Raw genomic sequence first — 57,083 nt, forward strand, 5'->3', positions numbered from 1 at the left:
CCGGCCTTCATTCGGTCCGGAGCGCCGCCCAGCGGCACGGAGGCCGAATTGTATGGCCGCCCGGCCTTCATTCGGTCCGGAGCGCCGCCCAGCGGCACGGAGGCCGAATTGTATGGCCGCCCGGCCTTCATTCGGTCCGGAGCGCCGCCCAGCGGCACGGAGGCCGAATTATGGCCGCCAGCCGAGCTGGAGTCGCCGGACATGACGAACCGCCTGCCGGCGTCGAGCTGACGCCGGCAGGCGGTCCGGATCGATCAGGCCACCTCGTGGGCGGGCACGATCTCCCGCCGCTCGGCGAAGTGGCAGGCGCTCGGGTGGTCCGAGCCCGGGCGGATCTGGAGCAGCGGCACCTCCTGGGCGCATAGGTCCTGCGCCTTCCAGCACCGGGTGCGGAACCGGCAGCCCGAGGGCGGGCTGATCGGCGAGGGGACGTCACCGGTGAGCCGGATGATCGCCTTGTTGTCCCGCAGCGTCGGGTCCGGCACCGGCACCGCCGACAGCAGCGCCTGGGTGTACGGGTGGGTCGGCCGCTCGTAAATCTCGTCCTCGGTGCCGATCTCCACCATCTTGCCCAGGTACATCACGGCGACCCGGTCGGAGAGGTGACGCACGACCGACAGGTCGTGGGCGATGAAGACGTACGACAGACCGAACTCGGCCTGGAGCTTCTCCAGCAGGTTCATCACCTGCGCCTGGATCGACACGTCCAGGGCCGACACCGGCTCGTCGCAGACGATGACCTCGGGCCGCAGGGCGAGCGCCCGGGCGATGCCGATGCGCTGCCGCTGACCGCCGGAGAACTGGTGCGGGTACCGGTTGATGTGCTCCGGGTTCAGGCCGACCAGGTCGAGCAACTCCTTGACCTTGGCCCGGCGGCTGCCGCGCGGGGCCACCTCGGGGTGGATCTCGAACGGCTCGCCGATCAGGTCACCGACCGTCATCCGCGGGTTCAGCGAGGTGTACGGGTCCTGCATCACCAGCTGGATCTGCCGGCGCAGGCGCCGCAGCGCGCCACCGGACAGCTTGGAGATGTCCTGCCCCTTGTAGAGCACCTGGCCGCTGGTCGGCCGCTCCAGGTTCATCAGGACCCGGGCGAGCGTCGACTTGCCGCAGCCGGACTCGCCCACCACGCCGAGGGTCTCGCCGGCCTTCAGCTCGAACGAGACGCCGTCGACCGCCTTGACCTGACCGATGGTCTTCTTGAACACGATGCCCCGGGTCACGGGGTAGTGCTTGACCAGGTCACGGACCTCGATGATGTTCTCAGTCACGGTTCACGAGCTCCTCGGCGAAGTGGCAGGCGCTGGCCCGGCCGCTGCCGATCTGCAGCAGCGGGGGCAACTTCTCCCGGCACACCGGCTGCGCCATGGGGCAGCGCGGGTTGAACGGGCAGCCCGACGGGATGTTCATCAGGTTCGGCGGGAGGCCCTTGATGGTGCGGAGCTCCTGCCCCTTCTCGTCCAGCCGGGGGATCGAGTTGAGCAGGCCGAGGGTGTACGGGTGCGCCGGCTTGGCGTACAGGTCGTACACGTTGGCTTCCTCGACGATCCGGCCGGCGTACATCACCGCGATCCGGTCCGCGACGTCGGCGACCACGCCGAGGTCGTGGGTGATCAGGATCATGCCCATCTGCCGCTCCCGCTGGAGCTCGCCGAGCAGGTCCATGATCTGGGCCTGCACGGTCACGTCCAGCGCGGTGGTCGGCTCGTCGGCGATCAGCACCTCCGGGTCCAGCGCCAGCGACATCGCGATCATGGCGCGTTGCCGCATGCCGCCGGAGAACTGGTGCGGGTAGTTGCTGAACCGGCCCTTGGCGTTCGGGATCTTCACCTGGTCGAGCATCTCGATCGCGCGCTTCTTGGCGTCCGAGCGGCTCATGCCACGCCGGACGCGGAACTGCTCGGCGATCTGGAACCCGACGGTGAAAACCGGGTTGAGGGCGGAGAGCGAGTCCTGGAAGATCATCGCAATGCCCTCGCCGCGGATGCGGCGCCGCTGCTCGGCGGACATCTTGAGCATGTCCTTGCCGTGGAAACGGACCTGGCCACCGGTGACGAAGCCGGGCGGAGTGTCGAGGATGCCCATGATGGTCTGCGCGGTGACGCTCTTGCCGGAGCCGGACTCGCCGAGCACGGCGAGGGTCTCCCCCGCGTCGACGTGGTACGTCACCCCGTTGATGACCTTGGCGACGCCGTCCCGCGTGCGGAACTCGACCCGCAGGTCGTCAACCTCGAGCAGGCGGCCCGAGGGGCGGCCGGATCCGTCGGCGCCCGGCGCGGACTGCTCGGACACGAGAATGTCGGACAACTGAATCTCCCCTATCGGAGCTTCGGGTCGAGGGCCTCGCGGACCGCCTCGCCGAGCATGACGAAGCTCAGCACGGCGGTGACGAGGAACGCGGCGGGGAAGAACAGCAGGTACGGCGAGACCCGGAGGTAGTTCTGCGCCTCGCTGATCATGATGCCCCAGGACACGACGGGCGTCTTCAGGCCGATGCCCAGGAAGGACAGGGTGGCCTCGGCGCCGATGAAAGAGCCGACCATGATCGTCCCGTACACCAGCAGCGGGGCGAGGCAGTTCGGCAGCAGGTGCTTGAGGATGATCCGGCCGGTACCGGCGCCCAGCGCCCGGGCCGCGACGATGTAGTCGGCCTCCTTGGTGGCCAGCACCGAGGAGCGCATCAGCCGCATCACGACCGGCCAGCTCAACACGGTCAGCGACATGATGACCAGACCCATGATCGTCCACTCGTTGTTGTCCGAGCCCGAGCCGTTGAAGGTGGTCAGGATGACGATCGAGCCGAGCACGAACGGCAGGCCGAAGAAGATGTCCGCGATCCGGGAGAGCAACGCGTCCACCCAGCCGCCGCGGTAGCCGGCGATGATGCCCATGGTGCCGCCGATCAGCAGGGTGCCGATCACGGAGAGCAGCGCCACCATGATCGAGGCGCGGGCGCCGTAGATGGTCCGGGCGAAGACGTCCCGGCCCTGCACGTCGTAGCCGAACCAGGCGTCGGCCGAGGGCTTCACCTGGCTGCGGGACAGCGCGCCGTTCACCGCGTCGCCGGAGGTGAACAGCGACGGGAAGGCCGCCATCAGCACGAAGATCACGATGAGCGTGGCGGAGATCCAGAACAGCGGCTTGCGGCGCAGGTCGATCCAGGCGTCACCGAGCAGACCGCGCGGCTTCTGCTGCTTCTGCGCGCTCTCCGGGAGCCCGGCGTTGGCCGGGGCGCTGGCCTCGGACGGCTGCTCGGGGCGGGGGGTGCTGACAAGCGATGCGGCGCTCGGGTCACTCATAGCGAATCCTCGGGTCCAGGGCGGCGTAGAGCAGGTCCACCAACAGGTTCATCACCAGATACACGACGACCAGCACCACCACGATGCCGACAACGGTAGCGCTCTCCTTGGTGACGATGGCGCGCAGCACCTGACGGCCGATGCCGTTGATGCCGAAGATGCCCTCGGTGATGATGGCGCCACCCATCAGGGCGCCGAGGTCGGTGCCGAGCAGGGTGACGACCGGGATGAGCGAGTTGCGCAGCAGGTGCACGCCGACCACCCGGCGCATGGGCAGGCCCTTGGCGATCGCGGTCCGGACGTAGTCGGCACGCCGGTTCTCGGCGATGCTGGTGCGCGCCACCCGGGCGACGTACGCCGTCGAGGCGCTGCCCAGGACGAAGCCTGGCAGGAGCAACTCGGTGATCCGCATCTCGCTGGAGACGGTGGGGTGGACGATGTGCCAGTTGACGCCCAGGAGCCACTGGAGCACGAAGCCGATGACGAAGACCGGCAGGGCGATCAGGAAGAGGGTGGAGACCAGGACCAGGTTGTCCAGGAACCCGTTGCGCCGGAGACCGGTCAGCACGCCCGCGCCGAGGCCGATGACGGCCTCGATGGCCAGCGCCACCACCGCCAGCTTCAGCGTGTTGGGGTATGACGTCAGGATGATGTCGCTGATTTCCCGGCCGCCGAAGGTGATGCCGAAGTCACCCTGGAACAGGTTCTTCATGTAGCTGGCGTACTGCAACCAGATCGAGTCGTCGAGGTGGTACTTCGCGGTCATGACCGCTCGGAAGTTCTCCGGGCAGCCCCGGTCGCCGCACTTGCCGGCGAACGGGTCGCCGGGTACCGACCAGACGAGCCAGTAGATCAGGAATGTCGTGCCGATGAACACCGGCACGAGTTGCAGCAGCCGTCTCAAGAGATAACGGCCCATGGGGTGGTCCTCCAGACAAGGCGCGCGTCGGATCGGCCGACACGGGTGGCGACAACGTGCGAGGGGTTTGTTGTACACCCCTCGCGGAACGGCCCCGGGTCGGGCTCACCGGTAGGCGAGCCCGACCCGGGGTCAGACCGTTCGGATCAGATCTCGACCGAGGTGATGTCGAGCTCACCGACGTTGGTCAGCTCCATCTTCTTGATCTTCTCGGAGTGGCCGGACTGCTGGCCACCGAAGTAGATCGGCATGGACGGGACGTCCTGGTCGACGAGCTTGACGGCCTCAGCGAACTTCTTGTGCGACTCCTCGAGGCTGGGGGCCGCGGAGGCCTCCTTGGCGAGGGCGTTCACCTGGTCGTTGCTGTACAGACCGTCGTTCGAGGAGCCACCCTTCACGTAGAGCGGGTTGATCCAGTTCTCCACGTCCGGGTAGTCCTGCTGCCAACCGGCCCGGTAGGCACCGTCCATCTTGTGGGCGTTGATGTTCGCCCGGAAGACCGCGAAGGTCGGCACACCGACGGCGACGGCGTCGATACCCAGGTTGGTCTTGACCTGCTGGGCGACGGCCTCCATCCACTCCTTGTGGCTGGCGTCGGCGTTGTAGTACATCTTCAGCTGCCCGGTGAAGCCACCGGCCTCGGTGAGGAGCTGCTTGGCCTGCGTCGCGTCGAACTTGCAGGCGGTGCAGTTGCCCGGCTCGGCGCCCGGGGTCAGCGGGTTGGCCCAGCTGTCGGCCGGCTTGCGGTTACCGAAGAAGATCTTGTCGGTGATCTCCTGCCGGTTGATCGACAGCGAGATCGCCTTGCGCAGCTTCGGGTTCTGGAAGCGCTTGTCGTAGATCGGGAAGGCGATGATGCCCGTCGACGGGGTGGTGGAAGCGATGGCCCGCTCGCCCAGGTCGGTCTTCCACTTGTCACCGGCCAGCGACGAGACCGGGACCTGCTGCTGGAAGTCCAGGTTGCCCGAGACCAGGTCGGCGTACGCCGCCGTGTCGTCCTGGTAGATCTTGACGGTGACGTCCTTGATCTTCATCTTGTCGCGCAGGCTGTAGTCGTCGAAGCGGGTGAGCTTGATCTCGACGTCGTCCTGCCACGAGACGAGGCTGACCGGGCCATTACCGATCGGCTTCTTGCCGAACTCTTCCGGCTTCATGTTGAAGAAGGCGTCCGGGAGCGGCATGAAGGCGCTGTAGCCCAGCTTGGTCGGGAACACCGCGGTCGGCGCGGAGAGCGTGACCTCGAAGTTCCAGTCGTCGACGACCTTGAGGCCGGACATCTCCTTGACCGTCGGGGTCGGGGCCTTCTTCGGGCCGTCGCCGTCCGGGTCCTCGGGGTTCAGGTCAGAGAAGCCCTGGATGTCGGCGAAGAAGCTGGCGTTCTGCGCGCCGTTCGGGGCGTACGCCGCCCAGTTCCAGGCCTTGACGAAGCTCTCGGCCTTGACGGTGGTGCCGTCGTGGAACTTGGTGTTCTGCTTGATCTTGATCTTGAAGACCTTGGAGTCGCTCGTCTCGATCGACTCGGCAAGGGCGTTCTGCGGGGCCCCACCGTTGTTGGGGTACTCGACCAGACCGGTCCACATCCAGTCGATGATCTTGCCGCCGCCGGTCTCGGTGGTGTTCGCCGGAACCAGGGGGTTCTCCGGCTGGGTGCCGTCGATGACGATGGCGCCGTCCTTGCTGGCGCTGGCGTCGCCACCGTTGTCGTTCCCGCTCGAGCAGCCGGACGCGACGAGCGCGAAAGCCGCGCCCACCGCGAGCGCGCCGCTCGCCCGCTTCGAGACTCTCATTCCGAGGGGCCTCCTCTTTCTAACCTGGTTCCGTCGTGGGTTTCACGCACGTCTTGGGGGGTGGCACCAACCGCCGACCCGAACCACGGGCCGCCGGCTTACCGCAGAGGAAATCGGGACACCCCAGGGGTACCGATCCGCCGGGCACCGCACCCCCGAGGACACCGCGCAGGGTCGACGGCCACCTGCCGCCACACAGAGGCGGCGTCACGTGGTCGGCGGGCCCGACGAGTTGCCTCACGCCCAGGGGTGAGGTGCTGCAACTGTGACACTCACCGGCCGCTTCCGTGAAGGTGCCGTTATCAAGACGTTAGTTGGCTGCCGCGTTGCCGATACTTGAGAAAAGATCATGAAATCGACGAACTGTACCGGTCTGAACAGGCAAAATTTGGCCACAACGGTCGAAGGACGACGCGTAGTCTCGACGACTGTGAGCTTTCCTGCCTCCGCTTCGGTATTTCCCGACGTGCGCCGGGCGCTGGCAGTTTTTGCCCATCCGGATGATGTCGACTTCGGCTGTGCGGGCACCATCGCCGGCTGGGTGGATGAGGGTATCGAAGTGGCGTACCTCATCGTCACCCGGGGAAACTCCGGCGGCTTCGACGACACCCCGCGCGCGGAGCTGCCCGCCCGACGCGAGTCGGAGCAGCGGGCGGCGGCCGCTGCGGTCGGCGTACACCGGGTCGACTTCCTCGACGGCCACCCCGACGGCATCCTCTCCTCCAGCCCGGAGCTACGCCGCGACATCGCCGCCGGGATCCGCCGGTTCCGCCCGGACCGGGTGCTGACCAGCTCCCCGCTGCGCCGCTGGGAGCACCTCACCGGCCCGAGTCACCCCGACCACCTGGCCGTCGGCGAGGCCACCACCTGCGCCGTCTACCCCGACGCCCGCAACCGCTTCGCCTTTCCCGAGCTGATCGACGCGGGCCTGGAGCCGTGGGTGGTCCGGGAGATCTGGTACGCGGGCGGGCCGGCACCGGACCACGCCGTCGACGTCACCGACCGGGTGGACCGGAAGATCGCCGCGATGCGGGCGCACCGCTCGCAGACCGCGCACCTGGACGTGGCGGCCTGGGTGCACGACCTGCTCGGCATGATCGCCGGCGACGCCGGACTGCCCGCCGGCCGGCTGGCCGAGGCGTTCACCGTGCTGCGCACCGAGTGATCTGAACCGGTCGTCGGCAGCCCGGACAGCGCGCGGCCCCGGCGCCACGAGGGCACCGGGGCCGGCCGGTCGGGGCGGTCAGACCAGGCGGCGGTCGGCCGCCCAGCGGGACAGCTCGTACCGGTTGGACATCTGCAGCTTGCGCAGCACGTTGGAGACGTGCGTCTCGACCGTCTTGATCGAGATGTACAGCTCCCGGGCGATCTCCTTGTACGCGTACCCCCGGGCCAGCAGCCGGAGCACCTCACGTTCGCGATTGGTGAGCTGGTCCAGCTCCGGGTCGGCGACCGGCGCGTCCGGCCGGGCCGCGAACGCGTCCAGCACGAACCCGGCCAGCCGCGGGCTGAACACGGCATCGCCGTCGGCCACCCGGCGGATCGCGTCGGTCAGCTCCTCCGGCGAGATGGTCTTCGTGACGTAGCCCCGGGCGCCCGCCCGGATCAGCCCGATCACGTCCTCCGCCGCATCGGACACACTCAACGCCAGGAACCGCACCTGCGGGTGGGTACGCCGCATCGCGTCCAGCACCGCCCGGCCGCCACCGTCGGGCATGTGCACGTCGAGCAGCACCACGTCGGGCTGGCTGGCGGCGATCCGGCTGACCGCCTCGGCCACCGTGCTGGCCTCACCCACCACCTCGACGCGGGCGCCGAGCTCGGCGCGTACGCCCGCCCGGAACATGGCGTGGTCGTCGACGAGGAACACCCGCAGCCGCCCGTCGCGGGGCTGCGCCTCCTCGACCGGTTCATGCTCGGCCATGGTCACCTGTCCCTTTCCGTCGTGCCGTGCGAGCCGCTGATCGGCAGGATCAGCCGGACCTCGGTGCCTTCCCCGGGCGCGGAGCGGATCTCCGCCCGGCCCCCGTGCCGCTTCATCCGCCCGATGATCGAACCCCGGACGCCGTGCCGGTGATCCTCCACCGTATCCGGGTCGAAGCCCTTGCCCCGGTCCCGAACGAAGGCGCTGACCTGGTCCGGCTCCACCTCGGCGTAGAGCGACACCGTGCGTACCTCGGCGTGCCGGGCCGCGTTGACCAGCGCCTCCCGGGTGGCGGCGACCAGCGCGCCCACCCGCTCGTCGGTCTCCCGGTCGCCCACCACCACGACCTCGACCGTGATGGCGAAGGTGTCCTCCACCTCGGCGGCGGCCTGCTCCAGGGCAGCGGCGAAGCGCTCGGTCGGCGAGGCGGTCGGCTTGTAGAGCCAGTTCCGCAACGACCGCTCCTGGCCCCGGGCCAGCCGCTGCACGGTCTTGACGTCGCTGGCGTTGCGCTGGATGAGGGCCAGGGTGTGCAGCACCTGGTCGTGCACCATCGCGGCCAGCTCGGCCCGTTCCTGCTCCCGGATGCGCCCCTCCCGCTCGGAGCGGAGTTGGTTCCAGGTACGCCAGAGAACCGGGCCGGCCACCACGCCCACGCCGGCCAGCCCGACCAGCGCGAAGATCACGCCGTTGAGCACGGCGTCGAAGTTCTGCACCGGCGAATAGACCGCCGCCACGCCGATGATGCCGACCGCGACGAGCACCCCGCCGCCGACGAAGCGGAGCACGAATGCCCGCCGGTCGCTCTCCTCCACCACCGCGCCCAGCCAGGGCACCGGCATCGACCCGCCCCCCTGCCGGCGGCGCTCCGGCGCGGACTGGTGCCAGATCACGCCGGCACCCACCGCGATGATCGCGACCAGCCAGCCGGCGGTGCCGGCCGCGCCGACGGAGTGGAAGGCCATCATCTGGACCATCAGCACGCCGAGCCCGATCGCCACGAACGGCAGGAGCTGGGCGAGGTCGCGGCGGGGCGGGACGGCGGTGTCGCCGGGGCGCAGTGGCACCACCGCCCAGAAGGCGGCGTAGAGGAGCAGTCCGAGGCCGTTCAGCCCGAGCAGCACCATGAAGGCGATCCGGACGCGGAGCACGGAGACGCCGAGGTGTTCGGCGATGCCGGCGGCCACCCCCGCGGCCAACCGGTGCTCGGTGGCCCGGTAGAGCCGCGGTGGGGGCGGGGTCGTGGTGGTGCTGATCGGAGGCTCCCAGGTCGGGGACGGAGGCGGTGCCGGTCCGATCGTCACACGGCTGGACGGCCCCCGACCACGGGGACGCCCCCGACATTCGGGGGCCGAGGATCTCAGGGTGGGGTCAGGGTCGGGTCCGGAGGACGCTCGGGCGACCGGGGCAGCAGGATCGAAGGCATGACCGACGACCCTGCCCGTCCGCCCCGGCCCGGGGCGGCACCGTTGGACGGGCCACCGCCACCCCCGCCGCCGGGGCCGGCGGCCACCCCCGCCGATGCCCCGACGCCGCCGCCGGCCGGATCCACCGGCCCGCCGCCGGGCGCGTCGACCGCGGGTTCCGCGCCGTTCGCCGACGCGCCACCCCCGGGGTACGCCCCACCGCCCGGCACCGCCGGCTTCACCTCCCGGTACGGGCTGGTCCGCCCGCGGGACGGCCGCTACCTGGCCGGCGTCTGCGCCGCCATCGGCCGGGCCACCAACACCGACCCGGTGCTGTGGCGGGTGCTGCTCGCCGTGCTGGGCTTCTTCGGCGGCATCGGCATCCTGGTCTACGTCACCGCGTGGCTGATCATCCCCGGCGAGGGAGACACCGCCTCGCCGGTCGAGTCGATGCTCGGCCGGGGCCGGTCGAGCATGTCCCCGATCACCGTGATCGTGCTCAGCATCGTGGTCGCGGTCGGCTTCGGCTACGTCGTCACCAACGCTTACCGGGCGATCCTGCTCGGCGCGGTGATCCTCATCGGCGGTGCGCTGCTGCTCAACCGGGACCAGCGCAACCCGCTGGGCCGGCAGCCGGCCACCGCCGCGCCCGGCCCGCCGGCCTGGCCCGCGCCCGGCGCCACCCCGCCGGCCGGTACGCCCGCCCCGGCCTGGTCCGGCTCCGCCACCGCCGGCCCGGCCGCGGCGCCGACGACCGGCGCGCCCGGCTGGCCGGCGAGCGCCCCGGCGAACCCGGGTGGCTGGGCGGCCACCACCGCGTCGCCGGCCTGGTCGGCGGCCGTACCGGCTCGGACCGGTGACGAGCCGGTCGGCGCCACCCCGCCGGCTCCCGCCGCCGGGCCCGCCCCGGAGGCCCCGGCCTGGTCCGACCCCGAGCGCACCGCCGCGCAGCCGGCCTGGCCGGGGGCGCCGACGACGGGTGCCCCGCTCGGGCAGCCGGTCTCCGTGCCGGCACCGGTGGGCGCGCCGTTGCCGCCGGGCGGCTACCGGCCGCCGTTCGCGCCGCACGGCCCGTACGCCCAGGCGTACCCGCCGGTGCCGCCGGCCCCCGCACAGCCGGCACGGCCACCGAAGCGGCCGAAGGAGCGCTCCGCGCTCGGCGCGGTCACCTTCTCACTGATCTTCCTGGCGCTGGGCGTGGTGACCGTGCTCGACCTGCTCGACGTCTTCGCCGTCGGTGCGGCCGGCTACTTCGCCGCGGCGCTCGCCACCATCGGGATCGGGCTGCTGGTGGGCACCTGGTTCGGGCGGGCCCGCTGGCTGATCGCGCTCGGCCTGGTGACCGCGGCGGCGCTCGGTATCGCCACCGTCGCCGACTCCTACGACCGGATCCGCGGCATCGACGGCAACGTCACCTGGGCCCCGCCCAGCTACCGCGACCTGGCGGACCGCTACGAGAACAACTTCGGCGACGCGGTGCTCGACCTGCGGGCGGTGGACTTCGACAAGAAGGACACCCAGGTCACCGTGGAGGTCAACTTCGGCAAGGCGACGGTGGTCGTACCGCCGAACGTGGACGTCACCACGGTGGCCGACGTGAACGCCGGTGACGCCACCGTCTTCGGTCGGCGGACCGGCGGGGTCAACGGCCGCCAGTGGGAGACCACCGACCTCGGGCCCGACGGCCGCGGCGGGGGCACCCTGCGCCTGCTCGTCCACGTGAACGCCGGAGACCTGGAGGTGACCCGGTGAAGGCCCACCGCACCGACGTCGTGTCGTTCGCCTTCGGGCTGGTCTTCCTCGGCCTCTCCGTCTGGTGGCTGCTCGCCCGGATCCTCGGGCTGGCCCTGCCCCCGGTGGGCTGGTTCCTGGCGGGCGGGCTCCTCCTGATCGGGCTGCTCGGCCTGGTCGGCGCGCTACGCTCCGGGCGGCACGCCGACAGCGAACCGGTCCACCAACGACCTGAAGCGACGGTCGATACGTCCTATGTGGATACCGCCCCGACCGACGGAATGCCCACCGCCCCCGAGGCCGACGAGTGGGCCACCGCTGCGGTGGCCGACTGGCCGGTCCAGGCGCGAGAGGACCGGCCCGCCGGCGACGAGCCGCACTGGTTGTTGCCCACCCCCCCGGGCCACCCCGGCCATCTCGCCACCCGCGAGCTGCCCGCCGTCGAGCCGGCGGCCGAGGGAGGTCCCGGCGAGAGCGCGCCGGTGACCCGCGAACTGCCCGCGGTGGACGGTCCGGAGCAGCCAGGCGGGCGCGGTGCCGCGGCCGGTCCGGGCGCCGACGGGGCTACGGCCGACCGGTCGGAGCGGCCGCCGAGCTGACCACGACGGTGCAGGGCGGCGACGCTGCCGCCTATGCTGGCTGGTGGAGATCTCGCCTCCGCCGGCCGGCCCACCGCGTGACCGCACCGGCCGCGGCCGGTGCCTCCGGCCGTCGGGCCCGTCCCGACCGGCCAGGTCACCGTGGTGGTCCCGCCGCCGTCCGTCGCTACCTCGTCGTCAGGAGCCCGTCCGACATGACCCAGTCCCCCGCCGTACGCACCCCCGGTCCGTTCGGTGCGGTCGGCATCGGCGAGCGTGCCGCCCGTACCCTCGTCAGCGAACTCGCCCGGCGCAACGACCCGAAGGCCGGCCTGCTGGTCGGCGCGACCCCGGAGTCCGCGGTGCTGGCGGCGGCGATCGAGGCGCTGCTCCCCGGCGACCGGCTCACCGTGGTGCCGGCGGATGACTTCTCCGCCGCCGCGCTCCGCGAGCACGTGACGGCCCAGGGCCGCTGGGTCGCCGACCGGGTACGGGTGGCCGACACCCTCGCCGAGGCGGACGCCGCCGAGGTGGTCATCGCCGCCGAACCGTTCACCGGCAGCGCCGACGAGACCCGGGTGGCCGTCGACGGGCTGTCGAAGTACCTGACCGAGGGCGGGGTGCTGAGCGTGGCCGCGCCGGTCTTCCGTACCGAGGGCGCCGGGGCCGAGCTGGACCGGCAGGGTGTGCTGCACGGGGTCCGCGTCGACCTGGTGCTGCGCAACTCCCCGCCGGTACGCGTGCACCACCTCCGCTTCACCCCCTCGACCGCCGCGCTGGCCGCCAAGCTGTCGCCGGCGTACCGGCCGTCGAGCGTGCCGCTGACCCGGACCATGCACATCGACTCCAATGGCGTGGCGGCGGCCGGCATCAGCCTCGGCCTGGCCGCGCTGGCCCGGGTGGCCCGGCCGAAGTCGAAGCTCTGGCTGCTGCCGGCGCTGGCCGCCGTCCCGGTGGCCGCGTTCTTCCGAGACCCGGAGCGGGACGTTCCGGAGGACCCGTCGGCCGTGGTCGCCGCGGCGGACGGCCAGGTGCTCTCGGTGCAGCGGCTGCACGACGAGCGCTTCGGTGACGGCGAGTGGCTGCGCGTCGCGGTCTTCCTGTCCGTGCTGGACGTGCACGTCAACCGGTCGCCGGTGGCCGGCAAGGTGATCGACTACTTCGTCGCGGACGGCGGGTTCGTCAACGCGATGAAGCCGGACGCCGAGCACAACGTGGCGGCGTACACGGTGCTGGACACCGAGCACGGCACCGTGGTGGTGGCGCAGCGTACCGGCCTGATCGCCCGGCGGATCGTGCAGCGGGCACCGGTCGGCGCGCTGCTGGCGAAGGGCGAGCGCTTCGGCCTGATCCGGTTCGGCTCGCGGACCGACGTCTACCTGCCGGCGGACGCGGCCGAGCCGCTGGTCGGCCCGGGCGACAAGGTGGTCGGCGGCGCCACCGTGATCGCCCGCTGGCTCTGATCCCGGATACGAAGAAAAGGGGCGCCGCGACGAGCGGCGCCCCTTTCGCGTCGATACGGGTCAGGCGGCGCGGCGCTGGTGCAGCCAGAGCACCGGACCGCTGACCAGGTAGCCCACCACCACGAGGCCGAAGGTGAGCCGGATGTCGACCAGCGCGCCGATCACCGGGGCCAGCCAGAGCCACGGCGGCAGCTTCACCAGCCGGGCGAGCTTCGCGTACGGGAAGCTGGAGACCATGGCGAAGGCGAGCAGGGCCACCCCGCCGACCATCACCAGGCCGGAGACCGGCACCCCGATCGCCACGGTCAGGGCCAGCACGGCCGCCGCCATGGTGGTCGGCACGCCGCAGAAGAACCGGCCGTCCTTCGGCGAGACGTTGAACCGGGCGAGCCGGATGGCGGCGCACCCCGCGACCAGGGCGCAGGCGACCGCGGCGGCCGCGGCCGGGACCGAGCCGGCCAGCGAGGCGTAGACGACCACCGGGGCGGCGAGGCCGAACGAGCACATGTCGGCCAGCGAGTCCATCTGGGCGCCGAACGGGCTGGCCACGCCGAGCTTGCGGGCCAGCGCGCCGTCCAGGCCGTCGAACGCGACGCAGGCGATCAGGCAGAGCGACGCCACCCGGACCTCGCCCCGCATGGCCAGGAAGATCGCCAGCATGCCGAGCATCAGGCTGCTCAGCGTGCAGGCGTTGACCAGGGCGAACTTGGCACGGCGGGCGGCGGAGCGGTCACCCGGCAGGAGCGGGATCGACATCCCCGGCGAGTCGTCGACCGGCGCGGCGGGGGCGAGTGCGGGGCTTACCGGCCGCACCGCCTCGACCTCCGGGTCGAACCGGCCGTAGCGGCGGCGCTGGCGGTCGGTCCAGCGGTGGTCGGGGGTGACCAGGTCGGTCGCGCTTGCGGCGGCGCCGTCCCGGCGGCCCACCCGGACCAGCAGCACCTGGCGGGCGAACGTGCTGCTGCGGCGCAACCGGCCCGCCCAGCGACGCCCTGCGGGGCGCGGACTGTCACTCGTACGACGCCGGCGCCATGGGGCTCTCGGCACGTTTCCTCCATCACCGGATCGGCTGAACCGCCGTGGGGGGGCGGGTGTCCGGCTGTCTCGTGCCGGACCCGTTCTGGTCCGGCAGCCCGTTTGCGGAGTACACCATTGCACAGGCAAGTGGGGCTTGGCGATAGCTGCCGGCGGTACTTATAACTCCCTTAACCGCGCGGATCGCTCAGATCTTCCCATCTCGGGCGTCATCGCCCGTTTTCGTTCGCCAAGTATCCCCGACTGTACCGGAGGCCGGCCACCCCGAGCCGACGAGCGGGTGTCACCTGCCCCGATGTCCGGTTGCCCGGGCCGCCACATCCGTCATCCGCAGGCCGCCCACGCGGTCCGGAGCGAACCAGGCGGCGCGCGCGGTGGACCCTCCGGCCAGTTCCGTGACGACCGCCTCGGTCGGGGCGTCGACGCGTACCCGGTAGATCACCCGGACGCTGTGCCAGTCCATCGGCCGCCCCTCCGGGCCGAGCGCGGCGGGGTTGTGCAGGCTGTCCACCGCCAGCAGGTCGACCACCCGGCCGAGCTGGCCGGCCTCCTCCACCAGCTCGCGGAGCAGCCCGGCCGCCGGCTGCTCGCCGTGGTCGGTGCCGCCACCGGGCAGGTGCCACTTCCCGGCCCCCGGATACCCGTCGGCGATCATCGTGAGCAGGACCCGCCCGGCCGGGTCGCTGACCAGCCCGTACGCGGCGAAGCGCTGCCGGCGGTCGGCGGGTGCCGGGGCGGCCTGCCCGAGCGGCAGGGCCCGGGGCAACTCCGACGGCAGCGGCGTGACCGGCAGCCCGAGCAGCTCGGCGGTGAACGGCATGAGCGGCAGGGCTGCCGCCTCCGCGGGCGGGTACCAGCCCAGCTCGTCGCTGCCCCCGGACGGCTCCGGGCGAAGCGTCCCGCCCCGCGCCTCGACGTCGAAGACCAGCCGGTCGGTGTGCACGGTGACACCGGCGTCCCGGAAGGTGGCGACGTCGGCGACCGCGGCCCGCACCCCGGTCACGTCGACGGCCAGACCGGTCTCCTCGGCGAACTCCCGCAGCACCGCGTCGGCGGGGTGCTCGGCGTGCTCCAGCCCACCCCCGGGCAGCTGCCACACCCCCGGGTAGGGACAGGCCGCGGACCCCCGCACGAGCAGCACCCGCCCGTCGGCGTCCCGCAACACCCCGTACGCCCCGATCCGCCGCCGTTCCGCCACCCCGCACCACTCCCGTCGCCGCCACCTGCGTCGATCATGAGGTTAGCGGCCTGGCGATGGGCGTACCGCACCGTCAACGCATGATCACCGAGGGCTCGCGGGCCGGAGTCGGGGCGGACGGTCAGATGAGTTGGGCGGCCTGGACGGCCTCGGCGGTGACCTCGGTGAGGCGGTCGGTGGGGAGGGCGCCCAACTCCTCGCGCCGGAACCAGCGGGCCTCGCAGGTGGAGCCGCCGACGTCGGCCACGGTGGGCGGGGCCGGTTGGTCGACGACCACCCGGTAGAAGGCGCGTACGCCGTGCCAGTCGATCGGGTAGCCCTCCGGGCCGAGCGAGGCCGCGTCCCGGTGGCTGGCGACGCCGAGGAGCTCGACCAGCCGGCCGGTCTGCCCGGTCTCCTCGACCAGCTCGCGGATCAGCGCGGCGCCCGGCTGCTCCCCGTAGTCGGTGCCGCCGCCGGGCAGGTGCCAGCAGCCGGCGCCCGGGTACCCGTCGGAGACCCGGGTGAGCAGCACCCGCTCCTCCGGGTCGGTCACCACGGCGTACGCGGCGAAGCGCTGCGCCCGGTGCAGCCCGTCCGGCCCGGGGACCGCGTAGAACGAGGGGAACTCGGGGACCTCCTCCGGGACGATGTCCCCGGTGGCGGAGGGCAGGCCCAGGGCCCGCGCGGTGAACGACCGCAGCGGCAGCTCCCGGGCCTCGTCGAGGGTGAACCAGCGGGCCAGGTCGGTCGGCCGACCCTCCCGTTCGGTCAGCGTCCCGCCGCGCACCGAGACGGTGTAGAGCAGCCGGTCGGTGTGGATGGTGATGCCCCGCTCGGGCAGCGCCCGCATGTCGGCGATCACGTCCCGGAGGCCGGCGACGGCGACCGAGAGCCCGGTCTCGGCCGCGGTCTCCCGGACGACCGTGTGATTGGGGTCCTCACCGTGGTCGACCGCCCCGCCGGGCAGGGACCAGGTGCCGGGGGTGCCGGAGCGGTCCGATGCGCGGACCAGCAACACTCGGTCGTCTGAATCAGCACAAACTGCGTATGCCGCGATCCTGCGGAGCGGCTCCAGCAAGGTGGTCACGGGAGAAAATTCTCCCCCGCTGCCGTTACGTCCATCGAAAAGAGTCAGATTCCTGACTCTTTTCTGGTGCCTCAGGGATCGATCAGGGCAGGAGTCCGGGCGGTCACCGAGGTCGTCCGGCACACCGCGCGGGACCGTGGACCCATGACCTACCAGAGCACCCCTCACGCCCCGTACAAGCAGCTCCGTCGTCCCACCACCGACCGGATGGTCGCCGGCGTCGCCAGCGGACTCGGCCGCTACTTCGCCGTCGATCCCACCCTGGTCCGGGTGGGCTTCGCCGTCGCCACCCTGCTCACCGGCGGGCTCGCCGCGCTGGCGTACCCGATCATGTGGTTCCTGATGCCGGAGGAGCCGGCGAGCGCCCCCGCCTGGCCGCACCCGGCGGGCACCGCGCCGGGCTGGCCGCCGGTCCCGCCGCAGGCGACCGCCGCCCCCACCCACGCGGGGGCGACGCCGCAGACCGCGCCTACTCCGGCCGCCCCGCCGGCCGGACCCACGCCGGAGCCGGCGCCCGGGACCGCTCCTCAGCCGCCGGAGGCCTGAGCCCGAATCACTCCCACTCGATGGTGCCCGGCGGCTTGCTGGTCACGTCCAGGACCACCCGGTTCACCTCGGCCACCTCGTTGGTGATCCGGGTGGAGATCCGGGCGATCACCTCGTAGGGCAGCCGGGACCAGTCGGCGGTCATCGCGTCCTCGCTGGAGACCGGGCGCAGCACCACGGGATGCCCGTACGTGCGCCCGTCACCCTGCACACCGACGCTGCGCACGTCGGCCAGCAGCACCACCGGGAACTGCCAGACGCCCCGGTCCAGCCCGGCGGCGGACAGCTCCTGCCGGGCGATCAGGTCGGCTTTGCGGAGCAGGGCGAGCCGCTCCTCGTCGACCGCGCCGATGATCCGGATGGCCAGGCCCGGGCCGGGGAACGGGTGCCGCCAGACCATCGCCTCGGGCAGCCCCAGCTCCAGGCCGAGCGCCCGGACCTCGTCCTTGAACAGCGTGCGCAGCGGCTCGACCAGCGCGAACCTCAGATCCTCCGGCAGGCCGCCCACGTTGTGGTGGCTCTTGATGTTGGCGGTGCCGGTGCCACCGCCGGACTCCACCACGTCCGGGTAGAGCGTGCCCTGCACCAGGAACTCGACGTCGCCGTGCGCGGCGATCTCCCGGGCGGCGGCCTCGAAGACCCGGATGAACTCGCGGCCGATGATCTTGCGCTTCTGCTCTGGGTCGGTCACCCCGGCCAGTTCGCCCAGGAACCGCTCCCGGGCGTCGACCACCTTGAGCTTGATGCCGGTGGCCGCGACGTAGTCCTTCTCCACCTGCTCGGCCTCACCGGCCCGGAGCAGGCCGTGGTCGACGAAGACGCAGGTGAGCTGGTCGCCGATGGCCTTGTGCACCAGCGCCGCGGCGACCGCGGAGTCGACGCCGCCGCTCAGGGCGCAGATGACCTCCTTGGCGCCGACCTGCTCCCGGATCCTGGCCACCTGCTCGTCGATGATGTTCTCGGACGTCCAGGTCGGCTCGATCCCGGCGATGTCGTAGAGGAAGCGGGTGAGCATCTCCTGGCCGTGGGCGGTGTGCCCGACCTCCGGGTGGAACTGCACGCCGGCCCGCCGGCCGACCAGGTCCTCGAACGCGGCGACCGGCGCCCCGGCGGACTCGGCGGTGACCGTGAAACCGGTCGGCGCCTCGGTGACGCAGTCACCGTGGCTCATCCAGACCGGCAGGTCGTCCGGGAGATCGCGGAGCAGCACGCCGGCCTCCGGGCGGGCGTGCAGCGGGGTGCCGCCGTACTCCCGGTTACCGGTCCGCGCGACGGTGCCGCCCAGCGCCTGGGCCATCGCCTGGAAGCCGTAACAGATGCCGAAGACCGGGACCCCGGACTGGAACATGTCGGCGTCGACCTGGGGGGCGCCCGGCGCGTAGACGCTGGCCGGGCCGCCGGACAGGATGATCGCGGCCGGGTTCTTCGCCAGCATGTCGGCGACCGGCATGGAGTGCGGGACGATCTCCGAGTAGACCTTCGCCTCGCGCACCCGGCGCGCGATGAGCTGGGCGTACTGGGCTCCGAAGTCCACCACGAGGACGGGGCGAGGCGTGCTCATGTGCAGCAAGCCTACCGACAGTCACCGCCGGACCGGGCGCGGCCCGGCCGCGTCCCGCCGTGAGGTCGATGACAGCCCTCCGGCCGCCCCCTTAGCGCAGCGCGGCGGGGGCGTGCCCGGGGACGGCGGGCCGGTGCGGGGCGACCGGGTCGAGCCGCCGGTACGCCGACCCGAGCGGCGGCCGGGAGTCCTCCTCGCCCTTGTTCGGCCAGAACGACATGGCCCGCTCGGCCTGGGCGGTGATGGTCAGCGACGGGTTGACCCCCAGGTTCGCCGACACCGCCGCGCCGTCCACCACGTGCAGCCCCGGGTGGCCGTAGACCCGGTGGTACGGGTCGATCACCCCACGCTCCGGGGTGGCCCCGATCACCGCCCCGCCGAGGATGTGCGCGGTCATCGGAATGTTGAACGGCTCGGTGATCGCCCCGCCGGGCGTGCCGTCGATCTCCTCGGCGAGCAGCCGCACCGCCTGGTTGCCGGCCGGGATCCAGGTCGGGTTGGGTGCTCCGTGCCCGGGGCCGGAGACCAGCCGCCGGCCGAACCACCCGCGCCGGACCCGGGTGGTGAGCGAGTTGTCGACCGACTGCATGACCAGGGCGATCACGGTCCGCTCGGACCAGCCGCGCACCGAGAGCAGCCGGGCCGCCAGCCGGGGCTGCCGGACGATGCTGCCCAGCCAGCGCCGGACCCGGTGCGGGCCGCCGTCGACCAGCAGCGACTGGAGCAGGCCCATCGCGTTCGAGCCCCGGCCGTAGCGGACCGGCTCGATATGGGTCTGCGGGTCGGGGTGGAACGAACTGGTGATCGCCACCCCCTCGGTGAAGTCGAGCCCGCGCTGCCGGGCCTGCCGTGGGGCGACCGAGGCGCCCAGGATCGCCTCCGAGTTGGTCCGGGTCAGCTCGCCGAGGCGGGGTGAGAGCCCGGGGAGCGCTCCGGTGGCCCGCATCTCGTGCAAAAGCCGCTGGGTGCCCAGCGCACCCGCCGCGAAGACCACCTGGTCGGCGTGGATCACCTGGCGGCGCCGGCGCACCCAGGCGCCGGTGCGCACGGCGTGCACGTCGTACCCGCCGCCGGTGGCCGGCCGGACCGCGGTCACCGTGGTCAGCGGGTGGACCTGGACGCCGAGCCGCTCGGCGAGCCACAGGTAGTTCTTGACCAGCGTGTTCTTCGCGCCGTGCCGACAGCCGGTCATGCAGGCGCCGCAGTGGCGGCAGCCCGTCCGGTCCGGCCCGGCCCCACCGAAGTACGGGTCGGGCACCCGCTCGCCGGGCCGGCCGAGGTGCACGCCCACCGGGGTGGCGTGGAAGGAGCGCCCCACCCCCATCCGCTCGGCCACCGCCCGCATCGCCTTGTCCGCGCCGGTGCGGACCGGGTACGTGGTGGCGCCGAGCATCCGCTTCGCCTGGTCGTAATGCCGGGCCAGCTCGTCCCGCCAGTCGGTGATGTCCCGCCACTGGGGGTCGGCGTAGAACGCGTCGAGGGGTTCGTAGAGGGTGTTCGCGTAGACCAGGGAGCCGCCACCCACCCCGGCTCCGGAGAGCACCAGGACCCCGCCACCGGCCTGCCGGTCGGCCGAGCGCAGCAGGTCGATCCGCTGGAGGCCGTAGCAGCCGAGCTTCGGAGCCCACAGGAAGCGCCGGACCCGCCAGGAGGTCTCCGGGAAATCCTCGTCCGCGAACCGCCGGCCGGCCTCCAGGACGCCGACGTGATAGCCCTTCTCGGCCAGGCGGAGCGCGGTGACGCTGCCACCGAATCCGGACCCGACGACCACCACGTCGTACCGCATGAACGCATCATTACCGACGAGTAGCCATCGCGCCAGGGCCAGTTTTCGGAGATCATGCAGAGCGCTCGACGGGCCGGGAGCCGGGCCACGCAACCAGCGGCGCCCCCTGACGCGTTGAGTGGACATCATCGGGGAAGGGGTCCACCATGCCGGGCGCGACACCGAGACGACGCTGGCCGCTGGGGTTGGCCGCGCTGACGGCCGTACTGCTGGTCGCCGCCGGGGCGGTGGTGGCCGCCCGGCTGGTCTCCCGCCCGTCCCCCGGCGCCTCGCCCGGCCCCGCCGCCGGCGCGGCCACGCCCACGGCCTCCGCCGGCACCCCGAGCCCGACCCCGGCCAGCCCCACCCCGCCGCCGGGCGCCGACCTCACCGGCCCGCTCAACCTGCTGCTGGTCGGGGTGGACACCCGGGTCACCGCGCCCGGCTGGGAGCCGCACTCCGACGCCGTGCTGGTCCTGCACGTGCCGGCCGGGCTGGACCGGGCGTACCTCTTCTCCCTCCCCCGCGACCTGGTGGTGGACATCCCGGCCTTCCCGAAGGCCGGCTACCCGGGCGGCCGGACCAAGCTGACCCACGCGATGAGCTACGGCAGCCGGGTCCCCGGCGACAAGGCCCACCCCAGCACCGCCCAGGGATACGAACTGCTGCGCACCACGGTCAGCCGGTACACCGGCCTGCGCATCGACGCCGGCGCGGTGATCAACTTCGGCGGATTCGACAAGCTGGTCGACATCCTCGGCGGCGTGGACCTCTATGTGGACCAGCGGGTCGCCTCGATCCACCGCCGGCCCGACGGGCGCTACCGGGACCGGGCCGGCAGCACCTACACCGGCCCGCAGATGGTCTACGAGAAGGGCGACCGCCACCTGACCGGCTGGCAGGCACTGGACTACGCCCGGCAGCGCTACACCGCCGGCGGCGACTACACCCGGCAGCGCCACCAGCAGCAGCTCATCCGGGCGCTGGCCCGGAAGGTCCTCGACCAGGGGCTGGCCCGGGACCCGGAGCGGGTCGACCAGGTGGCCGCCGCCCTCGGCGACACCCTGGTATACGTCGGCGGCGGGCGCCGGCTGGTGGAGTTCGGGTACGCCCTGGGCGGGCTGCCGGCGGACGGTTTCGTCCTGGTCGGACTTCCCGGCGACGCGGTGGGCAAGGGTGGGTCCTACCGCGGCGAGCAGCTCCAGCCCGTGGGCCGGCAGTTCCTGGCGGCGCTGCGCGGCGGCACCGCGGACGCGTTCCTGGCCGCGCACCCGGCGCTGCGCATCAAGACCTGACCACTGTCGGCCGGAACGGCCTGCGGTGCCGGCGTTGACCGCGGCCCTTCCTCACAGCCGCTTCGGTGCGGCCGGCCGCTCGGTGTCGTAGAGCCAGGCGTCGAAGAGCTTGCCGAGCTTCTTGTGCGAGATCCGCTCGGCCAGAGCCACGAAGTCCTGGGTGGTGGCGTTGCCGTTCTTCTTCTCCTCCGCCCAGGTCCGCAGGATGGAGAAGAAGGCGGCGTCGCCGACCGCCACCCGCAGCGCGTGCACGGTCATGCCGCCCCGCTCGTACACCGACTGGCTGAACAGGTTCGCCACCCCCGGCTTGCCCGGCGGGGTACGCCAGACCTGCCCCGAGGCGCCCGCGTACTTCTGGTCGAAGGTGCGCTGGACGGTGGACTGGCCGGTGTGCTCGGCCCAGAGCCATTCGGCGTACGTGGCCAGGCCCTCGTTGAGCCAGATGTCCTGCCACTTCTGCAGCGCCACGCTGTTGCCGAACCACTGGTGGGCCAACTCGTGCGCGACCACCCCGGTGTTGTCGCCCTGCCGGAAGAAGCTGGCCGAGTAGACCGGGCGGCTCTGCGTCTCCAGCGCGTACCGGATCCGGTCGTCGGCGACCACCACCCCGCCGTACGCGTCGAACGGGTACGGCCCGAAGACGCTCTCCAGGTAGTCGGCGACCTCGGTGGTCCGGGCGATCGACCGGTCCGGCGCGCCCTCGGCCACCTTCGTGGTGACCGCGCTGTAGACCGGCCGTCCCCGGTGCTCCCCGGTGGTCACCCGGAACTTCCCGATCGCCACCGTGGCCAGATAGCTGGCCATCGGCGACCCCTCCGACCAGCGCCAGGTGGTCCAGTCGCCCTGGGTGGTCCGTCCCTTCGGGACACCGTTGCTGACCGCGGTGAGCCCCTTCGGCACGGTGATCTCGAAGTCGTAGGTGGCCTTGTCGGAGGGGTGGTCGTTGACCGGGAACCAGGTGCTCGCCGACTCCGGCTGGCCGAGCGCGATCGCCCCGTCGGCGGTGTGCAGCCAGCCGCCCTCGCCGAGCGCGTCGTTGGGCAGGGCGGCCGGCTCGCCGTCGTACCTGATCTGGACGACGAAGCCGTTGCCGGAGGTCAGGCCGGTGGCCGGGGTGACCACCAGCTCGTCGTCGGTGCGGGCGTGGGCGGCCTGGGCCCCGTCCACGGTCACCGACTGCACGGTCAGCCCGGCCAGGTCCAGGTTGAACGCGGAGAGGTTCGCCGTCGCGGTGGCCCGCAGCTCGGTGGTGCCGGTGAGCTGGTCCTTCGCCGGGTCGTAGCGCACCCGGACCGTGTAGTGGGTGACGTCGTAGCCGCCGTTGCCGTAGCTCGGGAAGTAGGCGTCGCCGGCCCCGGCCGCACCCGGCCCGAAGGTCCGCGCGGCCGTCGCGCTGGGCGGCCCGACGGTCGGCGCCGCGGCCGGGTCGGCCGAGCCGCAGCCGGCGAGCAGCAGCGTGCCGCAGGCCAGCAGCCCGAGGCGTCGTCGTCCGCTCCGCCGTGCCCGCGTCATCGCCCTCGATCCCTCCTCGGCCCTGCCCGGGCCGCTCCGCCCGCGGCAGCCTACCGATCGATGATCACGCCCGCGTCACGGCAGGGCGGGCGCGCTGGCACCGACCAGCCAGGCGTCGAAGAGCGGGCGCAGCGACCGGCCGGCGACCCGCTCCGCGTACCCGATGAAGTCGGCGGTGGTGGCGGTGCCGTTCCGCCGCTCGGCCAACCAGCCGCGCAGCATGCGGAAGAAGGTCTCGTCGCCGACCGCGCGGCGCAGCGCGTGCACGGCCAGCGCGCCGCGCTGGTAGACCGCGTCGCCGAACATCGCCGCCCGGCCCGGGTCCACCGTCGGTTTCGTCCAGTCGGTCACCGCGTACCGGTCGGCGAAGGCCTGCGCCACGGTGCGGACGCCGTCGTGCTCGTTCCAGAGCCACTCGGCGTACGTGGCGAAGCCCTCGTTGAGCCAGATGTCGCTCCACCGCGACAGCGAGACGCTGTCGCCGAACCACTGGTGGGCCAGCTCGTGCGCCACCACCTCGGTGTTCGGCCGGCCGCCCCGGAAGAAGCCCGGCCCGTAGACCGGCCGGGTCTGGGTCTCCAGCGCGTACCGGATGCGCTCGTCGGCGACCGCGATGCCGCCGTACGCGTCGAACGGGTACGGCCCGAACCGGTCGGCCAGGAAGTCGGCGACCTCGCCGGTCCGGGCCAGCGCCCGGGCGGCCGGCCCGTCCGCCGGCAACCCGGCGGCGACCGCGGTGACCAGCGGCTTCCCGGCGTGCGTGCCGGTCGACACCCGGTAGTTCCCGATCACCAGGGTGGTCAGGTAGCTGGCCATCGGCGACCCCTCGGACCAGCGCCAGGTGGTCCAGCCGTCCTTGCTGGACCGTCCCTTGGGCACCCCGTTGCTCAGCGCGGCGAGCCCGTCCGGGACGGTCACCTCGAGGTCGTAGGTGGCCTTGTCGGAGGGGTGGTCGTTGACCGGGTACCAGGTGCTCGCCGACTCCGGCTGGCCGAGCGCGATCGCCCCGTCGCCGGTGGCATGGAAGCCGCCGTCGCCCAGTTCGCCGCTGGGCAGCGGCTGCGGCACCCCGCCGTACGCCACCTCGACGGTGAACCGCTTTCCGGCCGGCAGGCCGTGCGCCGGGGTGACCACCAGCTCGTTGCCGTCCCGCCGGTGGGTGGCCGGGGCGCCGTCGACGCGTACCCGGTCGACGGTGAGGCCGGCGAGGTCGAACTGGAACCGGGACAGCCCGGCGGTCGCGGTGGCGGTGACGGTGGCCTGGCCGGTGAGCCGGTCGCTGGCCGGGTCGTAGCGGACCTGCAGCGCGTAGTGGGCGACGTCGTAGCCGCCGTTGCCGGCCCCCGGCACGTACGGGTCGCCGAGGTCGGCCGCCCCGGGTCGGAACCGCGCGTTTGCGTCCTCGTCGGTGCACCCGCCCGCCAGCAGCGCGACCGCCAGCACCGCCGCCGACCACCGCCCCCGTGTCATCCGCCGAGCCTAGACGCGCGACGGCGCGGGTGAGACCGAATCCACACCCGCGCCGACGCCGGTCGAGTCAGCGGTCGAGGACCAGGCCGACCTTCTGGAACTCCTTGAGGTCACGGTAGCCGCACTTGGCCATCGCCCGGCGTAGACCGCCGAAGAGGTTGAGCTGGCCGTCCGGCTCGTCGGCCGGGCCGAAGAGCAGCTTCTCCATCGCGCCCAGCGGCTCGCCGGCCACCTCGAACGCGCCGCGCGGCAGCGACGGGTGGCTGGCCGCCGAGTGCCACCAGGCACCGCCGGCCGGGGCCTCCGCGCAGCGGGAGAGCGGCTCGCCCAGCATCACCGCGTCCGCGCCGCAGCCGAGCGCCTTGGCGATGTCGCCGGAGGTCTGGATGTCGCCGTCGGCGATCAGGTGCACGTACCGGCCGCCGGTCTCGTCCAGGTAGTCCCGGCGGGCCGCCGCGGCGTCGGCGACGGCGGTGGCCATCGGCACCCGGATGCCGAGCACCGACTCCGTGGTCGACCAGTCGTCGCCGCCGATGCCGACGATCACGCCGGCCGCGCCGGTGCGCATCAGGTGCAGCGCGGTCTTGTAGTCGGTGCAGCCACCGACGATGACCGGCAGGTCGAGGTCGGCGATGAACTCCTTGAGGTTCAGCGGCTCGTCGGTGGTGGAGACGTGCTCGGCCGAGACGATGGTGCCCTGGATGACCAGGATGTCCACGCCGGCGTCCAGGATCACCGGGGCGAGCGCGAGGGTGTGCTGCGGGGACACCCGGACGGCCACCGTGCCGCCGCCGGCCCGCAGCTCGCGGACCCGCTCGGCGATCAGGTCCGGACGGATCGGCTCGGCGTACACCTCCTGGAGCCGCTTGGTCGCCCGGGCCTCCTCGTCCAGGCCGGCCAGCTCCTCCAGCACCTTGGTCGGGTTCTCGTACCGGGTCCACAGGCCTTCGACGTTGAGCACGCCCAGGCCGCCGAGCTGGCCGAGCTGCACCGCCGAGGAGGGGCTCATGGTCGCGTCGGACGGGTGCCCGACGCAGGGGATGCCGAACTGGTAAGCGTCGAGCTGCCAGGCCGTGGAGACGTCGTCGACGTCCCGGGTGCGGCGGCTCGGCACGATGGCGATGTCGTCCAGGTGGTAGCCGCGCTGCGCGGTCTTGCCCAGCCCGATCTCGACCACGTCACGCATGGGGGACTCCAGGTGGTTGGGGGTGATGGTCAGCGGGTGTGGTAGTTGGGCGCCTCGACCGTCATCTGGATGTCGTGCGGGTGGCTCTCCTTGAGCCCGGCCGCGGTGATCCGGATGAGCTGGCCGCGCTCGTGCAACTCCGGGATGCTCTCGGCACCGGCGTACCCCATCGCCAGCCGCAGCCCGCCGACGAGCTGGTGGGCGACCTGGGAGAGCGGGCCCCGGTAGGGCACCTGGCCCTCGACGCCCTCCGGGACCAGCTTCTCGTCGCTGGTCACGTCCTGCTGGAAGTAGCGGTCCTTGGAGTACGACTTGGCCTGGCCGCGGGACTGCATCGCGCCGAGCGAGCCCATCCCCCGGTACGCCTTGTACTGCTTGCCGTTGATGAAGAGCAGCTCGCCCGGGCTCTCCTCGCAGCCGGCCAGCAGGCCGCCGAGCATCACCGTGTCGGCGCCGGCCACCAGGGCCTTGGCGATGTCGCCCGAGTATTGGATGCCGCCGTCGCCGATCACCGGCACGCCGGCCGGGCGGGCCGCCCGGGTGGCCTCCATGATCGCGGTGATCTGCGGTACGCCCACCCCGGCCACGATCCGGGTGGTGCAGATGGCGCCGGGGCCGACGCCCACCTTGACGCCGTCCGCGCCCGCGTCGACCAGCGCCTTCGCGCCGGCGTACGTGGCCACGTTGCCGCCGACGATGTCGATGGCGACGTCCTTCTTGAGCCGGGCGACCATCTCCAGCACGGCGCGCTGGTGGCCGTGCGCGGTGTCCACGATCAGCACGTCGACGCCCGCGTCGACCAGGGTGCGGGCCCGCTTGTACGCGTCCTCACCCACGCCGATCGCGGCGGCGACCCGGAGCCGGCCGGCGGAGTCCTTGGTGGCGTTCGGGTACTGCTCGCTCTTGGTGAAGTCCTTGACCGTGATCAGGCCACGCAGCTTGCCCGAGTCATCGACGATCGGCAGCTTCTCCACCTTGTGCTGCCGGAGCAGCGCCAGCGCATCGTCCTTGCTCACCCCAACCGGGGCGGTGACCAGCGGGGTGCGGGTCATGATCTCGCGGACCGGGGTGGACGGGTCGGAGACGAAGCGCATGTCGCGGTTGGTGACGATGCCGACGAGCTCGCCCTGCCCGTCGACCACCGGTACGCCGGAGATGCGGTAGCGGCCACAGAGCGAGTCGACCTCGCGGAGGGTGTCGTCCGGGCTGGCGGTCACCGGGTTGGTGATCATGCCGGACTCGGAGCGCTTCACCAGGTCGACCTGGAGCGCCTGGTCCTCGACGGAGAGGTTGCGGTGCAGCACACCGATGCCGCCCTGGCGGGCCATGGCGATCGCCATCCGCGCCTCGGTGACGGTGTCCATCGCGCTGGACAGCAGCGGGATGTTGAGCTCGACGGTGCGGGTGAGCTTGGTGCGGGTGTTCACCCGGCTCGGGACGACGTCCGACTCGCCGGGCTGGAGCAGCACGTCGTCGAAGGTCAGCCCGAGCGGCACCACCCGCGCCGAGCCGGCCGGCAGTTCGGGCAGGTGACCGCCCAGCTCGCCGCCGTCGACGCCGGCAGTAAGGTCGGTGCTGGGCGAATTCTCCACGATTGCTCCCCTGAGCTGTTTCGGACGGGCTTCAGCGAGGCGGCGTGCGCCTGGACCGGCGCACGCCGAGATGACGGCGCGTCGCTTCATCGTACCCACCAACCAGTGCGGGTCCCGGCAGCGGCGGGCCAGGGTAGGCGGCGCCACAGGGAGTCCCGGGGGCGGACTTTTCGGTGTTGCGGGGACTACGGTGAGGGGGTGCACGAGGAGCCCATCGACCCGTTCAACGGCGACCCGGCCGATCCGGCTGCCGGCCTGCACGACCCGCGCGAGGACGATCCGCTCGACCCGCTGACCGAGGTCGAGCGGCAGGACGTCCTGGAGGACCTCGCCGACCTGGAGATCTACCAGGCCCTGCTCCAGCCGATCGGGGTGCGTGGCCTGGTCATCGAGTGCGAGGACTGCCGCGAGCCGCACTACTTCGACTGGGACCTGCTCCGGGGCAACCTGCGCCACCTGCTCAACTCCGGGCTGCCGCGGGTGCACGAGCCGGCCTATGACCCGGACCCGGACCACTACGTCAGCTGGGACTACGCCCGGGGCTACGCGGACGGCGTGCACGACACCCTGACCGAGGGCACCGAGGACGACCCGTCCGCCGAGGACTGACCGCCGGGCCGGTGCCGCTCAGGCGACCAGACCGGCGCGGAAGCCCGCGGCCACGGCGTGCGCCCGGTCCCGGGCGCCCAGCTTGCGGAACAGCCGGCGGGCGTGCGTCTTGACGGTGTCCTCGGAGACGAACAACTCCCGCCCGATCTCCGCGTTGCTCTTCCCCTCGGCCATGCCGAGCAGCACCTGAAGCTCCCGCTCGGTCAGCCCGATGGCGCTGCGGGCGTTGGGCGTGGCACGCTGCGGACCGCCCGCCGGCGCCGACTCGGCATCGGCCGGATCGGGGGCGTCCTCGCCCCGCTGCACCGGCACCACCGTGGGCGCGCCGCCCGGCACCTCCGGCGGGCCCGCCGACCAGGCCGGCGCCGGCCCGGCGGGGGTACGCCCCGGCGCGGCCGAGCGGGCCGTCCCGCCGACCGCCGCAGCGTCCCGGGCGGGGTCGGTCACCCGGTGCTTGGCCGCCCGTCCGGGAGCGGCGAGCAGCAGCAGGGCCTTCGCCACCGCGCTGGTCAGATCATGGTCGGCGCCCTGGATGAGCCCACGCGCTCCGGCGCTGATGGTGGCCGCCGCCGCCTCCGACTCCTCGGTCCCGAGCAGCAGCACCGCGGCCTGGGGCGCCCGGGCGAGCACCCGCCGGACGAAGCCCGCGCTGTCCGGCCGGGTGAGGGCGGTGTCGGCGAGCACCACGTCGACAGGACGTTCGGCGAGCCGCAACATCACCTCGGGATCGGAGACCGCCGTCCGGACGACGCCGGACAGCCCGAGCCGCGCCGCCGCGGAGGCCAGGTGCTGGGCCGCGATTGGTGTCCGAACGCATACGAGAACGTTACGCACAGTCGCTCTCCTCTCCGCCTCAGAGCAGACCACGACGGGGTCGGGTCAGGAGGAGGTTCCGGGCAATCATCAGAACTTTTCCGGCAGATGGGGCATATGCCACCAACTGTCCGAGGTTTTCGATCAAAGATGTGTGAGCGCGGGACAGCCCGGGTACCGAGGGGCCAGGCCGGAAACGGGTGTCCCGCGCGGACCGCCGACCGGTAGCTGGCCACGAAGGATTCTCCGCGGTGCCGCGCGGGAGGAGGGGTGCTGATGTCGAACGTACGCAGATTGCCTGGACCCATTGTCGACCTGTGGGACTGGCAGCGGCTCGGTGCCTGCCGGGGGAGGGACAGCGCTCAGTTCTTCCACCCGGACGGCGAGCGCGGCTCCTCGCGGCTGCGCCGCGAGTCCGGCGCCAAGGCCGTCTGTCGGGCCTGCCCGGTACGGGCCGAGTGCGCCGCCCACGCCCTGTCGGTCCGCGAGCCGTACGGCGTGTGGGGCGGGTTCAGCGAGGCGGAGCGGCTCCGGCTGCTCGCCCTCGGCTGGGAGGACCTCGCCGACCGCCGGCACACCCGGGTCGACGTGGCCCGGCTGGAGGCCCGGCTCGGCCAGCCGCACAGGTCCACCGTGCCGGAACAGCGCAAGGTCGCCTGACCGGCCGACACCGACCATCCCGACGCCGTGTCCCGGGACGCGGCGTCGGGTGTGCGCCGTCGAGCCGGACCCGCCAGGCGACTCCGGCTCCGCGCGGGGAGGCAGTTTCCCGCTCCCTTTCGAGCTGACGTCACGAACGACTCGGCACGCGCGTGAGTCGTTCACGACATCAGCTCCAGAGCGAGCGAGCAGCGCCTCTCCGGCCCCGCGCCGCCAGCCACCCGCGGCGGCCACCCTCGCCGCGCACGTGCGGCGTCGTGGAGATCGACCCGGCGTCCGCCGGCCGGTTCAGCCGACGGTGACCCGCACCGTGTGCCAGCCGGTGGCCCCGTCCGGCGCGACCGGCCGCAGCTCCCCCGGCTGGGTATCGCCGTCGGCGTCGGAGGCGCGTACCTGGAGGGTGTGCTCGCCCGGGGTGGCGGCCCAGCGCCACGACCACTGCACCCAGGTGTCCACCGAGACCGTCGGGGCGAGCGTCGCCTGCTGCCAGGGCCCGCCGTCGACGCGTACGTCGACGGTCCGGATGCCCCGGTGCTGAGCCCAGGCCACCCCGGCGACCGTGACCGGGCCGGCGGTGAGCCGGTTGCGCGGGCGCGGCGTGTCGATCCGCGACTGGGTCTTGATCGGCGCCTGCGCCGACCACCCGCGCGGCACCCAGTACGCGTCGAAGTCGGCGAAGCGGGTCAGCTCCAGCTCGGTCACCCACTTGCACGCCGAGACGTACCCGTAGAGCCCGGGCACCACCATGCGCACCGGGAAGCCGTGCTCGACCGGCAGCGGCTCGCCGTTCATGCCGACCGCGAGCAGCGCGTCGCGGCCGTCCCGCAGCACCGCCGTCGGGGTGCCGCAGGTCCAGCCGTCGACCGAGCGCCCGACCACCTGGTCCGCGCCCTCCTCCGGCTCGGCCTCGTCCAGCAACTCCTTGATCGGTACGCCGAGCCACCGGGCATTGCCGATCAGGTCCCCGCCCACCTCGTTCGAGACGCAGGCCAGCGTCACGTAGCGCTCGACCATCGGCCGGGCGAGCAGGTCGGCGAAGCTCAACTCGATCGGCTTGCGTACCCGGCCGTGGATGCGCAACCGCCAGGTCGCCGGGTCCACCTGCGGCACCACCAGGGCGGTGTCGATCCGGTAGAACTCCCGGTTCGGGGTCACGTAGGGGGCGAGCCGGCTCACCGACAGGTCCGCGCCGGCCGGCACCGGCGGGGCGGGCGCCACCGGGGTGGGCAGGGCCACCGCCTGCCGGGCCGCCGAGACGCCCCGCCGGCCAGCCAGCCAGTGCCCGCCGAGCCCGGCCACCGCCGCCGTCCCGGCCAGCAGGCCGACGCCGCGCAGGAACCGCCGCCGCGGCCCCGGATCCCCGCGCTCCAGCGGCTCCCACCCCGCGACGGGCTCCTCCCGCGCGAGCGCGGCGACGGCCGGGGGTGGGATGGGCCCGGGTGAGGTGGCCCGGTGTGGTGTGGCCGGAGCCGCCGGCCCCGGATCCACCCGCAGCGGGCCGGCGACGAAGGCCCAGAGCGTCAGCGCCCCCAGCCCGCCGCCGACCAGCGAGGGCAGCGCGTCGGCGGCATCCGCGCCGGCCCGGGTCAGCGCGGCGGCCACCCCGAGGGCGGCGAACCCGGCGATGCCGGCCGCGCCGGCCCAGAGTCGCCGGGCCGCGAGCACGCCGAGCAGCGCGGCGAACGCGGCCAGCAGCACCGCCGTCCCGACCAGCAGGGCGATCTTGTCGTACCGGCCGAAGAGCGCGATGGCGACCTGCTTGAGCGGCTCGGGCACCAGGTCGACCACCAGACCGCCGACCGCGATCAGTGGCGCCGAGCGGGGCCCGGTGAGGACGGCCACCGGCTCGGCCGAGCCGATCGCCACGGCCGCGGCGGTGACCCCGGCCAGCGCCGCCCGGCGGCGGGACATGCTGCTCACGCCGACCAGTGTGGACGCGCCCAGCGGCCGACCGCCAGCCACGTCAGCGTTCCGTAAGCAGATACGGATCAGGGCACACCGCGTGGGCGGTGTGCCCTGACTCAGGCCGTACGGGGAATCAGAAGCCCGGGCCGTGCTGGTGGCCGTGACCGTGACCGTGGCCGTGCCCACCGCCGGCGGCCGGCTCGGCCTTCTCCGGCTTCTCCACCACCAGGCTCTCGGTGGTGAGCAGCAGGCCAGCGATCGAGGCGGCGTTGGTGACCGCGTTGCGGGTCACCTTCACCGGGTCGATGATGCCGGACTTGACCAGGTCCACGTACTCGCCCTTGGCGGCGTCGAGGCCGTGCCCCCAGTCCTTGCCGGCGACCTTCTGCACCACCACGTAGCCGTCGTGGCCGGCGTTCTGGGCGATCCAGCGCAGCGGCTCGACCAGCGCCTTGCGCACGATCGAGACGCCGACCTTCTCGTCACCGGTGAAGCCGAGGTCGTCGTCGAGCGCCGGCAGGATCTGGGCCAGGGCGGCGCCGCCGCCCGGGACCGTACCCTCCTCCACCGCGGCCTTGGTCGCCGCGATGGCGTCCTCGATGCGGTGCTTGCGCTCCTTCATCTCGACCTCGGTGGCCGCGCCCGCCTTGATGACCGCGACGCCACCGGAGAGCTTCGCCAGCCGCTCGGCCAGCTTCTCCCGGTCCCACTCGGAGTCCGAGGCCTCGATCTCCTTGCGGATCTGGGCGACCCGGTCGGCGACCTCGGAGGCCCGACCGCCACCGTCGACGACGGTGGTGGTCTCCTTGTCGACCACCACGCGGCGGGCGGTGCCGAGCACCTCCACGCCGACCTGGTCGAGCTTGTAGCCCAACTCCGGGGCGACCAGCTCGGCACCGGTGAGGATCGCCATGTCCTGCAGCATCGCCTTGCGGCGGTCACCGAAGCCGGGAGCCTTCACCGCGCAGACCTTGAGGGTCTTGCGGATCGCGTTGACCACCAGGGTGGACAGCGCCTGGCCCTCGACGTCCTCGGCGATGATCAGCAGCGGCTTGTTCTGCTGGAGGACCTTCTCCAGCAGCGGCAGCAGCTCCTCGATCGCCGAGATCTTCTGGGTGGTGATCAGGATGTACGCGTCCTCCAGGACCGACTCCTGCCCCTCCACGTCGGTGACGAAGTTGGGCGAGATGAAGCCCTTGTCGAACTGGAGGCCCTCGGTCACCTCCAGCTCGGTGGTGAGCGCGGAGCCCTCCTCGACGGTGATGACACCGTCGCGGCCGACCTTCTCCATCGCCTCGGCGATCAGCTCGCCGATGGTGGCGTCCTGCGCGGAGATCGTCGCGACGTGCGCGATCGACTCCTTGTCGGCCACCTCGACGGCCCGGCCGAGCAGGGCCTCGGAGACCTTGGTCGCCGCCGCGTCGAGGCCCCGCTTGAGGCCGGCCGGGTTGGCGCCGGCCGCCACGTTGCGCAGGCCCTCGCGGACCATCGCCTGGGCCAGCACGGTCGCGGTGGTGGTCCCGTCGCCGGCGACGTCGTTGGTCTTGGTCGCCACCTCCTTGACCAGCTGCGCGCCGAGGTTTTCGTACGGGTTGGTGAGCTCGATCTCCTTGGCGATGGTCACGCCGTCGTTGGTGATCGTCGGTGCACCGAACTTCTTGTCCAGGACGACGTTGCGCCCGCGCGGGCCGAGGGTGACCTTGACCGTGTCCGCGAGAGCGTTGACACCGTGCTCGAGCAGGTGCCGGGCGTCGTCCGAGAAGCTGAGGATCTTCGCCATCGGTATCCCTTCGAAGCGTCGTTGCCCCGGCCCGGCGAGCCGGACCGGGGCAACGACACTGATCGGTTGCTTACTTCTCGATGACCGCGAGGACGTCGCGGGCGGAGAGCACCAGGTACTCCTCGCCGGCGTACTTGACCTCGGTGCCGCCGTACTTCGAGTACAGGACGGTGTCGCCGACCTTCACGTCGATCGGAACGCGGTTACCCTTGTCGTCGATCCGGCCCGGGCCGACAGCGAGGACGGTGCCCTCCTGCGGCTTCTCCTTGGCGGTGTCGGGGATCACGATGCCCGACGCCGTGGTGGTCTCAGCCTCGTTCGCCTGGACCACGATCCGGTCCTCGAGCGGCTTGATCGCAACCTTGGTCGCGGTAGTCACGGGCATACCCTCCTGGGGTACTGGTTTCGTTGCCGGTCGGCATGCCGACCGGCGTCAATCTGCCACATGCCACCGGGCGGGGCCGTCGTCGCGGGTGCCGGTCCGCCTGGCGTTCAACCCCCGGACACCAGGGCCCGGGCGTTGGCACCCTCAGGGTGAGAGTGCTAATCGCAGGTTATTCCTCGGCTAGCACTCCGTCAAGGAGAGTGCCAACGCAACCGCCCCCGTGTCGCCCACACCTTCGCCCCCGGCGGGCTGGCGACCCTTCGTCGTCGCCACCGCCACCCTCCGGGTAACCCGGCACGCCGCCCTCGCCAGGTCGGCGATCTGGCGAGGTCCCGGCCCACCAAACCCGCCACGTCGGCGACGTCGCGGGACCCGCCCCGCCGGCCCCCGCCAGGTCGACGACCGGGCGCCGACCAGGGCCGGGAGAATGGGCGGGTGGATCTCGAACAGCTCGCCGCGCTGCGTACCCCCGAGGGGTCGGCCGCCCTCGCGGCGGCCGCCGAGGTGGCCGGCGGCGACCCGCTGGCCGCGGCGGCCCGGCTCCGTTCGGCGGGGCTCCCGGCCGGGTTGGCCGCCGCCGCGCTCACCCAGGCCGAGCTGCGCCGCCGAGCGGTCGGCAAGTTCGGGCCCGAGGCCGCCGGCATGTTCCTCACCCGCCCCGGGCTGGAGCAGGCCACCCGCCGGGTGGTCGCCGACCGGCGGGCCGCGCGGCTGCGCGCCGCCGGCGTGCGCACCCTCGCCGACCTGGGGTGCGGCCTCGGCGCCGACGCACTCGCCGCCGCCCGCGCCGGCATCCGGGTGTACGGGGTAGAGGCCGACCCGGTGACCGCCGCGATGGCCGCCGCGAACGCCGAGGCGGCCGGGCTGGCCGACCTGTTCACCGTCGAGTGCGGGGACGCGACGGCGTTCGACGTGACCCGGGTGGACGCGGTCTTCTGCGACCCGCAGCGACGGGCGACCGGCACCGGCCGGCGGATCTTCGATCCGAACGCCTACTCGCCGCCCTGGGATTTCGTCACCGGGCTGGCCGAGCGGGTGCCGCGGACCGTGGTGAAGGTGGCCCCGGGGCTGGACCACGCGCTGATCCCGGCGGGCGCCGAGGCGGAGTGGGTCAGCGTGGCCGGCGACCTGGTCGAGGCCGCCCTCTGGTGCGGCGAGCTGGCCGAGGTGCCCCGCCGCGCGACCGTGCTGAAGGAAGGGCCCCCGCCCAACGCCGCCGGCAGCGGAGCGGCCCCCTGCCATCAGCTCACCGGCTCCGGTGACGCCGAGGCGCCGGTGGGCGCGGTCCGGCGGTACGTGTACGACCCCGACCCGGCGGTGGTTCGCGCGCACCTGGTCGCCGAGTTGGCCGCGGAGCTGTCCGCGACCCTCGCCGACCCGAGCATCGCCTACCTGTACGCCGACGCGCCGGTGGCCACCCCGTACGCCCGCTGCCTGGAGGTCACCGACGTGCTGCCGTTCTCGCTGAAGCGGCTGCGGGCTCTGCTGCGCGAGCGACGGGTCGGGCGGGTGGAGATCCTCAAGCGCGGTTCGGCGCTCGAACCGGAGCAGCTGCGCCGGGGCCTGAAGCTCGCCGGCAAGGCGGCGGCCAGCCTGATGCTCACCCGGGTGGGCGGCGCGCCGACCGTGCTGATCTGCCAGCCGGTGCCGGGCTGAGCCCGGATTTCGACTCGCCCCGTCGGGCCGGGCGGGGTTAGCTTGTCGGGCATGGCGGGACAGGGCACTCCGGCGACGGCGCTGCTGGCGCAGCGCAAGATCAGCCACAGCACCCACCCGTACCAGGTCTCGCCGGACGCGCCGAACTACGGCGCGCTGGTCGCGGCGGCCCTCGGGGTGCCGCCGGAGCGGGTGTTCAAGTCCCTGGTCACCGAGGTCGACGGCGGGCTGACCGTGGCGGTCGTGCCGGTCACCGGGGAACTGGACCTCAAGGCCCTGGCCGCCGCGGTGGGCGGCAAGCGGGCGACCATGGCGGACCGGGCCGTGGCCGAGCGGGCCACCGGCTACGTGCGCGGCGGGATCAGCCCGCTGGGCCAGCGCAAGCGGCTGCCCACGGTGGTCGACGCGTCCGCCCTGGGCCACCCGAGCGTCTACGTCTCGGCGGGTCGCCGCGGCCTGCAACTGCAACTCGCCCCGGCTGATCTGGTCGCGCTGACCGACGCCGTCACCGTGCCGATCGCCGCCGCCTGATCCACCCCCGAGTCGCTCCGCGGGCGTTCGTTCCCGCACCTCGTGCGGGGAGCGCTCTCAGCCGGGTGACAGTGGCGTTGCTGAATTGTTACCGCCGCCAACAAACTACTGACCTCGGCAGTATTGCGCTCGCCACACGCACGGGAATACGTTGCCGGACACAACAAACCACCGACCACTCCCCCACCCCGGAAAGGACCCGTGCACATGCGCAAGGGCTTCCTCACCTTCGCTGCCGTCGGCCTGCTGGCCACCGGCAGCATGGCCGCCTGCGGTGACAACGGCGGTTCCGACCAGGCCGGCAGCGCCAAGAAGCCGAAGATCGGCGTGATCCTCCCGGACAGCAAGTCCTCCGCCCGCTGGGAGACCGCGGACCGCAAGTACCTCAAGGCGGCCTTCGACGCCGCGGGCGTTGACTCCGACATCCAGAACGCCCAGAACGACAAGACCGCGTTCCAGACCATCGCGGACCAGATGATCACCAACGGCGTGACCGTTCTGATGATCGTCAACCTGGACTCCGGCACCGGCAAGGCCGTCCTGGAGAAGGCGAAGTCCCAGGGCGTCGCCACCATCGACTACGACCGGCTCACCCTCGGCGGGTCGGCCGAGTATTACGTCAGCTTCGACAACGAGGCGGTCGGCAAGCTCCAGGGCGAGGGCCTGAGCAAGTGCCTGACCGACAAGGGCGCCAAGAACCCGGCGATCGCCTACCTCAACGGCTCGCCGACCGACAACAACGCCACCCTGTTCAAGAACGGGTACGACTCGGTGCTCAAGCCGAAGTTCGACTCGAAGGAGTACACCAAGGCCGCCGACGACTCCGTGCCGGAGTGGGACAACGCCCAGGCCGCCACGATCTTCGAGCAGCAGCTCACCAAGGCCGGCGGCAAGATCGACGGGGTGCTCGCCGCCAACGACGGCCTCGGCAACGCGGCCATCTCGGTGCTGAAGAAGAACAAGCTCAACGGCAAGGTCCCGGTGACCGGCCAGGACGCCACCGCCCAGGGCCTGCAGAACATCCTCGCCGGCGACCAGTGCATGACGGTCTACAAGGCGGTCAAGCAGGAGGCCGACGCCGCCGCGGACCTGGCCATCGGTCTCGCCAAGGGGAAGACGAAGGACACCGGCCAGACCGTCAAGGACCCGGAGAGCGGCCGGGACGTGCCGGCCGTGCTGCTGGAGCCGAAGGCGATCTACAAGGACAACGTCAAGGACGTCGTGGCCGACGGCTACGTGACCAAGGAAGAGCTCTGCACCGGGGCGTACGCCAAGCTGTGCGCCGACGCCGGCATCAGCTGACCTTCCGCACCCCGCTTCAGGCAATGCTGCCCGGCACGGGACGATCCCGTGCCGGGCAGCATTCCGGACGGGACCCGAGACCTCCCCTCCGTCCAAAGGAGACCCCCGTGTCCGCGAGCCCCCTGCTGGAACTACGCGGGATCGACAAGAGCTTCGGTCCCGTCCAGGTGCTGCGCAACGTCGCCTTCGCCGCCCACGCCGGTGAGGTGACCGCGCTGGTCGGCGACAACGGTGCCGGCAAGTCGACCCTGGTCAAGTGCATCAGCGGCATCTACCCCACGGATGCCGGCGAGTTCCTCTTCGACGGCCAGCCGGTGGGCATCCACGGCCCCCGGGACGCCGCCGCGCTCGGTATCGAGGTCGTCTATCAGGACCTCGCGCTCTGCGACAACCTCGACATCGTGCAGAACATGTTCCTCGGCCGGGAGAAGCGCAGTGGCATCGTGCTCGACGAGCCGACCATGGAGCAGATGGCCGCGGAGACCCTGGCCGGGCTCAGCGTCCGTACGGTGAAGTCGCTGCGCCAGCACGTCTCCAGCCTCTCCGGCGGCCAGCGCCAGACCGTGGCGATCGCCAAGGCGGTGCTGTGGAACAGCAAGCTGGTCATCCTGGACGAGCCGACCGCCGCGCTCGGCGTCGCGCAGACCGCCCAGGTGCTCGAACTGGTCCGCCGGCTGGCCGACAACGGCCTGGCGGTGGTGCTCATCTCGCACAACATGAACGACGTCTTCGCCGTCTCCGACCGGATCGCCGCGCTCTACCTCGGCCAGATGGTCGCCCAGGTGAAGACCACCGAAATCACCCACTCGCAGGTGGTCGAGCTGATCACCGCCGGCCGCTCCGGCAGCCTCGGCCTCGCCGCCGATTCGGCGCCGGGCGGCAACGGCAACGGCGCCGAGCCCGCCGACACGACCCCAGGAGCCCTCCGATGACCACCACCGCCGTGCAGAAGGAAGGCCCCGCCGCCGTCGCGCCGGCACTGAGCGTCGGCAGCCACCTCCACAACTACTGGCGCCGGGTACGCGGTGGCGACATCGGCGCGCTCCCCGCCGTCGGCATGCTCGTCCTGCTCTGCGCCGCCTTCTCGATCGTGCGCCCGTCGTTCTTCACCGCCGGCAACTTCGCCAACCTGTTCACCCAGGGCGCGGCGATCACCCTGATCTCGATGGGGCTGGTCTTCGTGCTGCTGCTCGGCGAGATCGACCTCTCCGCCGGCTTCGCCAGCGGGGTCTGCGCCGCCGTGCTGGCCAACGTGGTGACCGTGTTCGGCTACCCCTGGTACGTGGCGGTGCTCGCCGCGATCGCCACCGGTGTGGTCATCGGCACGCTGCTCGGCCTGCTGGTGGCGAAGGTCGGCATCCCCTCCTTCGTGGTGACCCTCGCCGGCTTCCTCGCCTTCCAGGGCATCGCGCTGATGCTCGTGGAGGAGGGCAAGAACATCTCGGTGCGGGACGACGTGCTGCTGGCCATCGCCAACCGGAACCTCCCCCCGGCGGTGGGCTGGCTGCTCGCCGCCGTCGGCGTCGCCGGCTACGCGGCGGTCCAACTGCTCCGGCACCGCCAGCGCTCCGTCCGTGGCCTGCTGACCGACCCGATCGCGGTGGTCCTCGCCCGGATCGGCGCGCTGGCGCTGATCCTGGGTGCCGCCGTCTTCATCCTCAACCTGGAGCGCAGCCGCAACGTCCTGATCACCTCACTCAAGGGCGTGCCGATCGTGGTGCCGGTCATCGCGGTGCTGCTGATCGTCTGGACCTTCGTGCTCCAGCGCACCAGCTACGGCCGGCACGTCTACGCCGCCGGCGGCAACCGGGAGGCGGCCCGCCGCGCCGGCATCAACGTCGACCGGATCCGGATCTCGGTCTTCGTGATCTGCTCCGCCATGGCGGCCATCGGCGGCATCGTCGCGGCCAGCCGGGCCAACTCGGTCGACCCCAACACGGGTGGCAGCAGTGTCCTGCTCTACGCCGTCGGCGCGGCGGTCATCGGCGGCACGAGCCTCTTCGGCGGCAAGGGCCGGGTGCTCGACGCGGTGCTCGGCGGTGCGGTGATCGCCGTCATTGACAACGGGATGGGCCTGATGGGATACAGCTCAGGCGTCAAGTACGTGGTCACCGGCATCGTCCTGCTCGGCGCCGCCACCATCGACGCACTGTCCCGGCGGCGGGCCGCCGCCACCGGCACCCGCTGAACCGCTTACGGAAATGGCTGTGGCAATGCGCGCAGGACCGAGCCAGGACGAGATCCGTCGGCAGAACCTGGGCGCATTGCTGCGTTACGTGCACGTGCACGGTGCCACCACCCGCGCCGAGCTGACCACCGCCCTCGGCTTGAACCGCAGCACCATCGGCGCGCTGACCGCCGACCTGGCCGGCGCCGGTCTGGTCAGCGAGGGGGCGCCGAAGGAGACCGGCCGGGCCGGACGACCGTCGCTGGTCGTCCGGCCCGAGTCGGCCCGGGTCTACGCGTACGCGTACAGCGTGGAGGTGGACCGGCTGCGGGCCGCGCGGATCGGTCTCGGCGGTGTGGTGCTCGACCGCCGGGAGCTGGACCGACCCCGCAACCTGGTCGCCGGCGAGGCCGCGCCGCTGCTGGCCGGCGCGGTCAAGGAGATGCACCAGTCGGTGTCGGCGGGCTCGATCTGTGTCGGGGCCGGTGTCGCCGTCTGCGGCATGGTCCGCCGGGAGGACGGGCTGGTCCGGCTGAGCCCGACCACCGGCTGGGTGGACGAGCCGATCGGGGCGGCACTCGCCGCCGAACTGGGCACCGACGTACCGATCGCCGTCGGCAACGTGGCGGACGTGGCCGCCTTCGCCGAGCACGCCCGGGGCGTCGCGGCCGGCTGCGACAACGTCATCTACCTGTACGGGGACGTCGGCGTCGGGGCCGGCATCATCGCCGGCGGCCGGCGGCTCACCGGGCACGGCGGCTACAGCGGCGAGGTCGGCCACATGGTGGTGGTCCGCGACGGGGCCCGCTGCGAGTGCGGCCGCCGGGGCTGCTGGGAGACCGAGATCGGCGAGCACGGGCTGCTCCGGGCCGCCGGCCGCTCCGACGCCCGGGGCCGGGACGCGATGCTGGCCGTCTTCGACGCGGCCGACCGGGGTGACGCCCGCGCCCAGGCCGCCGTCCGGCAGGCCGGTGACTGGCTCGGCTTCGGCGTCGCCAACCTGGTCAACATCTTCAACCCGGAGATGGTCATCTTCGGCGGCACCATGCGCGACCTCTACCTGGCCGCCGCCGCCCAGGTGCGCAGCCGGCTCAACTCCAACGGGCTGCCCGCCTGCCTGGAGCACGTGCGGCTGCGTACGCCCAAGCTCGGCGCGGACGCGGCGCTGATCGGGGCCGCCGAGTTGGCCTTCGACCGCCTCCTCGCCGACCCCCTCGACGTCGGCTGACCCTCTCAGCCGTGCCAGGAGCGCCAGAGCGCGGCGTACGAGCCGCCGGCGGCGACCAGTTCGTCGTGCGAGCCCAGCTCGGTGATCCGGCCGTCCTCCACCACCGCCACCCGGTCGGCGTCGTGCGCGGAGAAGAGCCGGTGCGCGATGGCGATGACCGTCCGCCCCGCCAGCACGGCGGCCAGGGAGCGCTCCAGCGCCCGGGCGGCGCGCGGATCGATCAGCGAGGTGGCCTCGTCCAGCACCAGCGTGTGCGGGTCGGCGAGCACCAGCCGGGCCAGCGCGAGCTGCTGCGCCTGGGCGGGCGAGAGCTGGTGCCCGCCCGCCCCGACCAGGGTGTCCAACCCGTCCGGCAACGCCTCCGCCCAGCCCAGCGCGTCGACGGCGGCCAGTGCGACGCGTACCTGGGCCGGCTCCGCGTCCGGCCGGACCATCGCCACGTTCTCGGCCAGGGTGCCGATGAAGACGTGGTGCTCCTGGCTGACCAGTGCGACGTGGCTGCGCAGCTCGGCCAGGGGCAGGCCGGTGAGCGGACGGCCGTCCACGGTGACCGAGCCGGAGCGGGGCGGGTGCACCCCGGCCAGCAGCCGCCCCAACGTGGACTTCCCCGCGCCGGACGGGCCAACCATGGCCAGCTTCTCGCCCGGCCGGGGCACCAGGGTCACGCCGTGCAGCACGTCGTGTCCCGTCCGGTAGGCGTACCGGACGTCGTGGGCGGCCAGCCGGCCGGCGCCCCGCCCCGGCCCGCGACCGGTGGTCGCCGCCGGGGCGTCGGCCGGCTCGGCGGTGGGGTCGGCCGCCACCCCGAGCAGCCGGGCCAGCGAGGCGCCGCCGACCTGCAGCTCGTCCAGCCAGGCGAGGAGCCGGTCGACCGGATCCACCAGTTGCTGGGCGTAGAGGGTGGCGGCGGTGACCTGCCCGAGGCTCACCCAGCCCTTGAGATAAAACCAGCCACCGATGAGCAGGGTGGCCACCACCGGTACGACGTACCCGAACTCGGCCACCGGCCAGAAGACCGTGCGCAGGTGGAGGGTGTACTTCTCGGCCGCGTACGACCGGCGGATGTCCGCGTCGGTGCGGGCCCGGCGGCGGGCCTGCTGCCGCAGTGCCTCGGTGGTCCGCGACCCCTCCACCACCTCGTTGATCCCGTCGGTGATGTCCGAGTACGCCGCGTTCTCCCGCAGGTAGCCCTCCGGCGCGCGGCGCAGGTACCACCGGGTGCCGGCGACCAGCACCGGGACCGCGAGCAGCGCGGGCAGCACCAGCAGCGGGCCGGTCAGCAGCAACGCCCCGAGGATCAGCAGCACGGTGACCGCCGAGATCAGCGTCTCCGGCACGGCGAACCGCACCGTCCGGGAGAGCGCGGCGACGTCCCGGGAGGTGCGGGTGAGCAGGTCGCCGGTGCCGGCGCGCTCCACCGTGGCCAGCGGCAGGGCGAGCACCCGCTCGACGAACTCCTCGCGCAGCTCGGCGAGGACCCGCTCGCCGAGCCGGGCCGAGGCCAGGTGGGCGAAGCGGACCAGCACCGACTGGGCGACGATGAAACCGGCGATGGCCAACGCGATCCGGTCGACGGTGACCGTGCCGACGCCCCGCGAGATCCCCTCCACCAGGTCGCCGAGGAGCCGGGGCGCGACCAGGCCGGCGGCCGCGGCGAGCGCGTGCAGGCCGAGCACGGCGGCCAGCCCGCGCGGATGCCGGCGGACCAGGGTACGCGCGTACCGGCGGACCTGGCCGGCGTCGGCGACGGGCAGGGCGGCGCTCACCGGTCCTCCTCCCGGCTCACCGTGGCCGCGTAGCGCGGCTCGGCGGCGAGCAGTTCGTCGTGGCGGCCCTCCGCGACCACCTTGCCGTCCTCCACGAACACCACGTGCTCGGCACGGCCCAGCACCAGCGGACTGGTGGTGCAGACGAGGGTGGTCCGCCCGGGGCGCGCGGCGCACAGCCGGTCGGCGATCCGCGCCTCGGTGTGCGCGTCCACCGCGCTGGTCGGCTCGACCAGGACCAGCGTCTCCGGGTCCGCGACCAGCGCCCGCGCCAGCCGCAGCCGCTGCCGCTGCCCGCCGGAGAACTCCCGACCGCGTTCGGCCACCTGGCTGTCCAGCCCGCCGGGCAGCGCGTCGACGATGTCGGTCGCGCCGGCCACGGCCAGCGCCGCCTCGACCGCGGCCCGGTCGCCCCGGTCGCGCGGGTCCAGCTCCACCCGCAACGGGCCGGTGAAGAGCTGCGCGTCGTTGTCGACCACCAGGATCCGCTCGCGCACCGTGGCCAGTGCCACGTCCCGCAGCGGTACGCCGTGCAGCGTCACGTCCCCGTCGACGTACCGGCCGAGCCGGTCGGCGATCTCGGCCGCGTCCTCGGGGACGCTGGCCACCAGCGCGGTGAGCCGGCCCGGCCGCAGCACCAGCCCCGACCGGACATCCACCAACTCGCCCGGCCCGTCGGGCAGCGGCCGCGGGCGGGCCGGGTCGGTGAACTCCGGGGCGAGGCGGAGCAACCGGACCACCCGGCGGGCGGCCACGTGCCCCCGGGTCAGCTTGTCCGCCGCCTCGGTGAGGTTGCGCAGCGGGCTGACCAGGAAGGCGGTGTAGCCGTAGAACGCGACGAGCTGACCGGCGCTGATCTCGCCGGCCAGCGCGAACCGGGCCCCCAGCCAGGTCACCAGCACCAGGAAGACGCCGGGCAGCAGGATCTGCGCCGCCTGGAGCAGCGACTCCACCCGGGCCACCCGCAGGCCGTCGGCGCGCAGCGCCTGGGACTGCTCCCGGTAGCGGGCGCCGAGCACCGGTTCCCCGCCCACGCCGCGCAGTACCCGCAGCCCGGAGACGATGTCGGCGGCGCGGGCGGTGAGCCGGCCGGTCGAGTCCCGGTACGCCGCCTGCTGCCGGTGCAGCGGCCGGATCAGCAGCGCCACCAGCCCCATGAGCAGCGGCACGCCGAGCACCACGACCAGCCCGAGCGGCACGGACGCGGTGAGCAGGATCATCGCCACGGTGACGATCGCCACCACCGACCCGGCGCCCCGGGCGGTGATGTCGATGGCGCTGCCGATGTGCTCGATGTCGGCCGTACCGATGCTGACCACCTCGCCGGCGGCGACCCGGCGGGGCAGCGCCGCACCGAGCCGGTTGGTGGCGTCCACGGCGACCTGCACGGTCCGGTACGCGGCGCCGAGCCAGTTGTGCACCGCGCAGCGGTGCCGGAGGATGCCGGCGGTGGCCTGGAGGAGGCCCAGCCCCAGCAGCACGAGCCCCCAGCGCAGCAGGGCGTCCGGGTCGCGGTGGGTGAGGCCGGCGTCGATGGCCCGCCCGACCGCGGCCGGCATCAGCGCCTGCGCCACCATCCAGACGACGCCGAGCGCCAGGCCGGCACTGAAGATCAGCGGGTGTCGACCGGCCAGCCAGACGAGGTAACGGGTGGCGGACCGGGCGTCGGGGGTGCCGGGATCGCCGGCCGGTGAGAAACGCATGACGCCCCGACGCTAGGTGGCCGGCACCGGGCCACGCCAACCAATTCCCGCCGCCCGCCGGCAGTGCCGGATCAGCGATCGACCTGCGTGAAGTCCCAGGCGTGCGGCGGGCGGGCGACCAGGGTCGGCGGCGGGTCCGGCAGGTCCCGCGGGCTGCTCCGCCACTTGGAGATGACCACGAGGCGGTGGTCGGTGGAGGAGAACACCTCGCTGGACAGGTGCAGCGGGTCGTGCTCGAACTCGGGCAGCACCGTCTCGCAGACCCAGGTGATCAGGTCGGCGAAGCCGTACGGCTCGGCCCGCGCCTCCCACATCCGGACGATCACGTCAGCCCCTCCCGCTCAGACGCTGACCACGGTCAGCGGCATCGCGGAGTCGGCGGGCAGGTCGAGGCGGCTCGGGGCGACGCCGGAGGCGACCAAGTGCGAGCCCAGCGCGGCCACCATCGCGCCGTTGTCGGTGCAGAGGTTCGGGCGGGGCGTACGCACCCGGATGCCGTGCCGGGCCGCCCGGTCCTCGGCCATCGCCCGCAGCCGCGAGTTGGCCGCCACCCCGCCGCCGATCACCAGCGTCTCGATGCCACTGCTCCGGCAGGCGTCCAGCGCCTTGCCGACCAGCACGTCGCAGACCGCCTCCTGGAAGGACGCGGCCACGTCGGCGACCGGGACCGGCTCGCCGGCCCGCTGCCGCGCCTCCACCCAGCGGGCCACCGCGGTCTTCAGCCCGGAGAAGGAGAAGTCGTAGCGGTGGGCGGCCAGGTCCTTGGGCGCGGTCAGGCCACGCGGGAAGGCGATCGCCGCCGAGTCACCGGCCCGCGCCTCCCGGTCGATCCACGGGCCGCCCGGGAACGGCAGCCCGAGCAGCCGGGCCACCTTGTCGAACGCCTCGCCGGCGGCGTCGTCGATGGTCGAGCCGAGCGGGGTGACCCCCCGGGCCAGGTCGTCGACGCGCAGCAGCGAGGAGTGCCCGCCGGAGACCAGCAGCGCGATCGCCGGCTCGGGCAGCGGCCCGTGCTCCAGCGTGTCCACCGCGACGTGTGCGGCGAGGTGGTTCACCCCGTACACCGGCTTCTCGGCGGCGACCGCGTACCCCTTGGCGGCGGCGACCCCGACGAGCAGCGCGCCCGCCAGGCCCGGCCCGGAGGTGACGGCGATGGCGTCGATGTCCGCGATCGTCACCCCGGCCTGCTTCAGCGCCCGGTCCATGGTCGGCACGATGGCCTCCAGGTGGGCACGGCTGGCCACCTCGGGCACCACGCCGCCGAACCGGGCGTGCTGCTCGACGCTGGAGGCCAGCGCGTCGGCGAGCAGGGTGTGCCCGCGGACGATGCCGACGCCGGTCTCGTCGCAGGAGGTCTCGATGCCGAGGATCAGGGGTTCGTCAGCCATGCTCGTCAGTCCTCGTTGCGCTGCATGACCAGCGCGTCGGTGTTGCTCGGTTGGTAGTAGCCGCGGCGCACGCCGATCGGCTCGAAGCCGTATGTCGCGTAGAGGCGCTGCGCGGGGGCGTTGTCCGCGGCGACCTCCAGCAGCGTGCTGCGGACGCCGCGCCGGGCCGCCTCGGCGAGCAGCGCCTCCAGCAGCGCCCGGCCGATCCCCCGGCGCTGCGCGTCGCGGCGGACCGCGATGTTCTGCACCCACGCCTCGTCGGGCGGCGCCACCAGCAGCCCGGCGTAGCCGAGCACGGTCCCGTCGGGGTCGGTGGCCACCAGGTAGAAGTGCCCGTTGGCCAGCTCGTTCCAGAACATCGCCGGGGACCACTGCTCGGCGCCGAACAGGTCCGCCTCGAGCGGTAGCACCTGGTCGATGTGCCACCAGCGGAACCGGCCGAGCCGTACCCCGGTCACGGCAGGACCGGCTTGTGGCCGGTCGCCGCGACGGCGTCCGGGCGGCGCAGGTAGAGCGGGGTGAGCGGTTCGCTCGGGGTGCCCGCGCGGACCCGCTCGGCGGCGAGCCGGGCCAGCGCCGTCGCGTCCGGATAGCGCGGCTCGCCGCGCACCGGCAGGCCGAGGACGTCCGCGTACCGGTGGGCGCCGTCGCCGACCGCGACGGTGACGGCCAGGCCCCGGGCGCGCTCCGCGGCGACCGCCGGGGCGTCCACGTTCGGCCCGGCGATCCGCTGACCGGCGCCGTCGTAGACGGCCCAGTAGACCTCGCGGCGCCGCGCGTCGCTGGCCGCCAGGACCGGCTCGCCCGCAGCCGCCGGGTGGCCGATCCCGTCCAGCGAGCAGACCCCGTACGTGGGGATGCCGAGCACCTGGCCCATGGTGGCGGCGGTGACCAGGCCCACCCGCAGCCCGGTGAACGGCCCGGGGCCCAGCCCGGCGACGATCGCGGCCAGGTCGGCGGCGCGAGCGCCGGCGTCGGCCAGCACCGCGTCGACCTGCGGGGCGAGCAGCTCCCCGTGCGCCCGGGCGTCGACCGTGCACCGCTGCGCGCGGGTCGCGACCGCGTCCGCCGAGACCTCGACCAGGGCCGCGGTCACCGCGGGCGTCGAGGAGTCCACCACGAGTACGAGCACAATGTGCCAGCGTAGCCGCCACTGCGGTTACCGGCGGTGACGCCCCTCCCCGCCCGAACGGCACGCGGGTGGGCCGGCGGGCTCAGCTCGGCGTGCGGAAGACCCGGAGGAACGACGGCAGCAGCCAGGGTCGCGGGCCGCCGATCCGGACCCGGCCGGTGAGCACCGCGCGGGCCCGGCTGACCCGGCCGAACATCATCAAATTGAGCGTCGGCGGATGGAAACGGATGGCCACGTCCGGCCGCTCCGCGGGCTCGGCGAACCGCACCCGCCCGTGGTCCAGGACGAGCGCCAGGGGCGTCGACCAGGCGGAGGTGAACCGCACGACGATCCGGGGCCGCCGGGGCGGGTCGACGCCGTTGAGCAGCCGGCCGTAGCCGTGCCGGACCACCCCGGCCATGAACAGCTCCAGGAACAGCGCGGCGTCCCGCGGTGGCAGGGTCCACGGCCGGCGGGCCGCGCGGGCGATGTCGTGGCCGTGCACGAGCAGCTCGTTGACCAGGTGGGCGAGCAGGCCGGCAAGCGGCACCCGGGCGTCGCCGAGCCAGGGCACCACCTCGTCCGGCCCGCGGCCCGCGCAGCGCGCCAGCAGCCGGTCGACGTCCCCGCGCAGCCGGTCGAGCAGGCGCGCGGGGTCACGGTCGGTCAGGTGCCGGAGCACCAGGTCGTTGGCGTCGGCCACCGTGTCGACGGTGACCAGCGGAAGCTGCTCGTCGAGGCCGGGGATCGGCAGTGGTTCGGTGGCCGGGTCGACCAGCCGGACGTAGTACCAGGCCAGCGACACCAGATGGGCCAGGGTGTCGGTGACCGTCCAGTCGGCGGTCACCATGGTGTCGGGCCGGACGGAGCCGGCCAGCGCGAGGAACCGGTCGGCGTTCGCCGCCAGCGCGGCCGGGGCCGTCGACCAGCCGTCCGAGGTGATGGTCGTCGACACCGCTTCCTCCCCGTTTGTCGCAACCGGGGCAGAGCCTACTACCGTACGCCACGAAGCGATAGCCCTACGTCGATGGCGGTCTGGGCCCGGGCCGCGTGGGCGGCCCAGGCCCGGACCGTCAGCCGGCGGAGCGTTCCCAGTCGATGGTGGGCAGGCCGACGTCGGCGAGGGACTTGTTCGCCGCGCTGAACGGCCGGCTGCCCAGGAAGCCGCGCGGGTTCATCGGGCTCGGGTGGCCGGCCTCCAGCACCACGTGCCGCGGGTTGGTGACCAGGGCCGCCTTCTTGCGGGCGTAGCCGCCCCACAGCAGGAACACCACCCGCTGGTCGAGGGCGTCCAGGGCCCGGATGGTGGCGTCGGTGAACTCCTCCCAGCCCTGGTTGGCGTGTGAGCCGGGGGTGGCCTGCCGGACGGTGAGCACCGAGTTGAGCAGCAGCACGCCCTGCGCCGCCCAGCCGGTCAGGTTGCCGCTGCTCGGCTTCGGCACGCCCAGGTCCTCGCCGAGCTCCTTGAAGACGTTGCGCAGCGACGGGGGCACCGCCACCCCCTCGCGCACGCTGAAGCTGAGCCCGTGCGCCTGCCCCGCCTTGTGGTAGGGGTCCTGCCCGAGGATCAGCACCCGGCACTCCGCCGGCCCGCACAGCCGGTAGGCGGAGAACAGGTCCTCGACCGGCGGGAAGACGGCCTGGGTCGCGTATTCCCCGGCGACGAACTCGGCCAGCGCAGTGGTGCGGGCCGGATCGAGGTGCGGGGTGAGCGCTGCCCGCCACGCGTCGGGGAGGAGCGCCAGCAGGTCGAGGGTGGGGGCGTCCTGGGGCATGGCAACCTTTCGCCGGATTGATCGGTCCCGGGCACTGTAGGAGCCGGGTGTGACAGTCCTCAGTCGAGGGTGGCGAGACGCTGCGCCCAGTCGCCGCCGACCGGCTCGCACGTCACCACCCGGGTGTCGTCCTCCCGCCGGTCGATCCGGACCCGCAGGTGCGCGTCGGCCAACTGCTCGACCATCCCCTCGCCCCACTCGACCACGGTGACCGCCTCGTCCACCGAGGCGTCCAGGTCCAGGTCGTCGATCTCGGCCCGCGGGTCGGCGGACTCCCCCAGCCGGTACGCGTCGGCGTGCACCAGGGTCACCCGCCCGCCGCGGGCCGGGTCCGGCCGGTGCACCCGGGCGATCACGAAGGTCGGCGAGGTGATGTCGCCGCGTACGCCGAGGCCGGCGCCGATGCCCTGGGTCAACGCGGTCTTGCCGGCGCCCAACGGGCCGCTGAGCAGCAGCAGGTCACCGGCGCGCAGCACGCCGGCCAGCCGGCGGCCGAACTCGTGGGTGTCGTCGACCGTCTTCAGCTCCACGACGACGGTCACCGCGCCTCCAGGATCAGAGTTCTGCAAGGAACTGTTCCAGTGCCGCGTTCACTTCGTCGGCGTGCTCCAGCATCACCACGTGCCCACTGTCGTGGATCTTCACGAACTTGGCGTGCGGCAGCCGCCGGACGATCTCCTCGGAGTGGGTCACCGGGGTGATCATGTCCTTGTCCCCCACGATCACCAGCACCGGCGTGCCGGCCAGCGCGGCCAGCGCCGGGAAGCGCGAGTGGGTGGCCAGCGTGCGCAGGTAGCGGGTGACCGTGTCGGCCGAAGTCCGCGAGTTCATCTTCTCGACGTACGACACCAGGGCCGGGCTGGGCTTCGCGGTGCCGAAGCCGTACCTGCGGGTCAGCAGCCAGGCGACGTTGGACGTCGACTTCCGGGCTTTGTCGATCATCGTGCCGCCGTACCGGGCGGCGTTGCTCATCATGTAGAGCATCGGGGCACCGACCCGGCCGAGCAGCGCGGGCGCCACCAGCTTGGTCTCGGCGAGCAGGCCGCCCGAGGTGGCCATCAGCACCGTGCCGACCACCCGTTCGCCGAACAGCTCCGGGTAGAGCTCGGCCAGCGCCATGATCGTCATGCCGCCCATCGAGTGCCCGACCAGCACCAGCGGCCCCTCCGGGGCCACCTCGTCGAGCACCCGACGCAGGGTCCGGCCCAACCTGGCCAGGTCGTACTCGCCGGTCTCCAACTTCCCGGAGCGGCCGTGCCCGGGCTGGTCGTACGCGACGACCCGGTAGTCGCCCCGGGCGGCGAGCAGCTGGCGCTGGAAGTGGAAGGTCCCCATGTCCAGGCAGAAGCCGTGCACCAACACGACGGTCGGGTGCCCGGCGACCGGCCGGGTCGGCTCGACCACCTCCACGTGGATGTCGGTGCCGTCCGGCATCTCCAGCAGGAACGACTCGTCGTACCGCTGCTCGCCGAAGTCCTCCTGCGCGTACTGGTCGGTGGGGTCGGCCTTGAGGCGGCGGACCAGGACCCGCTCGCTCACCACGCCTGCGGCGAGCCCCGCGGCGGCGACACCGACGGCGGCGCCGACCACTCCGGCGACCCGCCCGGCGGCGGTCCGCGGCCGCGGGACACGGAGGCGTCCGCTCACGGTGCTGTCTCGGTTCGCGACTGCGGGGCTCGCAACCCCGGCTCATGCGCGCATTCCGGCTCGGCCGCGTCCCACGCGAGCCGCCCCGGAACGCGCGTCCTCGCGCTCACGGTCGTTCGCCGTCGTAGACGCGGGGCACCCGGACCCCGCCGAACCGGGTCACGATCTCGTAGTTGATGGTGCCGACCGCCTCGGCCCAGTCGTCGGCGGTGGGCTCGCCGGCCGCGCCGCTGCCGAAGAGGGTCGCCACATCGCCGGCCGCCACCTCGTCGTCGCCGCAGTCCAGCACGAACTGGTCCATGCAGACCCGGCCGGAGATGGTCCGCCGCTTGCCGCCGAGCTGCACCGGACCGGTGTTCGAGGCGTGCCGGGGCACCCCGTCGGCGTACCCGAGCGGGATGACGGCCAGGTTGGCCTCCCGCTCGGTGAGGTAGGTGTGGCCGTACGACACGCCGGTGCCGGCCGGGACCCGCTTGGTCAGCATCACCCGGGCCCGGGCGGTCATCGCCGGGCGCAGGCCGAACTGCTCGCCGGCCACCGGGGAGAGGCCGTAGACCGCCAGGCCGGGGCGGACCAGGTCGAAGTGGGTGTCCTGGCGGGTCAGGGTGGCGGCCGAGTTGGCCAGGTGCCGGTAACGGGGACGCAGCCCCGCCTTCTCGACCATGGCCAGCCCCTCGTGGAAGACGGCGAGCTGCCGGTCGATGGTGGGGTGGCCGGGCGAGTCGGCGTACGCGAAGTGGCTCCACACCCCGACCACCTCGACCAGGCCGGCGGCCTCGGCCTTCGCGGCGGCCTCCAGCAGGGCGGGCCAGTCGGCGACGGTCGCCCCGCCGCGCGCCAGACCGGTGTCGATCTTCAGGTGCACCTGGGCCGGGCGCTCCGCCCGGCGGCTCGCCTCGATCATCTCGTCGAGCTGGGCGAGGCTGGCGCAGCCCAGGTCGACGCCGACCGCCACGCCGTCGTGCAACGGCAGCCCGGGGGCGAGCAGCCAGGCCAGTACGGGCGCGGTGATCCCCGCCTGGCGCAGGTTGAGCGCCTCGTCGAGGGAGCAGACCCCGAGCCAGTCCGCGCCGGCGTCGAGCGCGGCGCGGGCGGCCGGCACCATGCCGTGGCCGTACCCGTCGGCCTTCACCACCGCCATCAGCTCGGCGCTGGTGCCCGCTCTCAGGCGGGCCACGTTCTCCCGGATCGCGTCCAGGTCGACGCGCACCTCCGACTGCCACATGCCCCCAGCCTACTTCCGCCGGTGATCACCCTGGCCCGGAGCCGCGTGGTCCGCCCGCTGGCACGCCCGCCGGGCACACCCGTCCGTCGGCCGCGCCGGTAGGCCGCCGCGGTCAGCCCAGGCGGGCGATCACCGAGCGGAGCGCGGTGGCCACGTCGGGTGCGGTCACCGGACCGCCCCGAGCCGCCTCCCGGCCAGCCAGCCCGTGCAGGTACGCCGCCGCGGCGGTCGCCCGCTCGGCGGGCAGCCCGGCCGCGAGCAGCGCACCGAGCAGCCCGGCCAGCACGTCGCCGGTGCCCCCGGTGGCCAGCACCGGGGTGCCGGTCGGGTTGACGTACGCCCGGCCGGCCGGGGTGCCGATGATCGTCCGGTCGCCCTTGAGCAGCACCACCGCGTTCATCCAGGCGGCCAGCCGCAGCGCGGCCGACACGCGGTCCACGCCCGGGGTCTCCCCGCAGAGCCGGGCGTACTCGCGGTCGTGCGGAGTCACCACGATCGGCGCGTCCCGCTTGCGCAGCAGGTCCGCCATCGCGCCGTCGACCAGCAGGGTGAGCGCGTCGGCGTCGAGCACCGCCGGCACCGGCGCGCTGAGCACGGCCCGCAGCTCCGTGGCGGCCTCGTCGCCGGTGCCCAACCCGGAGCCGCAGACCCAGGCCTGCACCCGGCCGGCATCGGCGACGCGGCCGGTGGCGATCACCGACGGGTGGTGGTGCAGCACCTCCGCGCGGGCCCCGCCCGCGTACCGGACCATGCCGGTCGGACCGGCCAGCGCGCCGCCCACCGAGAGCACCGCCGCCCCGGGGTACGTGGCCGAGCCGGTCGCCACGCCGACCACGCCCCGGCTGTACTTCTCCGAGGACGGGCCGAGCCGGGGCCACCAGTCGACCACGTCCGACCACTCGGTGACCCGCAGCGCGGGGGTCCCGCGCAGCCACGGCCCCAGCCCGATGTCGACCAGGTCCACGTGCCCGGCGAGCGCGGCGGCCGGGCCGACCACCAGGGCCGGCTTCAACGCCCCGAAGGCGACCGTCACGTCGGCGCGCACCGCGCACGGGCGGCCGGAGGCGGTGAGCGGCACGTGGCCGGTGTCCACCGCGACGCCGCTCGGCACGTCCACCGCCACCACGGTGGCCCGGGCACCGTCCCGCCCGGAGCGCCCCGCCAGGCTCGCCGCGAGCTGCTCGGCGGTCTCCCGCAGCCCGCCGGTGCCGCCGATCCCGACGATGCCGTCCAGCACCAGGTCCACCACGGCCGGCGGCCGGTCCACCAGCCGCCCGCCGGCGGCCCGCAGCGCGGCCAGCCCCTCGGCGTGCGCCCGGCCGGGACTGAGCAGCAGGGCCGAAACCGCGGCGCCCCGGCGGGCCAGGTGCGAGCCCGCGTACAGGGTGTCGCCGCCGTTGTCGCCGGAGCCGACCAGCAGCAGCACCTGGGCACCGTAGACGCCGCCCCGATCGGAGAGCAGCAGGGCGCAGCGGCGGGCCAGCCCGGCGGCGGCCCGCTGCATCAGCGTCCCGGGCGGCAGGGTGGCCAGCAGGCCGGCCTCCGCCGCGCGTACGTCCGCGACCCGCCACACCGGTCTCATGCCACCCCGTCCCGTCCGTTGTTTCGCCAGGCGGGCCGGCCGGCCCGCCGGTCGCCTCACCGCTCCGCGACCACCATGGCCGACGCGATCCCGCCGTCGTGCGACAACGACAGATGCCAGCGGTTGATCCCGCGGTCGGCCGAGGCGGCGGCCACCGTGCCGGAGACGGTCAGCCAGGGCCGGCCGTCCGGATCCGGCACGATCTCGCAGTCGTGCCAGCGCAGCCCGCCCGGCGCGCCGAGCGCCTTGGCCACCGCCTCCTTGGCCGCGAACCGGGCGGCCATCGACTCGGGCGAGCGCGGGTTGCCGGAGCGGGTGAACCGCTCGGCCTCGGTGAACAGCCGGTCGGCGAGCAGCGGGGTCCGTGCCAGGGCCCGGGCGAACCGGTCCACCAGCACGACGTCGATGCCGACAGCCACGATCACGGACCTCACCCTACCGGCGGTCGCGGCCGCACATTAGCCGCCGGCTGCGCGGTGGACAACGCCTGTGGACAACCCGGGGGGTACGGCCGCCGCCGGCTGTCCACAGGGCCGGTGGGGGTGCGGGGACGCCGCCTAGCGTCCCGGTTGCCTGGTCCTGCAGGCGACCGTTGGTTCCGCCGCCGGTGAGCCCCGCCGGCGGCCCGTTGTCCGGGGGAGTCCGCCGATGGCCGAGGAGCCGTTCACCGTCGAGCCGGAGCTGCTGCGCGGGGTCGCCCGGCAGTTGGGCGACGACGCGTACCGGCTGGCACACGGGCTGGCCGGCACGCCGGGGCTGGTGGTGCCGGCCGACGGCTGGCGGGCCGGGGCCGCGCTGGCCGAGCTGGAGGCGGCGGTGCACCGGTGGTGCGGGGCGCTCGCCGCCCGGGTGGCGAGCACCGCCGACGCGGTCCGCAGCGCCGCCGACGGCTACCAGGCGACCGACGAGCGGGCCGCCCGACGGCTGGCCGGGATCCCCCGGTGACGGGCCCCGCCGGCGCCTCGGCAGCCCGCTCCACGCCCGCCCGACCCGGTCCGGCCGGCACGGCCACCCCGGGCGGCGCGCCGACCCTGCGCCGGGAGGCCGCGCGGCCGGGGTCCGCAGCCGGCGCGCGGACGCCGGCCGGTGATACCTCCGCTCCGGTCGGATACGCCCAGCTCTGGGCGGCCGACCCGGGTGCCTGGACCCGGGGCGGGGCGGCCTGGCGGGGGCTGGTCGACCCGGTCCGGCAGGGGGCGGACGGGCTGGACGCCCGAGTGGCCGCCCTGCGGCCCGGCTGGTCCGGCGGGGCCGCCGGCGCGGCGCAGGGCCGGATCGGGGCGTTGCGCGGCGCACTGACCGACGTGCTGCCCGCGCTGGTCGAGGTCGACCAGGTGCTCGCCGAGTTCGCCGCCCGGCTCGCCGCGGCGAAGGCCCGGCTCGCCGCCGCCGTGGCGCACGCCGACGCGGGCGGCCTGCTGGTGGACCGGGTGGGTGCGGTCCGGCCCGATCCGGCCCACCCGCGCCGCGCCGCGCCGGCCGGCCCGGGGGTCGCCCAGGTGGCGGCCGAGCTGCGGGCCGCACTGGCGCTGGCCGGTGGCGCGGACCGGGAGGCCGCCGCCCGGCTGGGCGAGCTCAGCACGGCGGCGGTCACCGGCTGGGTGAGCGTCCCGCCCGGCGCGCGACCGGCACCCGGCGCCGGGCCGGCTGAGGTGAGCCGCTGGTGGGCGGGGCTCACCCCGGCCGAGCGCCGCTGGCTGGTCGGCCACGAGCCGTCCCGCATCGGTCACCTCGACGGGGTGCCGGTGGCAGCCCGGGACCAGGCCAACCGGCTGCTGCTGGGCGAACGGCGGGCGGGGCTGGCCGCTGCCCGCGCGGGGCTGCTGCGTCCGCTGCCGCCGGGGCCGTCCGAGCTGGCCCGGCTGGCCCGGCTCGCCCGGCTGGAGGCGGCCCTGCGCGGCCTCGACGGGCTCACCGAGCGGCTGGCCGAGGCGAGGGCGCCCCGGGCGTACCTGCTCGGGCTCGATCCGGCCGGGGACGGGCGCGCGGTGGTGGCGCTGGGCAACCCGGACCGGGCGGCGGCCGTGCTGACGTACGTCCCTGGGATGACCGCGGACCTCGCCGACGCCCCCGGCGAGCTGGGCCGGGCCGCCCGGGTGCTGGACCGGTGCACGGCGCTCAGCCCGGGCGAGGAGACGGCGGCCGTGCTCTGGCTGGACTACGACGCGCCGGACCACCTGCTCGAGGCGGCCCGGGCCCGGCAGGCCGAGGACGCCGGGCCGGCGCTGCACCGGTTCCAGGAAGGGCTGCGCGCCTCGCACGACGGCCCGCCGGCCCGGCAGACCGTGCTCGGCCACAGCTACGGCTCGCTGGTGGTCGGCACCGCCGCCCGCGACCACGGGCTGAGCGCCGACGCCCTGGTCTTCGTCGGCTCCCCCGGTGCCGGGGTCGACCACGCGAGCGAGCTGCGGATGCCGCCCGGGCAGGTCTGGGCCAGCACCGCGCCGGACGACGTGATCCGGCTGGCCCGGCCGCCGGACGAGCTGGCCCGCCGGGCGGTGCTGGCGGGGACGCCCCTCGGCCCGGTGGCGGCGGTGCTCGACCGGCACGACCCCGGGCTGTGGTTCGGGCGCGACCCGAGCGACCCCGGCTTCGGCGGCCGGCGCTTCCCCAGCGGCCGGTACGGCCACACCGGCTACTGGGAGCCCGGCAACCCGGCGCTGGACGGGATGGCCCGGATCGTGCTGGGCCGATGAGCGCGGCGGGTACGGAGGCGACCAGGCCCCTCCAGCGGGCAGCGGAGGGGCCTGGCCGGGGTGGACTACTCGACCGTGACCGACTTGGCCAGGTTGCGCGGCTGGTCGACATCGTGCCCGCGCGCGGCGGCGATCTCGGCGGCGAGCACCTGGAGCGGCACCGTGGTCACCAGCGGCGCCAGCAGCGTCGGCACCCGCGGCACGTAGATCAGGTGGTCGGCGTAGCGGACGACCGCCTGGTCGCCCTCCTCCGCGATCACGATGGTGCGGGCGCCCCGGGCGCGTACCTCCTGGATGTTGGAGACGACCTTGTCGTGCAGCATGCCCCGGCCGATCGGCGACGGCACGATGCAGATGACCGGGGTGCCCTTGTCGATCAGCGCGATCGGGCCGTGCTTCAGCTCGCCGGCGGCGAAGCCCTCGGCGTGCATGTACGCCAGTTCCTTGAGCTTCAGCGCGCCCTCCAGCGCCACCGGGTAGCCGACGTGCCGGCCGATGAAGAGCACCGTCGGCTCGGACTTCAGGTCACGGGCGAGCTCCCGGACCGGCTCGATCCGCATCAGCAGCTCGCGCAGCTTGCCCGGCACCTCCTGGAGCTGCTCGACGACCGCGCCCACCTCGTCGGCGAACTTGATTCCGCGTACCTGGGCCAGGTGCAGGCCGATCAGGTAGCAGGCGACGAGCTGGGTGAGGAACGCCTTGGTCGACGCGACCGCGATCTCGGGGCCGCCGTGGGTGTAGAGGACGGCGTCGGACTCGCGCGGGATGGTGGAGCCGTTGGTGTTGCAGATGGCGAGCACCCGGGCCTTCTGCTCCTTCGCGTGGCGCAGGGCCATCAGGGTGTCCATGGTCTCGCCGGACTGCGAGATCACCACGATCAGCGTGGAGCGGTCCAGCACCGGATCGCGGTAGCGGAACTCGCTGGCCAGCTCCACCTCGCAGGGGATCCGGGTCCAGTGCTCGATGGCGTACTTGGCGACCAGGCCGGAGTGGTAGGCGGTGCCGCAGGCGACGATGAAGATCTTGTCGACGTCGCGCAGGTCCTGCTCGCTGAGCCGGACCTCGTCGAGGGCGATCTCACCGGTCTCGGTGAGCCGGCCGAGCAGCGTGTCGGCGATGGCCTGCGGCTGCTCCTCGATCTCCTTGAGCATGAACCAGTCGTAGCCGCCCTTCTCGGCGGCGGAGGAGTCCCAGTCGATGTGGAAGTCCTTGCCGGTGGCGGGCTGACCGGCGAAGTCGGTGATCTCGATGTCGTCCGGGGTGATCAGGACGATCTGGTCCTGGCCCAGCTCGACCGCGTCGCGGGTGTGCTCGATGAACGCGGCCACGTCGCTGGCCAGGTAGTTCTCGCCGTCACCACGGCCGACGACCAGGGGCGAGTTGCGCCGGGCGCCGACCACCGCGCCGGGGATCCCGGCGTCGACGGCAAGCAGGGTGAACGCGCCCTCCAGCCGCTCGCAGACCAGCCGCATGGCGGAGGCGAGCAGCTGTGGGCTGTCGACCTCGCCCGCCGCGCGCAGGCCGGCCAGCGACCGGGCGAGCAGGTGGGCGGCGCACTCGGTGTCGGTGTCGCTGGCGAACTCGACGCCCTCGGCCTCCAGCTCGGCGCGGAGCCGGGCGAAGTTCTCGATGATGCCGTTGTGGATCACGGCGACCCGGCCGTCGGGGGACAGGTGTGGGTGGGCGTTGCGGTCGGTCGGCCCGCCGTGGGTGGCCCAGCGGGTGTGGCCGATGCTGGTGGTGCCGTCGCCGATGCCGATCGGGCTGGCCGCGCAGGACTCCGGATCGGTGGCCGCGCGCTCGGCGAGGACCTTCTCC

At 73.5% G+C, this 57,083-nt stretch carries 49 protein-coding genes and 2 pseudogenes (1 of these 51 cut by a window edge); 17 read left to right on the forward strand and 34 right to left on the reverse strand.

Features of this window, described 5'->3' with window-relative positions; all coding sequences use genetic code 11:
- Positions 1-231: pseudogene (locus ACFYM6_RS11865) on the forward strand (hypothetical protein); the annotation flags it as partial.
- Positions 232-254: 23 nt separating this feature from the next.
- On the opposite strand, the gene ACFYM6_RS11870 reads toward ACFYM6_RS11865, so the two are convergent.
- From ACFYM6_RS11870 to ACFYM6_RS11890, 5 genes are all read right to left on the reverse strand, one after another.
- Entirely contained in the window at positions 255-1,271 is a 1,017-nt protein-coding gene (locus tag ACFYM6_RS11870; protein ID WP_387274702.1) for an ABC transporter ATP-binding protein, read from the reverse strand.
- Complete coding sequence (locus ACFYM6_RS11875) at positions 1,264-2,292, reverse strand: ABC transporter ATP-binding protein (RefSeq protein ID WP_073834959.1); 1,029 nt, start codon at positions 2,290-2,292, stop codon at positions 1,264-1,266. Before ACFYM6_RS11875 ends, ACFYM6_RS11870 begins: the two co-directional genes overlap by 8 nt.
- 26 nt (positions 2,293-2,318) lie before the next feature.
- A complete protein-coding gene (locus ACFYM6_RS11880; RefSeq protein WP_387274704.1) occupies positions 2,319-3,299 on the reverse strand; it encodes an ABC transporter permease in 981 nt (326 codons plus the stop codon).
- Positions 3,292-4,218 carry an ABC transporter permease gene (locus tag ACFYM6_RS11885; RefSeq protein WP_357437986.1) on the reverse strand — a complete coding sequence of 309 codons (927 nt, stop codon included), beginning with the start codon at positions 4,216-4,218 and terminating at the stop codon, positions 3,292-3,294. Before ACFYM6_RS11885 ends, ACFYM6_RS11880 begins: the two co-directional genes overlap by 8 nt.
- 146 nt (positions 4,219-4,364) lie before the next feature.
- On the reverse strand, positions 4,365-6,005 hold the full coding sequence (locus tag ACFYM6_RS11890; RefSeq protein WP_387274706.1) for an ABC transporter substrate-binding protein: 1,641 nt from the start codon (positions 6,003-6,005) through the stop codon (positions 4,365-4,367).
- 466 nt (positions 6,006-6,471) lie between these two features.
- On the opposite strand from ACFYM6_RS11890, the gene ACFYM6_RS11895 reads away from it, so the two are divergent.
- Positions 6,472-7,170, forward strand: coding sequence for a PIG-L deacetylase family protein (locus ACFYM6_RS11895; protein WP_387275079.1), 699 nt, complete (start codon positions 6,472-6,474; stop codon positions 7,168-7,170).
- A 78-nt stretch (positions 7,171-7,248) separates the two neighbouring features.
- Here ACFYM6_RS11895 and ACFYM6_RS11900 read toward each other — a convergent pair whose 3' ends face one another.
- Entirely contained in the window at positions 7,249-7,929 is a 681-nt protein-coding gene (locus ACFYM6_RS11900; protein ID WP_387274708.1) for a response regulator, read from the reverse strand.
- 2 nt (positions 7,930-7,931) lie between these two features.
- On the reverse strand, positions 7,932-9,185 hold the full coding sequence (locus tag ACFYM6_RS11905) for a PspC domain-containing protein (RefSeq protein ID WP_387275080.1): 1,254 nt from the start codon (positions 9,183-9,185) through the stop codon (positions 7,932-7,934).
- 168 nt (positions 9,186-9,353) lie between these two features.
- On the opposite strand from ACFYM6_RS11905, the gene ACFYM6_RS11910 reads away from it, so the two are divergent.
- From ACFYM6_RS11910 to ACFYM6_RS11920, 3 genes and pseudogenes are all read left to right on the forward strand, one after another.
- Positions 9,354-11,087: a PspC domain-containing protein gene (locus ACFYM6_RS11910; protein WP_387274710.1), complete on the forward strand. Its 1,734-nt coding sequence runs from the start codon at positions 9,354-9,356 to the stop codon at positions 11,085-11,087.
- Positions 11,084-11,267 (forward strand): annotated as a pseudogene (locus ACFYM6_RS11915) (hypothetical protein); the annotation flags it as partial. The gene ACFYM6_RS11910 and the pseudogene ACFYM6_RS11915, both read left to right, overlap by 4 nt.
- 592 nt (positions 11,268-11,859) lie before the next feature.
- Positions 11,860-13,107: a phosphatidylserine decarboxylase gene (locus ACFYM6_RS11920; RefSeq protein ID WP_387274712.1), complete on the forward strand. Its 1,248-nt coding sequence runs from the start codon at positions 11,860-11,862 to the stop codon at positions 13,105-13,107.
- A gap of 60 nt (positions 13,108-13,167) precedes the next feature.
- Here ACFYM6_RS11920 and ACFYM6_RS11925 read toward each other — a convergent pair whose 3' ends face one another.
- From ACFYM6_RS11925 to ACFYM6_RS11935, 3 genes are all read right to left on the reverse strand, one after another.
- A complete protein-coding gene (locus ACFYM6_RS11925) occupies positions 13,168-14,079 on the reverse strand; it encodes a CDP-alcohol phosphatidyltransferase family protein (RefSeq protein ID WP_387274714.1) in 912 nt (303 codons plus the stop codon).
- A gap of 346 nt (positions 14,080-14,425) precedes the next feature.
- A complete protein-coding gene (locus ACFYM6_RS11930; protein WP_387274716.1) occupies positions 14,426-15,340 on the reverse strand; it encodes an NUDIX hydrolase in 915 nt (304 codons plus the stop codon).
- Positions 15,341-15,461: 121 nt separating this feature from the next.
- Positions 15,462-16,409 carry an NUDIX hydrolase gene (locus tag ACFYM6_RS11935; protein ID WP_387274718.1) on the reverse strand — a complete coding sequence of 316 codons (948 nt, stop codon included), beginning with the start codon at positions 16,407-16,409 and terminating at the stop codon, positions 15,462-15,464.
- A 144-nt stretch (positions 16,410-16,553) separates the two neighbouring features.
- Between ACFYM6_RS11935 and ACFYM6_RS11940 the strand changes: the two genes are divergently transcribed.
- On the forward strand, positions 16,554-16,955 hold the full coding sequence (locus ACFYM6_RS11940; protein WP_387274720.1) for a PspC domain-containing protein: 402 nt from the start codon (positions 16,554-16,556) through the stop codon (positions 16,953-16,955).
- Between the two features lie 7 nt (positions 16,956-16,962).
- Here ACFYM6_RS11940 and guaA read toward each other — a convergent pair whose 3' ends face one another.
- Both guaA and ACFYM6_RS11950 read right to left on the reverse strand, forming a co-directional pair.
- Positions 16,963-18,516 carry a glutamine-hydrolyzing GMP synthase gene (gene guaA / locus ACFYM6_RS11945; RefSeq protein ID WP_387274722.1) on the reverse strand — a complete coding sequence of 518 codons (1,554 nt, stop codon included), beginning with the start codon at positions 18,514-18,516 and terminating at the stop codon, positions 16,963-16,965.
- Positions 18,517-18,607: 91 nt separating this feature from the next.
- On the reverse strand, positions 18,608-20,302 hold the full coding sequence (locus tag ACFYM6_RS11950; protein WP_387274724.1) for an FAD-dependent oxidoreductase: 1,695 nt from the start codon (positions 20,300-20,302) through the stop codon (positions 18,608-18,610).
- Positions 20,303-20,448: 146 nt separating this feature from the next.
- Here ACFYM6_RS11950 and ACFYM6_RS11955 point away from each other — a divergent pair, with 146 nt between their 5' ends.
- Positions 20,449-21,576 (forward strand): LCP family protein, encoded by a 1,128-nt coding sequence (locus ACFYM6_RS11955; protein ID WP_387274726.1) that lies wholly within the window; start codon positions 20,449-20,451, stop codon positions 21,574-21,576.
- 51 nt (positions 21,577-21,627) lie between these two features.
- On the opposite strand, the gene ACFYM6_RS11960 is transcribed toward ACFYM6_RS11955, so the two are convergent.
- From ACFYM6_RS11960 to guaB, 4 genes are all read right to left on the reverse strand, one after another.
- On the reverse strand, positions 21,628-23,088 hold the full coding sequence (locus ACFYM6_RS11960; RefSeq protein WP_387274728.1) for a M1 family metallopeptidase: 1,461 nt from the start codon (positions 23,086-23,088) through the stop codon (positions 21,628-21,630).
- Between the two features lie 75 nt (positions 23,089-23,163).
- Positions 23,164-24,558, reverse strand: coding sequence for a M1 family metallopeptidase (locus ACFYM6_RS11965; protein ID WP_387274730.1), 1,395 nt, complete (start codon positions 24,556-24,558; stop codon positions 23,164-23,166).
- A gap of 67 nt (positions 24,559-24,625) precedes the next feature.
- Positions 24,626-25,744, reverse strand: coding sequence for a GuaB3 family IMP dehydrogenase-related protein (locus ACFYM6_RS11970; RefSeq protein ID WP_387274732.1), 1,119 nt, complete (start codon positions 25,742-25,744; stop codon positions 24,626-24,628).
- 29 nt (positions 25,745-25,773) lie between these two features.
- Positions 25,774-27,336 (reverse strand): IMP dehydrogenase, encoded by a 1,563-nt coding sequence (gene guaB, locus ACFYM6_RS11975; protein WP_387274734.1) that lies wholly within the window; start codon positions 27,334-27,336, stop codon positions 25,774-25,776.
- 198 nt (positions 27,337-27,534) lie between these two features.
- Between guaB and ACFYM6_RS11980 the strand changes: the two genes are divergently transcribed.
- Entirely contained in the window at positions 27,535-27,945 is a 411-nt protein-coding gene (locus ACFYM6_RS11980; protein WP_387274736.1) for a DUF5319 domain-containing protein, read from the forward strand.
- An 18-nt stretch (positions 27,946-27,963) separates the two neighbouring features.
- Here the strand turns inward: ACFYM6_RS11980 and ACFYM6_RS11985 are convergent, their stop codons facing one another.
- Positions 27,964-28,779 (reverse strand): LuxR C-terminal-related transcriptional regulator, encoded by an 816-nt coding sequence (locus ACFYM6_RS11985; protein WP_387274738.1) that lies wholly within the window; start codon positions 28,777-28,779, stop codon positions 27,964-27,966.
- A 255-nt stretch (positions 28,780-29,034) separates the two neighbouring features.
- On the opposite strand from ACFYM6_RS11985, the gene ACFYM6_RS11990 reads away from it, so the two are divergent.
- The gene (locus ACFYM6_RS11990; protein ID WP_357438037.1) at positions 29,035-29,418 is read left to right on the forward strand and encodes a WhiB family transcriptional regulator; all 384 of its coding nucleotides are present in this window, start codon (positions 29,035-29,037) and stop codon (positions 29,416-29,418) included.
- 288 nt (positions 29,419-29,706) lie between these two features.
- Here ACFYM6_RS11990 and ACFYM6_RS11995 read toward each other — a convergent pair whose 3' ends face one another.
- From ACFYM6_RS11995 to groES, 3 genes are all read right to left on the reverse strand, one after another.
- Positions 29,707-31,338, reverse strand: coding sequence for a molybdopterin-dependent oxidoreductase (locus ACFYM6_RS11995; RefSeq protein ID WP_387274741.1), 1,632 nt, complete (start codon positions 31,336-31,338; stop codon positions 29,707-29,709).
- A 118-nt stretch (positions 31,339-31,456) separates the two neighbouring features.
- On the reverse strand, positions 31,457-33,103 hold the full coding sequence (groL, locus tag ACFYM6_RS12000) for a chaperonin GroEL (RefSeq protein WP_387274743.1): 1,647 nt from the start codon (positions 33,101-33,103) through the stop codon (positions 31,457-31,459).
- A 70-nt stretch (positions 33,104-33,173) separates the two neighbouring features.
- The gene (groES, locus tag ACFYM6_RS12005; RefSeq protein WP_018222648.1) at positions 33,174-33,488 is read right to left on the reverse strand and encodes a co-chaperone GroES; all 315 of its coding nucleotides are present in this window, start codon (positions 33,486-33,488) and stop codon (positions 33,174-33,176) included.
- 435 nt (positions 33,489-33,923) lie between these two features.
- On the opposite strand from groES, the gene ACFYM6_RS12010 reads away from it, so the two are divergent.
- From ACFYM6_RS12010 to ACFYM6_RS12035, 6 genes are all read left to right on the forward strand, one after another.
- On the forward strand, positions 33,924-35,144 hold the full coding sequence (locus tag ACFYM6_RS12010; protein ID WP_387274745.1) for a methyltransferase domain-containing protein: 1,221 nt from the start codon (positions 33,924-33,926) through the stop codon (positions 35,142-35,144).
- 51 nt (positions 35,145-35,195) lie between these two features.
- Positions 35,196-35,675: a Cys-tRNA(Pro) deacylase gene (ybaK, locus tag ACFYM6_RS12015; protein WP_387274747.1), complete on the forward strand. Its 480-nt coding sequence runs from the start codon at positions 35,196-35,198 to the stop codon at positions 35,673-35,675.
- 207 nt (positions 35,676-35,882) lie between these two features.
- Positions 35,883-36,977, forward strand: a complete 1,095-nt coding sequence (locus ACFYM6_RS12020) for a sugar ABC transporter substrate-binding protein (RefSeq protein WP_387274749.1) — start codon at positions 35,883-35,885, stop codon at positions 36,975-36,977.
- 107 nt (positions 36,978-37,084) lie between these two features.
- A complete protein-coding gene (locus tag ACFYM6_RS12025) occupies positions 37,085-37,909 on the forward strand; it encodes an ATP-binding cassette domain-containing protein (protein ID WP_387274751.1) in 825 nt (274 codons plus the stop codon).
- Positions 37,906-39,165, forward strand: coding sequence for a sugar ABC transporter permease (locus ACFYM6_RS12030; protein ID WP_387274753.1), 1,260 nt, complete (start codon positions 37,906-37,908; stop codon positions 39,163-39,165). The genes ACFYM6_RS12025 and ACFYM6_RS12030 overlap by 4 nt, the downstream gene beginning before the upstream one ends.
- Positions 39,166-39,190: 25 nt before the next feature.
- Complete coding sequence (locus ACFYM6_RS12035) at positions 39,191-40,372, forward strand: ROK family protein (RefSeq protein WP_387274755.1); 1,182 nt, start codon at positions 39,191-39,193, stop codon at positions 40,370-40,372.
- Between the two features lie 5 nt (positions 40,373-40,377).
- On the opposite strand, the gene ACFYM6_RS12040 is transcribed toward ACFYM6_RS12035, so the two are convergent.
- The 13 genes from ACFYM6_RS12040 to ACFYM6_RS12100 all read right to left on the reverse strand — a co-directional run bounded on the left by ACFYM6_RS12040 (position 40,378) and on the right by ACFYM6_RS12100 (position 52,994).
- Complete coding sequence (locus ACFYM6_RS12040) at positions 40,378-42,138, reverse strand: ABC transporter ATP-binding protein (RefSeq protein WP_387274757.1); 1,761 nt, start codon at positions 42,136-42,138, stop codon at positions 40,378-40,380.
- On the reverse strand, positions 42,135-43,841 hold the full coding sequence (locus tag ACFYM6_RS12045; protein ID WP_387274759.1) for an ABC transporter ATP-binding protein: 1,707 nt from the start codon (positions 43,839-43,841) through the stop codon (positions 42,135-42,137). The genes ACFYM6_RS12040 and ACFYM6_RS12045 overlap by 4 nt, the downstream gene beginning before the upstream one ends.
- Before the next feature lie 71 nt (positions 43,842-43,912).
- A complete protein-coding gene (locus tag ACFYM6_RS12050; RefSeq protein ID WP_073834870.1) occupies positions 43,913-44,167 on the reverse strand; it encodes a hypothetical protein in 255 nt (84 codons plus the stop codon).
- Between the two features lie 15 nt (positions 44,168-44,182).
- Positions 44,183-45,229, reverse strand: a complete 1,047-nt coding sequence (gene tsaD, locus ACFYM6_RS12055; protein ID WP_387274761.1) for a tRNA (adenosine(37)-N6)-threonylcarbamoyltransferase complex transferase subunit TsaD — start codon at positions 45,227-45,229, stop codon at positions 44,183-44,185.
- A gap of 5 nt (positions 45,230-45,234) precedes the next feature.
- Positions 45,235-45,687 carry a ribosomal protein S18-alanine N-acetyltransferase gene (rimI, locus tag ACFYM6_RS12060; RefSeq protein WP_387274763.1) on the reverse strand — a complete coding sequence of 151 codons (453 nt, stop codon included), beginning with the start codon at positions 45,685-45,687 and terminating at the stop codon, positions 45,235-45,237.
- A complete protein-coding gene (tsaB, locus tag ACFYM6_RS12065; RefSeq protein ID WP_387274765.1) occupies positions 45,684-46,361 on the reverse strand; it encodes a tRNA (adenosine(37)-N6)-threonylcarbamoyltransferase complex dimerization subunit type 1 TsaB in 678 nt (225 codons plus the stop codon). The genes rimI and tsaB overlap by 4 nt, the downstream gene beginning before the upstream one ends.
- Before the next feature lie 82 nt (positions 46,362-46,443).
- Positions 46,444-47,295, reverse strand: a complete 852-nt coding sequence (locus tag ACFYM6_RS12070; RefSeq protein ID WP_387274767.1) for a maleylpyruvate isomerase N-terminal domain-containing protein — start codon at positions 47,293-47,295, stop codon at positions 46,444-46,446.
- Between the two features lie 118 nt (positions 47,296-47,413).
- Entirely contained in the window at positions 47,414-48,115 is a 702-nt protein-coding gene (gene ung / locus ACFYM6_RS12075) for a uracil-DNA glycosylase (protein WP_387274769.1), read from the reverse strand.
- A gap of 59 nt (positions 48,116-48,174) precedes the next feature.
- Positions 48,175-48,657 (reverse strand): tRNA (adenosine(37)-N6)-threonylcarbamoyltransferase complex ATPase subunit type 1 TsaE, encoded by a 483-nt coding sequence (tsaE, locus tag ACFYM6_RS12080; RefSeq protein ID WP_387274771.1) that lies wholly within the window; start codon positions 48,655-48,657, stop codon positions 48,175-48,177.
- A gap of 13 nt (positions 48,658-48,670) precedes the next feature.
- Entirely contained in the window at positions 48,671-49,762 is a 1,092-nt protein-coding gene (locus ACFYM6_RS12085) for an alpha/beta fold hydrolase (protein ID WP_387274773.1), read from the reverse strand.
- A gap of 106 nt (positions 49,763-49,868) precedes the next feature.
- Positions 49,869-50,987, reverse strand: a complete 1,119-nt coding sequence (gene alr, locus ACFYM6_RS12090) for an alanine racemase (RefSeq protein WP_387274775.1) — start codon at positions 50,985-50,987, stop codon at positions 49,869-49,871.
- A 112-nt stretch (positions 50,988-51,099) separates the two neighbouring features.
- The gene (locus ACFYM6_RS12095) at positions 51,100-52,569 is read right to left on the reverse strand and encodes an NAD(P)H-hydrate dehydratase (protein ID WP_387274777.1); all 1,470 of its coding nucleotides are present in this window, start codon (positions 52,567-52,569) and stop codon (positions 51,100-51,102) included.
- A gap of 56 nt (positions 52,570-52,625) precedes the next feature.
- A complete protein-coding gene (locus ACFYM6_RS12100; protein ID WP_073834878.1) occupies positions 52,626-52,994 on the reverse strand; it encodes a holo-ACP synthase in 369 nt (122 codons plus the stop codon).
- A gap of 223 nt (positions 52,995-53,217) precedes the next feature.
- Between ACFYM6_RS12100 and ACFYM6_RS12105 the strand changes: the two genes are divergently transcribed.
- Both ACFYM6_RS12105 and ACFYM6_RS12110 read left to right on the forward strand, forming a co-directional pair.
- Entirely contained in the window at positions 53,218-53,514 is a 297-nt protein-coding gene (locus ACFYM6_RS12105; protein ID WP_387274779.1) for a type VII secretion target, read from the forward strand.
- Complete coding sequence (locus ACFYM6_RS12110; protein ID WP_387274781.1) at positions 53,511-55,265, forward strand: alpha/beta hydrolase; 1,755 nt, start codon at positions 53,511-53,513, stop codon at positions 55,263-55,265. The genes ACFYM6_RS12105 and ACFYM6_RS12110 overlap by 4 nt, the downstream gene beginning before the upstream one ends.
- Before the next feature lie 65 nt (positions 55,266-55,330).
- Here ACFYM6_RS12110 and glmS read toward each other — a convergent pair whose 3' ends face one another.
- Positions 55,331-57,083: the 3' portion of a glutamine--fructose-6-phosphate transaminase (isomerizing) gene (glmS, locus tag ACFYM6_RS12115; RefSeq protein WP_387274782.1), read on the reverse strand. The gene runs 161 nt beyond the window's last position; 1,753 of the gene's 1,914 nt are visible here — the last part of the coding sequence; the start codon falls outside the window, past its right edge; it ends in the stop codon at positions 55,331-55,333.

The organism is Micromonospora sp. NPDC006431 (assembly GCF_042870725.1).
GTDB lineage: Bacteria > Actinomycetota > Actinomycetes > Mycobacteriales > Micromonosporaceae > Micromonospora.

Bases quoted from the DNA above. Each gene is read 5' to 3' on its own strand.
- ACFYM6_RS11880 (WP_387274704.1), bottom strand. From the start codon at position 3,299: ATGAGTGACCCGAGCGCCGCATCGCTTGTCAGCACCCCCCGCCCCGAG.
- ACFYM6_RS11885 (WP_357437986.1), bottom strand. From the start codon at position 4,218: ATGGGCCGTTATCTCTTGAGACGGCTGCTGCAACTCGTGCCGGTGTTC.
- ACFYM6_RS11890 (WP_387274706.1), bottom strand. From the start codon at position 6,005: ATGAGAGTCTCGAAGCGGGCGAGCGGCGCGCTCGCGGTGGGCGCGGCT.
- ACFYM6_RS11900 (WP_387274708.1), bottom strand. From the start codon at position 7,929: ATGGCCGAGCATGAACCGGTCGAGGAGGCGCAGCCCCGCGACGGGCGG.
- ACFYM6_RS11910 (WP_387274710.1), top strand. From the start codon at position 9,354: ATGACCGACGACCCTGCCCGTCCGCCCCGGCCCGGGGCGGCACCGTTG.
- ACFYM6_RS11920 (WP_387274712.1), top strand. From the start codon at position 11,860: ATGACCCAGTCCCCCGCCGTACGCACCCCCGGTCCGTTCGGTGCGGTC.
- ACFYM6_RS11940 (WP_387274720.1), top strand. From the start codon at position 16,554: ATGACCTACCAGAGCACCCCTCACGCCCCGTACAAGCAGCTCCGTCGT.
- guaA (WP_387274722.1), bottom strand. From the start codon at position 18,516: ATGAGCACGCCTCGCCCCGTCCTCGTGGTGGACTTCGGAGCCCAGTAC.
- ACFYM6_RS11950 (WP_387274724.1), bottom strand. From the start codon at position 20,302: ATGCGGTACGACGTGGTGGTCGTCGGGTCCGGATTCGGTGGCAGCGTC.
- ACFYM6_RS11955 (WP_387274726.1), top strand. From the start codon at position 20,449: ATGCCGGGCGCGACACCGAGACGACGCTGGCCGCTGGGGTTGGCCGCG.
- ACFYM6_RS11960 (WP_387274728.1), bottom strand. From the start codon at position 23,088: ATGACGCGGGCACGGCGGAGCGGACGACGACGCCTCGGGCTGCTGGCC.
- ACFYM6_RS11965 (WP_387274730.1), bottom strand. From the start codon at position 24,558: ATGACACGGGGGCGGTGGTCGGCGGCGGTGCTGGCGGTCGCGCTGCTG.
- ACFYM6_RS11970 (WP_387274732.1), bottom strand. From the start codon at position 25,744: ATGCGTGACGTGGTCGAGATCGGGCTGGGCAAGACCGCGCAGCGCGGC.
- ACFYM6_RS11990 (WP_357438037.1), top strand. From the start codon at position 29,035: ATGTCGAACGTACGCAGATTGCCTGGACCCATTGTCGACCTGTGGGAC.
- groL (WP_387274743.1), bottom strand. From the start codon at position 33,103: ATGGCGAAGATCCTCAGCTTCTCGGACGACGCCCGGCACCTGCTCGAG.
- groES (WP_018222648.1), bottom strand. From the start codon at position 33,488: ATGCCCGTGACTACCGCGACCAAGGTTGCGATCAAGCCGCTCGAGGAC.
- ybaK (WP_387274747.1), top strand. From the start codon at position 35,196: ATGGCGGGACAGGGCACTCCGGCGACGGCGCTGCTGGCGCAGCGCAAG.
- ACFYM6_RS12020 (WP_387274749.1), top strand. From the start codon at position 35,883: ATGCGCAAGGGCTTCCTCACCTTCGCTGCCGTCGGCCTGCTGGCCACC.
- ACFYM6_RS12030 (WP_387274753.1), top strand. From the start codon at position 37,906: ATGACCACCACCGCCGTGCAGAAGGAAGGCCCCGCCGCCGTCGCGCCG.
- ACFYM6_RS12035 (WP_387274755.1), top strand. From the start codon at position 39,191: ATGCGCGCAGGACCGAGCCAGGACGAGATCCGTCGGCAGAACCTGGGC.
- ACFYM6_RS12045 (WP_387274759.1), bottom strand. From the start codon at position 43,841: ATGCGTTTCTCACCGGCCGGCGATCCCGGCACCCCCGACGCCCGGTCC.
- tsaD (WP_387274761.1), bottom strand. From the start codon at position 45,229: ATGGCTGACGAACCCCTGATCCTCGGCATCGAGACCTCCTGCGACGAG.
- ung (WP_387274769.1), bottom strand. From the start codon at position 48,115: ATGCCCCAGGACGCCCCCACCCTCGACCTGCTGGCGCTCCTCCCCGAC.
- alr (WP_387274775.1), bottom strand. From the start codon at position 50,987: ATGTGGCAGTCGGAGGTGCGCGTCGACCTGGACGCGATCCGGGAGAAC.
- ACFYM6_RS12095 (WP_387274777.1), bottom strand. From the start codon at position 52,569: ATGAGACCGGTGTGGCGGGTCGCGGACGTACGCGCGGCGGAGGCCGGC.
- ACFYM6_RS12105 (WP_387274779.1), top strand. From the start codon at position 53,218: ATGGCCGAGGAGCCGTTCACCGTCGAGCCGGAGCTGCTGCGCGGGGTC.